This is a genomic window from Streptomyces sp. NPDC056231, assembly GCF_048270745.1.
In the GTDB taxonomy this organism is placed as follows: Bacteria; Actinomycetota; Actinomycetes; order Streptomycetales; family Streptomycetaceae; genus Streptomyces.
This window is the reverse complement of the sequence record NZ_JBLVKW010000019.1, coordinates 56,403-112,894: the sequence shown is the minus strand read 5'-3', so window position 1 is coordinate 112,894 and position 56,492 is coordinate 56,403. Positions and strand designations below refer to the sequence as shown.

Annotated in this window: 49 protein-coding genes and 5 pseudogenes (2 of these 54 cut by a window edge); 29 read left to right on the top strand and 25 right to left on the bottom strand. The window is 69.5% G+C overall.

The features are described from left to right. From gnd to ACNPQM_RS17650, 7 genes and pseudogenes are all read left to right on the top strand, one after another. Window positions 1–198, top strand: partial view of a phosphogluconate dehydrogenase (NAD(+)-dependent, decarboxylating) gene (gene gnd / locus ACNPQM_RS17680; protein WP_418084740.1) — the 3' end only. It extends 822 nt beyond the left edge of the window; the window shows 198 of its 1,020 coding nt (coding positions 823–1,020); its start codon lies off the left edge, out of view; it ends in the stop codon at window positions 196–198. Continuing rightward, window positions 195–890, top strand: a complete 696-nt coding sequence (locus ACNPQM_RS17675) for an HAD family hydrolase (protein ID WP_418084739.1) — start codon at window positions 195–197, stop codon at window positions 888–890. Before gnd ends, ACNPQM_RS17675 begins: the two co-directional genes overlap by 4 nt. Window positions 891–1,124: 234 nt before the next feature. Continuing rightward, complete coding sequence (locus ACNPQM_RS17670) at window positions 1,125–1,892, top strand: uracil-DNA glycosylase (RefSeq protein WP_418084738.1); 768 nt, start codon at window positions 1,125–1,127, stop codon at window positions 1,890–1,892. Window positions 1,893–2,056: 164 nt separating this feature from the next. Then, window positions 2,057–2,435: pseudogene (locus ACNPQM_RS17665) on the top strand (DoxX family protein). Window positions 2,436–2,640: 205 nt separating this feature from the next. Beyond that, window positions 2,641–2,895, top strand: a complete 255-nt coding sequence (locus tag ACNPQM_RS17660) for a hexameric tyrosine-coordinated heme protein (protein ID WP_418084737.1) — start codon at window positions 2,641–2,643, stop codon at window positions 2,893–2,895. Between the two features lie 704 nt (window positions 2,896–3,599). Further along, window positions 3,600–4,343 carry a beta-phosphoglucomutase family hydrolase gene (locus ACNPQM_RS17655; protein WP_418084736.1) on the top strand — a complete coding sequence of 248 codons (744 nt, stop codon included), beginning with the start codon at window positions 3,600–3,602 and terminating at the stop codon, window positions 4,341–4,343. Continuing rightward, complete coding sequence (locus ACNPQM_RS17650; protein WP_418084735.1) at window positions 4,340–6,721, top strand: glycoside hydrolase family 65 protein; 2,382 nt, start codon at window positions 4,340–4,342, stop codon at window positions 6,719–6,721. The genes ACNPQM_RS17655 and ACNPQM_RS17650 overlap by 4 nt, the downstream gene beginning before the upstream one ends. Window positions 6,722–7,397: 676 nt before the next feature. Here ACNPQM_RS17650 and ACNPQM_RS17645 read toward each other — a convergent pair. Then, window positions 7,398–7,754, bottom strand: a complete 357-nt coding sequence (locus ACNPQM_RS17645; protein WP_418084734.1) for a DUF488 domain-containing protein — start codon at window positions 7,752–7,754, stop codon at window positions 7,398–7,400. 804 nt (window positions 7,755–8,558) lie between these two features. Between ACNPQM_RS17645 and ACNPQM_RS17640 the strand changes: the two are divergent. Together ACNPQM_RS17640 and ACNPQM_RS17635 are read left to right on the top strand one after the other, a co-directional pair. Next, window positions 8,559–8,681: pseudogene (locus ACNPQM_RS17640) on the top strand (DUF488 domain-containing protein); the annotation flags it as partial. A gap of 147 nt (window positions 8,682–8,828) precedes the next feature. Beyond that, window positions 8,829–9,236 (top strand): STAS domain-containing protein, encoded by a 408-nt coding sequence (locus ACNPQM_RS17635; protein ID WP_418084733.1) that lies wholly within the window; start codon window positions 8,829–8,831, stop codon window positions 9,234–9,236. Between the two features lie 242 nt (window positions 9,237–9,478). Here the strand turns inward: ACNPQM_RS17635 and ACNPQM_RS17630 are convergent, their stop codons facing one another. From ACNPQM_RS17630 to ACNPQM_RS17605, 6 genes are all read right to left on the bottom strand, one after another. After that, window positions 9,479–10,648, bottom strand: coding sequence for a PP2C family protein-serine/threonine phosphatase (locus ACNPQM_RS17630; protein ID WP_418084732.1), 1,170 nt, complete (start codon window positions 10,646–10,648; stop codon window positions 9,479–9,481). A gap of 304 nt (window positions 10,649–10,952) precedes the next feature. Then, window positions 10,953–11,360 (bottom strand): universal stress protein, encoded by a 408-nt coding sequence (locus ACNPQM_RS17625; RefSeq protein WP_418084731.1) that lies wholly within the window; start codon window positions 11,358–11,360, stop codon window positions 10,953–10,955. Window positions 11,361–11,906: 546 nt separating this feature from the next. Further along, a complete protein-coding gene (locus ACNPQM_RS17620; RefSeq protein WP_358859698.1) occupies window positions 11,907–12,563 on the bottom strand; it encodes a TMEM175 family protein in 657 nt (218 codons plus the stop codon). Window positions 12,564–12,790: 227 nt separating this feature from the next. Next, window positions 12,791–13,870, bottom strand: a complete 1,080-nt coding sequence (locus ACNPQM_RS17615) for a MerR family transcriptional regulator (protein ID WP_418084730.1) — start codon at window positions 13,868–13,870, stop codon at window positions 12,791–12,793. A 734-nt stretch (window positions 13,871–14,604) separates the two neighbouring features. After that, entirely contained in the window at window positions 14,605–15,618 is a 1,014-nt protein-coding gene (locus ACNPQM_RS17610) for a BtrH N-terminal domain-containing protein (RefSeq protein ID WP_418084729.1), read from the bottom strand. After that, on the bottom strand, window positions 15,615–16,421 hold the full coding sequence (locus tag ACNPQM_RS17605) for a MerR family transcriptional regulator (protein ID WP_418084728.1): 807 nt from the start codon (window positions 16,419–16,421) through the stop codon (window positions 15,615–15,617). The genes ACNPQM_RS17610 and ACNPQM_RS17605 overlap by 4 nt, the downstream gene beginning before the upstream one ends. A gap of 184 nt (window positions 16,422–16,605) precedes the next feature. On the opposite strand from ACNPQM_RS17605, the gene ACNPQM_RS17600 reads away from it, so the two are divergent. Then, entirely contained in the window at window positions 16,606–17,316 is a 711-nt protein-coding gene (locus ACNPQM_RS17600; protein ID WP_418084727.1) for a DUF4232 domain-containing protein, read from the top strand. A gap of 337 nt (window positions 17,317–17,653) precedes the next feature. On the opposite strand, the pseudogene ACNPQM_RS17595 reads toward ACNPQM_RS17600, so the two are convergent. The 3 genes and pseudogenes from ACNPQM_RS17595 to ACNPQM_RS17585 all read right to left on the bottom strand — a co-directional run. Next, window positions 17,654–17,837, bottom strand: a pseudogene (locus tag ACNPQM_RS17595) (ISAzo13 family transposase); the annotation flags it as partial. Window positions 17,838–18,431: 594 nt separating this feature from the next. After that, window positions 18,432–19,598 (bottom strand): hypothetical protein, encoded by a 1,167-nt coding sequence (locus tag ACNPQM_RS17590; protein ID WP_418084726.1) that lies wholly within the window; start codon window positions 19,596–19,598, stop codon window positions 18,432–18,434. Next, window positions 19,595–20,272, bottom strand: coding sequence for a DsbA family oxidoreductase (locus ACNPQM_RS17585; protein ID WP_418084725.1), 678 nt, complete (start codon window positions 20,270–20,272; stop codon window positions 19,595–19,597). The genes ACNPQM_RS17590 and ACNPQM_RS17585 overlap by 4 nt, the downstream gene beginning before the upstream one ends. Before the next feature lie 89 nt (window positions 20,273–20,361). Between ACNPQM_RS17585 and ACNPQM_RS17580 the strand changes: the two genes are divergently transcribed. The 6 genes and pseudogenes from ACNPQM_RS17580 (at window position 20,362) to ACNPQM_RS17555 (ending at window position 25,543) form a co-directional block, all read left to right on the top strand. Further along, window positions 20,362–20,922: a TetR/AcrR family transcriptional regulator gene (locus ACNPQM_RS17580; protein WP_418084724.1), complete on the top strand. Its 561-nt coding sequence runs from the start codon at window positions 20,362–20,364 to the stop codon at window positions 20,920–20,922. 87 nt (window positions 20,923–21,009) lie between these two features. Continuing rightward, window positions 21,010–21,275 (top strand): annotated as a pseudogene (locus ACNPQM_RS17575) (transposase); the annotation flags it as partial. A gap of 381 nt (window positions 21,276–21,656) precedes the next feature. After that, window positions 21,657–23,546 carry an amidohydrolase gene (locus ACNPQM_RS17570; protein ID WP_418084723.1) on the top strand — a complete coding sequence of 630 codons (1,890 nt, stop codon included), beginning with the start codon at window positions 21,657–21,659 and terminating at the stop codon, window positions 23,544–23,546. A 57-nt stretch (window positions 23,547–23,603) separates the two neighbouring features. Then, window positions 23,604–24,266 carry a hydrolase gene (locus tag ACNPQM_RS17565; RefSeq protein WP_418084722.1) on the top strand — a complete coding sequence of 221 codons (663 nt, stop codon included), beginning with the start codon at window positions 23,604–23,606 and terminating at the stop codon, window positions 24,264–24,266. A gap of 40 nt (window positions 24,267–24,306) precedes the next feature. Continuing rightward, window positions 24,307–24,831, top strand: a complete 525-nt coding sequence (locus ACNPQM_RS17560; RefSeq protein WP_418084721.1) for a DoxX family protein — start codon at window positions 24,307–24,309, stop codon at window positions 24,829–24,831. Then, the gene (locus tag ACNPQM_RS17555; RefSeq protein WP_418084720.1) at window positions 24,812–25,543 is read left to right on the top strand and encodes a YoaK family protein; all 732 of its coding nucleotides are present in this window, start codon (window positions 24,812–24,814) and stop codon (window positions 25,541–25,543) included. The genes ACNPQM_RS17560 and ACNPQM_RS17555 overlap by 20 nt, the downstream gene beginning before the upstream one ends. Window positions 25,544–25,558: 15 nt before the next feature. Here the strand turns inward: ACNPQM_RS17555 and ACNPQM_RS17550 are convergent, their stop codons facing one another. Further along, a complete protein-coding gene (locus ACNPQM_RS17550; RefSeq protein ID WP_418084750.1) occupies window positions 25,559–26,038 on the bottom strand; it encodes a carboxymuconolactone decarboxylase family protein in 480 nt (159 codons plus the stop codon). A 114-nt stretch (window positions 26,039–26,152) separates the two neighbouring features. On the opposite strand from ACNPQM_RS17550, the gene ACNPQM_RS17545 reads away from it, so the two are divergent. The 3 genes from ACNPQM_RS17545 (at window position 26,153) to ACNPQM_RS17535 (ending at window position 27,953) form a co-directional block, all read left to right on the top strand. Beyond that, window positions 26,153–27,076, top strand: a complete 924-nt coding sequence (locus ACNPQM_RS17545) for a pirin family protein (protein ID WP_418084719.1) — start codon at window positions 26,153–26,155, stop codon at window positions 27,074–27,076. A 20-nt stretch (window positions 27,077–27,096) separates the two neighbouring features. Further along, window positions 27,097–27,438, top strand: a complete 342-nt coding sequence (locus ACNPQM_RS17540) for a GNAT family N-acetyltransferase (RefSeq protein WP_418084718.1) — start codon at window positions 27,097–27,099, stop codon at window positions 27,436–27,438. A gap of 125 nt (window positions 27,439–27,563) precedes the next feature. After that, window positions 27,564–27,953, top strand: a complete 390-nt coding sequence (locus ACNPQM_RS17535; RefSeq protein ID WP_418084717.1) for a hypothetical protein — start codon at window positions 27,564–27,566, stop codon at window positions 27,951–27,953. On the opposite strand, the gene ACNPQM_RS17530 is transcribed toward ACNPQM_RS17535, so the two are convergent. From ACNPQM_RS17530 to ACNPQM_RS17520, 3 genes are read right to left on the bottom strand one after another with little or no spacing between them, the layout of a single operon-like run. Continuing rightward, on the bottom strand, window positions 27,913–28,395 hold the full coding sequence (locus tag ACNPQM_RS17530; protein ID WP_418084716.1) for a (2Fe-2S)-binding protein: 483 nt from the start codon (window positions 28,393–28,395) through the stop codon (window positions 27,913–27,915). The genes ACNPQM_RS17535 and ACNPQM_RS17530 overlap by 41 nt on opposite strands. Beyond that, window positions 28,392–29,324, bottom strand: a complete 933-nt coding sequence (locus ACNPQM_RS17525; protein ID WP_418084715.1) for an FAD binding domain-containing protein — start codon at window positions 29,322–29,324, stop codon at window positions 28,392–28,394. The genes ACNPQM_RS17530 and ACNPQM_RS17525 overlap by 4 nt, the downstream gene beginning before the upstream one ends. Beyond that, window positions 29,321–31,648, bottom strand: coding sequence for a xanthine dehydrogenase family protein molybdopterin-binding subunit (locus ACNPQM_RS17520; RefSeq protein ID WP_418084714.1), 2,328 nt, complete (start codon window positions 31,646–31,648; stop codon window positions 29,321–29,323). Before ACNPQM_RS17520 ends, ACNPQM_RS17525 begins: the two co-directional genes overlap by 4 nt. A 388-nt stretch (window positions 31,649–32,036) precedes the next feature. Here ACNPQM_RS17520 and ACNPQM_RS17515 point away from each other — a divergent pair, with 388 nt between their 5' ends. The 7 genes and pseudogenes from ACNPQM_RS17515 to ACNPQM_RS17485 form a co-directional block, all read left to right on the top strand. Beyond that, the gene (locus tag ACNPQM_RS17515; RefSeq protein WP_418084713.1) at window positions 32,037–32,612 is read left to right on the top strand and encodes a Dps family protein; all 576 of its coding nucleotides are present in this window, start codon (window positions 32,037–32,039) and stop codon (window positions 32,610–32,612) included. A 195-nt stretch (window positions 32,613–32,807) separates the two neighbouring features. After that, on the top strand, window positions 32,808–34,175 hold the full coding sequence (locus ACNPQM_RS17510; RefSeq protein ID WP_418084712.1) for a cytochrome ubiquinol oxidase subunit I: 1,368 nt from the start codon (window positions 32,808–32,810) through the stop codon (window positions 34,173–34,175). Next, the gene (locus tag ACNPQM_RS17505) at window positions 34,168–35,430 is read left to right on the top strand and encodes a cytochrome d ubiquinol oxidase subunit II (RefSeq protein WP_418084711.1); all 1,263 of its coding nucleotides are present in this window, start codon (window positions 34,168–34,170) and stop codon (window positions 35,428–35,430) included. The genes ACNPQM_RS17510 and ACNPQM_RS17505 overlap by 8 nt, the downstream gene beginning before the upstream one ends. After that, window positions 35,427–37,163, top strand: coding sequence for an ABC transporter ATP-binding protein/permease (locus ACNPQM_RS17500; protein WP_418084710.1), 1,737 nt, complete (start codon window positions 35,427–35,429; stop codon window positions 37,161–37,163). The genes ACNPQM_RS17505 and ACNPQM_RS17500 overlap by 4 nt, the downstream gene beginning before the upstream one ends. Beyond that, window positions 37,160–38,851: an ATP-binding cassette domain-containing protein gene (locus ACNPQM_RS17495; protein ID WP_418084709.1), complete on the top strand. Its 1,692-nt coding sequence runs from the start codon at window positions 37,160–37,162 to the stop codon at window positions 38,849–38,851. Before ACNPQM_RS17500 ends, ACNPQM_RS17495 begins: the two co-directional genes overlap by 4 nt. 421 nt (window positions 38,852–39,272) lie before the next feature. Next, window positions 39,273–40,124: an NmrA/HSCARG family protein gene (locus ACNPQM_RS17490; RefSeq protein WP_418084708.1), complete on the top strand. Its 852-nt coding sequence runs from the start codon at window positions 39,273–39,275 to the stop codon at window positions 40,122–40,124. Window positions 40,125–40,251: 127 nt separating this feature from the next. Next, window positions 40,252–40,483, top strand: a pseudogene (locus tag ACNPQM_RS17485) (IS110 family transposase); the annotation flags it as partial. A gap of 169 nt (window positions 40,484–40,652) precedes the next feature. Here ACNPQM_RS17485 and ACNPQM_RS17480 read toward each other — a convergent pair. Next, window positions 40,653–42,194 (bottom strand): YncE family protein, encoded by a 1,542-nt coding sequence (locus ACNPQM_RS17480; protein WP_418084707.1) that lies wholly within the window; start codon window positions 42,192–42,194, stop codon window positions 40,653–40,655. A 523-nt stretch (window positions 42,195–42,717) separates the two neighbouring features. On the opposite strand from ACNPQM_RS17480, the gene ACNPQM_RS17475 reads away from it, so the two are divergent. Further along, on the top strand, window positions 42,718–43,773 hold the full coding sequence (locus ACNPQM_RS17475; RefSeq protein WP_418084706.1) for a sulfite oxidase: 1,056 nt from the start codon (window positions 42,718–42,720) through the stop codon (window positions 43,771–43,773). Between the two features lie 469 nt (window positions 43,774–44,242). On the opposite strand, the gene ACNPQM_RS17470 is transcribed toward ACNPQM_RS17475, so the two are convergent. Genes ACNPQM_RS17470 through ACNPQM_RS17425 form a run of 10 tightly spaced genes read right to left on the bottom strand, consistent with a single transcriptional unit; the run spans window position 44,243 to window position 54,648 of the window. Further along, complete coding sequence (locus ACNPQM_RS17470) at window positions 44,243–45,676, bottom strand: NAD-dependent succinate-semialdehyde dehydrogenase (protein ID WP_418084749.1); 1,434 nt, start codon at window positions 45,674–45,676, stop codon at window positions 44,243–44,245. Window positions 45,677–45,708: 32 nt separating this feature from the next. Continuing rightward, entirely contained in the window at window positions 45,709–46,686 is a 978-nt protein-coding gene (locus ACNPQM_RS17465) for an alpha-ketoacid dehydrogenase subunit beta (protein WP_418084705.1), read from the bottom strand. Next, window positions 46,674–47,687, bottom strand: coding sequence for a thiamine pyrophosphate-dependent dehydrogenase E1 component subunit alpha (locus tag ACNPQM_RS17460; RefSeq protein ID WP_418084704.1), 1,014 nt, complete (start codon window positions 47,685–47,687; stop codon window positions 46,674–46,676). The genes ACNPQM_RS17465 and ACNPQM_RS17460 overlap by 13 nt, the downstream gene beginning before the upstream one ends. Before the next feature lie 26 nt (window positions 47,688–47,713). Next, window positions 47,714–48,991, bottom strand: coding sequence for a M24 family metallopeptidase (locus ACNPQM_RS17455; protein ID WP_418084703.1), 1,278 nt, complete (start codon window positions 48,989–48,991; stop codon window positions 47,714–47,716). Continuing rightward, window positions 48,988–49,929 carry an NAD(P)-dependent oxidoreductase gene (locus ACNPQM_RS17450; RefSeq protein WP_418084702.1) on the bottom strand — a complete coding sequence of 314 codons (942 nt, stop codon included), beginning with the start codon at window positions 49,927–49,929 and terminating at the stop codon, window positions 48,988–48,990. Before ACNPQM_RS17450 ends, ACNPQM_RS17455 begins: the two co-directional genes overlap by 4 nt. A gap of 3 nt (window positions 49,930–49,932) precedes the next feature. Further along, window positions 49,933–50,742 carry an ABC transporter ATP-binding protein gene (locus ACNPQM_RS17445; RefSeq protein ID WP_418084701.1) on the bottom strand — a complete coding sequence of 270 codons (810 nt, stop codon included), beginning with the start codon at window positions 50,740–50,742 and terminating at the stop codon, window positions 49,933–49,935. After that, complete coding sequence (locus tag ACNPQM_RS17440; protein WP_418084700.1) at window positions 50,739–51,470, bottom strand: ABC transporter ATP-binding protein; 732 nt, start codon at window positions 51,468–51,470, stop codon at window positions 50,739–50,741. Before ACNPQM_RS17440 ends, ACNPQM_RS17445 begins: the two co-directional genes overlap by 4 nt. Beyond that, window positions 51,467–52,489, bottom strand: a complete 1,023-nt coding sequence (locus ACNPQM_RS17435; RefSeq protein WP_418084699.1) for a branched-chain amino acid ABC transporter permease — start codon at window positions 52,487–52,489, stop codon at window positions 51,467–51,469. The genes ACNPQM_RS17440 and ACNPQM_RS17435 overlap by 4 nt, the downstream gene beginning before the upstream one ends. Beyond that, window positions 52,486–53,361 (bottom strand): branched-chain amino acid ABC transporter permease, encoded by an 876-nt coding sequence (locus tag ACNPQM_RS17430; RefSeq protein ID WP_418084698.1) that lies wholly within the window; start codon window positions 53,359–53,361, stop codon window positions 52,486–52,488. Before ACNPQM_RS17430 ends, ACNPQM_RS17435 begins: the two co-directional genes overlap by 4 nt. 6 nt (window positions 53,362–53,367) lie before the next feature. Then, window positions 53,368–54,648: an amino acid ABC transporter substrate-binding protein gene (locus ACNPQM_RS17425; protein WP_418084697.1), complete on the bottom strand. Its 1,281-nt coding sequence runs from the start codon at window positions 54,646–54,648 to the stop codon at window positions 53,368–53,370. A 202-nt stretch (window positions 54,649–54,850) separates the two neighbouring features. Here ACNPQM_RS17425 and ACNPQM_RS17420 point away from each other — a divergent pair, with 202 nt between their 5' ends. Beyond that, a complete protein-coding gene (locus tag ACNPQM_RS17420) occupies window positions 54,851–55,873 on the top strand; it encodes a LacI family DNA-binding transcriptional regulator (protein WP_418084696.1) in 1,023 nt (340 codons plus the stop codon). A 335-nt stretch (window positions 55,874–56,208) separates the two neighbouring features. After that, on the top strand, window positions 56,209–56,492 hold the 5' portion of the coding sequence (locus tag ACNPQM_RS17415; RefSeq protein ID WP_418084695.1) for a tyrosine-type recombinase/integrase. 796 nt of this gene lie beyond the right edge of the window; only the first 284 of its 1,080 coding nucleotides appear in the window; it begins with the start codon at window positions 56,209–56,211; the stop codon falls past the right edge of the window.

Genomic DNA, 56,492 nt, shown 5'->3' with positions numbered 1-56,492 from the left:
TTCTCCGGCCGGGTCTCGGACTCCGGCGAAGGCCGCTGGACCGCGGTCGCCGCAGTGGAGGAAGGGGTGCCCGCGCCCACCCTGGCCACCGCGCTGTTCTCCCGGTTCGGCTCCAGGGACCTGGACCACTTCGCCAACCAGGTTCTGTCGGCCATGCGCAAGGGCTTCGGGGGGCACGCGGAACGGCCGGCCGGATGAGCGGCCGCGATCGCCAGCACCTGGCCCTGCTGTTCGACATCGACGGCACTCTGATCATCACCGGCGGGGCAGGAGCCCGTTCCTGGCGCCTGGCCTTCGACGAGTTGTACGGCATCCCCGCCGACATCGGACAGTTCACCGACATCGGTATGACCGACCCCGACGTGGGCCGTAAGACCTTCGAGGCGGTACTGGGCCGCAAGCCCGAACGGCACGAGTTCGCCAGGCTCCTGGAACGGCGTCTGCACTACCTGCGCCGGACCGTGACCGAGTCCGAACACTACCGCGTGCTGCCCGGCGTCGAAGACCTGCTGCTCGGATTGGTTGACGAGGGCTACCTGCTCGGCCTGATCACGGGCAATCTCGAGGCTGCCGCGCACATCAAGCTGCACCGCGCCCGCCTGAACCGGTTCTTCTCCTTCGGCGGCTACGGTTCGGACTCCAACGACCGCGCGGAGATAACTCGCATCGCGCTGCACCGGGGCTCCCTGGTCTACGGCGAGCATCTAGGTCTGGACCGCTGCGTGGTCATCGGCGACACCCCGCACGACGTAGCAGGCGCGCATGCCGCAGGGGTCGCCTGCGTCGGAGTGGCCACCCACAAGTACAACTCCGCCCAGCTCGCCGAGGCCAAGGCCGATTGGGTCATCGAGTCCTTTGAGGACGGCCTGCCCCACGAGGCCCTGGGATGAGCGTCCTGACAAGGAAGCACAGGTACTGCTGTCCCTCGGCCACTGCTCAGGCGGAGCTGCTCGGCCGACCGCGTCGGCATGGAGAACGCCAGGCGCCTCCTGGACGGCCGACAAGGGTGAGCCCGGCCTTGCAACGACACCTGCAAAAAATGCCCGATTCAAGCATTTTGGGTATTTTTTCGAGTGACTGGTGGCAGCGGGCCAGGAGCCCGGCCGCCGGGAGAGGAACAGGGCATGCACGACAGCCGCCCGGAGGCGCACGATTTTCCCGCAGTGACGGCTCCTCGGGCCCATACGGTGCGGGATCTGGATACGGCGGTGGCGACCTGCCGGGCTTGCCCGCGGCTGGTGGACTGGCGGGAGGAGGTCGCCAGGGTCAAGCGCAGGGCTTTCATGGACTGGGACTATTGGGCGCGTCCGGTGCCCGGCTTCGGACCGCCGGACGCACCACTGGTGATCATTGGATTGGCGCCGGCCGCGCACGGCGGCAACCGCACCGGGCGCATCTTCACCGGTGATCCCTCCGGCGACGCCCTCTATGCCGCCCTGTACGACCTCGGGCTGTCCTCCCAGCCGACCGCCACCCACCACGAAGACGGAATGGAACTGTACGGGGTACGGATCACCGTTCCGGTGCACTGCGCACCTCCCGCCAACCGTCCCACCACCACCGAACGCGATACCTGCCGGCCGTGGCTCGCCCACGAATTGGAACTGCTGCGCCCGACCCTGCGGACGTTCGTCACCCTCGGCGCATTTGCCTGGCAGGCGCTGCTGCCCGTACTGGCCGGCGCCGGATGGCGGCTGCCCCGGCCTCGCCCGGCCTTCGGGCACGGCGCCGAAGCGCTGGTCATCGATCCACTAGGCGAGCGGGAGGTGCGTCTGATCGGCGCCTACCACCCCAGCCAGCGCAACATGTCCACCCGCACCCTCACCCCCGCCATGCTCCGCGACGTGCTGCGCCGGGGCGCCGAGGCCGCCGGGCTGCCCACCCGTATCTGAGCGCGGCACGCGGGACGATCCCGAACCGGTGCGCAGCCACTCGACACGCCTGCTCCACAGGGAAGCCGCACGTTGAGGCCGCTGCCACGCCAACCGTACGGACGAGTGGATGCGGCGCCGAGGCGTCCTTGGCGCGAGGGTGGAAGTGCGTGTGTAAACCCGCGATCTGCTGGAGGTGTACCGCTGCGACAAGTGTGGATCGTCGCGACATCGGTCTGCTGCTTCTTCGTCTCGGGGTGAGCGGGCCAATGTTCGCCCATGGAACACAGAAGCTCTTCGGCTGGTTCGGGGGTTCCGGCATGAAGGGCGCCGCGAAGTGCACGGAGGAGCCTGGCAAGTTGAGCGCTCTCGCCGCCGGAATCGCCGAAGCGGGCGGCGGGACCCTGACGTCTCTCCCTGGACCACGCGTGCGAGTATCGTCTGGACCGTCCGTGGATGGCCCCCGCGGCGCTCGCTGCCGCCGCTGTCCTTACGGCAGTCGTGGTGGGGGCGCGGCAGGCAGAGCTGCGCGAATCCCGGAACGCATCCGAGCAGAAGGCCTGAGAGGGGCCAGCACCCACCCCCGGGCAGCCGGGACATCGCCGGAAGCGAACAGACGGATCCTGCACCCTGCGGCTTTCGTGCTCTTGGCACGGGAGGCCGACATCAGCCGCGGCATGCGCGTGCGCAGTAATCGGGATCACACCCACAGCCCAGCTCCCGTGTGTCACGGACACGCAGGAGCCGGTGTCCTGGCGAAACTGCCTTCATGAACCGCGTAACCGACGAGGATCTGGTCCTCATCCCCGGCAACTCCCTGATCACCAAGACCCCGGAGGAAGGCCGCGCTCTGGCGCTCACCCTGGCCCGGCACACCATTCACAACATCCAGCCCGACCTGGATGTCCTCAAGAGCGGGCGGCTCAACTACTCCACCGCTCCGGACAGTCTCCTCCACGCGGCGCAGATTGTGGCTCTCGAATTCCGGACCATCGCCGCAGCCAACAACTACTGGCGCGATTGACTCCCCCGACGCCCGGCACACCCGGTGCCGGGCGTCGAACCGGGTGCAGCAGGCACTCAACCTGCCGGCAGATCGATGTGCGTCGACTGAACGAGCTGAGCCGGCCTGCCGCCCCACTGCTGTTCGCGCTCATTGCACGCCCGGAAGGCCGAGATGGTCGGGGTGCGACCAGCCGGTCCCGGCCGGGGCGTGGACGGTGCGTCAGCGCGTCAATCGGTAATCCGGTCCTGCTCGGAGACAGCAGCGACGAGCGGTGGACGGTAGCACTGGCTCCACATCGCTGGTTAGAAATACGGCTCTCCCGTGGCCTGTTGAAGACTGGAGAGATGAACTGGCGAAGATCGCCCGGGAGACGGTGACTGGACCGCAAGGCGGTCCACAACTACCCGCCGGCGCCGAGCCCGACGACCTCGCCGCGCCTGCCTGCAAACACGCCAGGACGATACGGACCACGGGCCGTATCGACGCCGTCCGACGCCTGCAGAAGGTAGCCCTGAAGCCCGCACGAGCAGCTTCTCAGAGGCGCTTGCTCCGCTCATGGCTGACACCGAGCTCCGGCCACTGGAGGGCGAGTCAGCCGAGCAACCTTTCATCGTCCGAGCCTGCGCGTTGTCACCTCGCCTGAGCCTGCTCAGACAGCCGACGTCGGCTCGCTGTTTACTGACTGGAGGGATAAAAGGCAACAAAGCGGGCATACGGAGGTCATGCGGAAAGTTGGTCTTCCGGATGTCATACGCGCCTGTCTGTTCGATATGGATGGCGTGCTCACCAAGACTGCCATGGTGCACGACGCGGCCTGGAAGGAAACCTTCGACGACTTCCTGCGGCGCCGGGAGGGCCCCGGTTTCCGGCCTTTCGACGCGGTCGCCGACTACGACGAGTACGTCGACGGCCGTCCGCGCGCCGACGGCGTAAGGGCCTTCCTGGACTCGCGCGGGATCAAGCTGCTGGAAGGCTCGGACGACGACCCTCCGGAGCTGGACACGGTGCACGGTCTCGGCAACCGCAAGAATGCACTGCTGCTGGAAAAGATCCGCACCGAGGGGGTTGAGGCGTACCCGGGCTCCGTCCGCTACGTCGAGGCCGTGCGGGCGGCCGGGCTGTCCACCGCTGTAGTCTCCTCCAGCGCCAACGCCCATGATGTCCTGGCATCGGCCGGGATCCAGGCGCTCCTCGACGTACGGATCGACGGCATCGTCGCCGCCGAGCGCAAGCTGCCCGGCAAACCGCACCCGGACACCTTCCTCGAAGCAGCACACGACCTCGGTGTCGAGCCCGGCGCGGCCGCGGTCTTCGAGGACGCCCTGGCCGGAATGGATGCCGGGCGGTCCGGCCACTTCGGATACGTCGTCGGAGTCGACCGGGCCGGTCAGGCCGACGCACTGCGCGAGCACGGCGCCGACATCGTCGTGGGCGACCTCGCCGAACTGCTGGAGGACCGAGTGTGATTACTCATTCCGCTTACGTGGTCGAACCCTGGTGTGTGCGAGAGACCGGGCTCGACTGGGATGTTCTGGCACAGAGCGAATCGGTCTTCACCTTGTCCAACGGGCACATCGGTTGGCGCGGCAACCTGGAGGAGGGCGAGCCGCACGGCCTGCCCGGCAGCTACCTCAACGGCGTCTACGAGCGGCATCCGCTGCCGTACGCGGAGGCGGGCTACGGCTACCCGGAGTCCGGCCAGACGGTCATCAATGTCACCAACGGCAAGTTGATCCGTCTCCTCGTCGACGACGAGCCGTTCGACCTGCGCTACGGAGAGCTGCGTTCTCACGAACGGGTACTGGATCTGCGCAGCGGGCTGCTGCACCGGACCTGCGAATGGACCTCGCCGGCCGGCAAGACCGTACGGGTGCGCTCCACCCGCCTGGTTTCTTTCACCCAGCGGGCCATCGCTGCGATCACCTACGAGGTGGAACCACTGGACGACGAGGTAGAGCTCGTCATCCAGTCCGAACTCGTCGCCAACGAGCAACTGCCCACCCTGACCGGTGACCCGCGAGTTGCCGCCGCCCTGGAGTCCCCGCTGCAGTCAGAGGAGCACAGCGCCCACGACCTACGGCTGCGCCTGGTGCACTGCACCGCCGACAGCGGCCTGCGGGTCGCCGCCGCCGCCGACCACATCGTGCGGGGCCCGGCGTCCACCCAGACCTCCGCCGAGAGTGTGGGCGACGTGGCCCGGCTCACCGTGATCACCGATCTCCAGCCCGGCGAGACGCTCTGTCTGGAGAAGTTCGTCTCCTACGGCTGGTCGGGCGCGCGCTCGCTGCCGGCCCTGCGGGACCAGGTGGAGGCGGCACTTGCAGGCGCTCGCAGCAGCGGCTGGCAGGGGCTGGTCCACCAGCAGCGGGCGTTCCTGGACGACTTCTGGGGACACGCCGATGTCGAGGTCGATGGTGATGCGGAGATCCAGCAGGCCGTCCGGTTCGCCCTCTACCACGTGCTACAGGCTGCTGCCAGAGCCGAGCAGCGGGCGATCCCGGCCAAGGGCCTGACCGGCTCCGGATACGACGGGCATGTCTTCTGGGACTCCGAGATCTTCGTCCTGCCGCTGCTCAGCTTTGTCTACCCGGGCTGCGTCGCCGATGCCCTGCGCTGGCGCCAGGACACCCTGCCGGCGGCTCGGGCCCGCGCCCGAGAGCTTGGTCTGAACGGCGCGGCCTTCCCTTGGCGGACCATCGACGGGGCTGAGTGTTCCGGATACTGGCCCGCCGGCGCCGCGGCCTTCCATATCAACGGTGACATCGCCCATGCCGTGCTGCGCTACGTCTCCCTCACCGAGGATGTGGAGTTCGAGCGCGAGACCGGCGTGGAGTTGCTGGTGGAGACCGCCCGGTTGTGGCACTCGCTCGGCCATCACGACTCGAACGGCCGCTTCCATATCGACGGGGTCACCGGGCCGGACGAGTACAGTGCGGTCGCCGACGACAACGCCTACACCAACCTGATGGCCCAGGAGAACCTGCGGGCCGCCGCCGATGCCGCCGAGCGCCACACCGAGCAGGCGGCGGCCCTCGGGGTCGATGAGGCGGAGACCGCCGCCTGGCGGGACGCGGCCAAGGCGATGACGGTGCCCTACAACGGCGCGTTGGGCATCCATGAGCAGTCAGCGGGGTTCACCAGCCACCAGGTATGGGACTTCGCCGCCACTGGACCGGACGACTATCCGCTGATGCTGCACTCCGCGTACTTCGACCTGTACCGCAAGCAGGTGGTCAAGCAGGCGGACCTGGTGATGGCGATGTACCTGCACGGCGACGCCTTCACCCCGGAGCACAAGGCCCGCAATTTCGCCTACTACGAGCCCCTCACCGTCCGTGACTCGTCCCTGTCCGCCTGCGTCCAGGCGGTGATCGCCGCCGAGGTGGGACATCTGCGTCTGGCCTACGACTACCTCGGGGAGGCGGCGCTGATGGATCTGGACGATCTGGAGAAGAACACCCGCGACGGCCTGCACATCGCTTCCCTGGCGGGCTCCTGGATCGCACTGGTCGCCGGCTTCGGCGGGCTGCGTTACCACGAGGAAACCGTACGTTTCGCTCCCAGGCTCCCCGAGAAGCTCAGTCGGCTGGCCTTCTCCGTCCATGTGCGACAGCGGTGTCTGCGCGTCGAGATCACCAGTTCTCGGGCCACGTACACCCTGGTGGAGGGAGAACCGCTCCAGATCAGACACTGCGGGGAGCTGCTGACCATATCCCGCGGCACCCCGCAGTCACGGCCCGTCGAACCACCGGCCGCCCTGCCGGAGCCCTCTCAACCGCCCGGACGCCGCCCCGGGCGCCCCTCACCTGCCCGAGCCGACGTTGACCGCGGCGCTCTCGGCTAGTGAAGCCATGAGTGCCTCGGCAAAAGTCGCGGCAGCGCCCGCTTTGGCTAAATTGGTGGCTAAGAGGAGTTCAGGGCTGTCCCGCAATTTCCGGCGGGCGCGCGGCGTCGGCTACGGCGCCTCGCCGTGTTGTCGGAACGCCCGAATACTTCCGGTATGCGGGCGCCCCTCCGCCTTGCAATGCACCGCATCCGACGCCTCGCGCCGATCCACCGGAGATCACAGAAGCCCTTGGCCCGACAGGTCCGCAGGCCCCGGCCGGCCGCAGTCATTCCCATGAAATGATGCGTAGTCAAGGGCTTGAGTGGACGGGCGGTACATCTCCCCGGACACCTAGTACGACAGTGATTGCAGGCCGTTCCAGCCGCAGGTGCACTACTTCGTCGGCGGTGCCACCAAGCTGTACGGCGCGGCGCTGTACCAGCTTCGGCCAGAAGTCTTCGGGGAGATTCAGCACGCGGACGGCGTGTCCCCAGAGGCGACCGCTCACGGGGGCGATAGGCGTTGCGGTGATTGACTCGCGACTCGCTCGTCGCCGACCTGCCCATATTCCGCGTTGCAGAGGGCGGCAGATGTACTCCGACAGCATCTCGACAGTCCGGCCACGCCAGTTCGGGCCCGGGGCCCCGGCGCCTGGTTTCCGGCGTGCTCGGCCGCTGGCCGCGGTCCGCGTGTCCTACTCCGAACGCATCAGCTGCACGAGAACTTCTGCCTCGCTGTGCTCGAGGTCCTTCGTCGCGGTCAGCAACGTCACAGGCCCGGTCCGGGCCTCGTCACGCAGGTGATGCAACGCCTCGGCCCGGTCCGGTTCTGTCAGCTCGGTCTCGTAGCGGCGCTTGAACTCGGCGAACTTGGCAGGCTGATGGCCGTACCAACGGCGCAGCTCATTGGACGGAGCCACCGCCTTGAGCCACTCGTCCAGGTGGGCCTTTTCTTTGGACAAACCGCGAGGCCATAGTCGGTCCACCAATACGCGTGTGCCGTCGGACGGTCCGGCTTCCTCATAGACGCGGCGCGCGTGTACATCTTGCATGGCACCGTCACCCCTTCTCGAGTCCCGGACGTCCGCACCGCCCGCCGACTCGGCCTGCCGTGTCGTACGGTTCTCACACATTATTGCCTTCAGTCAATCGGTTCGCTCTCCAGTCGGCACGCCTGGGCGCCACGACGGACGGGCACCAGGGCCACTCAACGATGAGGGGACACCGATGTTGGGTGCGCGGGTGGACATGAAGCGTGCGTGGCACCGATGGGCGCGTTGACGATGCTTGCATCAAATCGATGTTTCCCTGGGCAGGCCGGTTCGGTGCTGTTGGTCGAATACGGTCCACAAGATCGGCCTTGACCAGGCCATATCCTCAGTGATCGCCCCGTCCGGGAGCCCCAGGCCGTCCACGACCCCGGTGGCCACTGCTGCGTCCAGTTCGCGCGAGGACCTCATGCGGGGAGACCGTCCGTGCGGGAAAATCGTGTGACTCGAGCGGGACGTCTGCTGGGCACACCATGCTCCTCGTCAATGCGCCGCCCTGGACGGCGCCGCTCTCCACCGGGCGGCGCTTCATGACCGACCCTGCCGAGCCCCGACGGGTTCGCGTCACCAATCCCCGATAAGAGTGCCCGGCAGTAGGCTTCGCGGCGTCGCAGGGCCGGTGCACGCACCTCGCGGCGTTGTCGTCAATCACCAACGCTCCGCGTTGGCTCAATCCTCCGCCCTGCGAAGCACGCACCCCAGCCCCGCTCCTTCACCCGCGCTGCCTACTGCCGGGCACTCTAAAATGGGCGAGTCGGGAACGTCCGCTTCCAGCAAGGGTACGGAGCCATCCACCCGCTCAAGGCCGAGGCGGCCGAGCATCTGTGTAACCTGGCAACACACAACAAGCTCATGCTGCTGACCGCCACCAAGGACGTGGACCTCAGCCAGGCCGCTGTTCTCGCCGAGTGGCTGACCAAGAGCCGGTGACCATCACGCAGGACGCCAGCGGTGACGGTTTCCGTCAGTCCGCGCCAACCGGTCCGTGGCAGACCGCGATCGGGATGTGGGTTGGTCGTCCAGGCCTCGTCGTGCTGGCGGATCCTGCACCATCCAAAGAAGTGAAGAAGGATGGCCATGCGAACGAACATCGTCCGGCACGAAAGCATGATCGTGAGCTATGACGTGGTTGACGGCTGGACCGTTGTGGAGGTCGACGGTGAGGTGGACGCCCATACCGCGCCCATGATCCGTGACGCCGTGATCAAGCTTCTCAATGAGGGACGCCGCCACTTCGTTCTGGACCTGGGTTTCGTCGGCTTCATGGATTCGATGGGGTTGGGCGTGATCGTGGCGATCACGAAACGCATCCGTGAACACGACGGCTCGCTGCATATCGCGTCCGTGTCGAGCCGGGTGCTCAAGATCTTCGACCTCAGCGGCATGCGCGAAAGCTACGAAATCTACCCCTCGGTGGCGGAAGCGGCACAGTCAGTCCCCTCGCCCGGCAGCCTCGCGCACTGGCCGCACCCCACCTCCGACTGAGGAAAGCGCGGCGCCGCCGAGCGGGGTGTCCGGATGGCGGCCGACCCGTGGTGGGTTCACGGCTGCGTGTGGGGCTCTGTCTCCTTCATGGCGTGCAGGGCTGGGCGTAGGAGCCGCCTGCGCGCATCTCGACCGCGTCCCAGACCGCTTCCATGATCTCCTGCGGGCGGCCCCGTTGCGCTGGGCCGGGCGGGTGTGCCCCTGGCTGCAGCACGGGCACCGGGTCACATGGGCGACGGCGATCAGTCCGAGGGGATACGCAGGGCCAGCAGGGCCACGTCGTCGTCGAACACTTGCCGGCTTCGGCTGATCAGACTGTCGCACAGCTCCTCCAGCGGTGCCGTGGCCAGGCGGGCGGCCTGTTCGGCCAGGTCACCCAGCCCGGTGTCGATGTCCTGGTCGCGGCGCTCGACCAGCCCATCGGTGAACAGCAGCAGCGTGCTGCCGGGCGGGAGGGGGTGGTCGTGGCTGTACCGGGAGACGGACGCGTCTATGCCCACCGGGATTCCGTGACGGGCGGGCGCCAGGTAACGCGTGCTGCCATCCGCACCGACCAGCAGCGGCGGCAGATGCCCGGCGTTGCTCCAGCCGAAGGTGTACCCCCCGCCCTCTGCACGGCCGTGCTCGATGCGGCCGAATACCAGGGTGGCCGTGGGCGGGTCGTCGAACATCGTCAGCGCGTAGTCCAGTTTTGACATGATCAGGCCGGGCGGCCCGCATCGGTCGAGGGCGATCGCCCGCAGCATGTTGCGGATCTGTCCCATCAGCGGGGCGGCCTCCACGTCGTGACCGGTCACGTCACCCACCACGACGCAGGTGGCGCCATCGGGCAGGACCATGGCGTCGTACCAGTCCCCGCCCAGCCTCGGCAGTTCGGACGCGGGTTCATAACGGGCCGCGGCCTCGAAGGGCGAAAGGTCGGGAAGGACAGGCAGCATGCGGCGCTGAAAGTGCTCGGCGGCGCGTTTGAGCTGTTGATACAGGCGGGCGTTTTCGAGGCTGACGCCCGCGGCACTGGCCAACGCCGTCAGCAGGCCCTCGTCATCGTCGTCGAAGGGCGTGCCATCCAGCTTGTCGGCGACATAGAGGTCACCGTAAACCGTGCCGCGCACCACGAGCGGAACGCCCAACAGGGTCCGCATGACCGGATGCCCCGGCGGGAAGCCAACCGAACGAGGGTGCGCGGCCACATCCGCCACCCGCAACGGTTCCCGGTCGTCCGCCATTGTGTGCAGCAGCCCATGGCCCTGCGGCAGGCCCAAGGCCGCGCACAGGTGCGGATCGTCGACGCCCACGGTGATCAGGTCGATGATCTTGCCGCCCTCCGAGAGCACCCCCAGTGCCCCATAGCGCGCGGCAACCAGGTCGGTGGCCGCCTCGACGATGCGGTGCAGCACGGTACGGGTGTCCATGTCGGCGCTGACCGCACCGACCGCGTCCAGCAGGCGCCGCAGTCGGTGCCGGTCCAGAGCACGCTGCGGCGGCCGCACGGCCACGCCGTCCCGGGCCTGGCCCCGCCCCCGCTTCTGCCACGGACTGTGCGCCATGGTGCTTCCTCCCGGCGCCGTCGGGCGAGGTCATCATGTCGCCCTGCCTTGTCACACTACGCGCTCACCCGACCGGGAGCAGGCCGAGGCGGCACGCCGTCCTGTGCCCGCCGCAGGAGGCTGCTGTGTCCGGCTCCCTTTTTCTGGGCCGACCGCACGTCGGGCACCATCAGCGCACGATGACGAGGGGGCAGTGTGCATGGCGAGCCATCCACGCCGGTACCGACCCGATGAGCTGGTGCAGTCGGCGCTCCGGGGCGCCGAGCACCAGTACGTCGGCCCGGTGCTCGTCCGCGGGACGGGCCAGTTCGCTGGCCGCATCTCCGGTGCTGGCGGCGGCATGGACGTCCAGCCCGGCCTGCGTGGTCGCGGGGAGGGTGTCGATGACGTCCGCGCGCAGCCAGGCAAGCGCATCGGCCTCCCCCTCGACCACAGGAACGACGGCCGTCCCCGGGGCGTACGACGTGGGGACAGGGCTGATGTACGCGACGAACAGCGGCCGCCAGGTTCGGCGGGCCGCTCCCGTCGCCCACGCCGACGTGCGACGGCCAGCCGTGGATCCGTCGTGGCCCGTCACCACAGGATGCGTCGGAGATCCGGGCGCTCGGGGTTCCTGCTCACTCCATCGGTCACGGCTGGGTTCACACACTCGACGGCGGCACGCCAGGCATCATGCCGATCGCCTCGGTTTGAGTACCGGCCGGTCCGGGGACGCGTCGAGTGCCCATCCGCAGAAATGCGCACCGCACCCGCTTGCGCATCGGGCGATCGCCGACGGAACGTCAAGACAGCAGCCCGGCACGGGTCGACGGCGTCGGCCACGATCGGGGACGGGACGGCACGAGGCGGACCGGCGACCGGGAAGCCGAGACGGGGCGAAGGCGTGGCTGCGCTGTCCGCAACCCCGCGGCCGAGTGCCGCGGTGAGGCGGCCTACCTCGGCGCGGAGCTGACCAGTGACCTGCGCGATGTGCCCAGGCCCCCCGCGCACCGTCTCCACCCACCTGCACCAGCTCTTCCCGAGCTGGGTGTGACTCCCCTGCCGCACTGCGTGACGTACCTCTCGATTAGCTCCATTGCCACTTCGTGATGGCGTCTCTGGCGTCAGTCGTACGGTTGCCGTATCAGGAGGAGCCGTCCCACCCGCCGCGCAGGCCTTCGCTGGTGACGAAGTAGAAGACCGGGAGGAGAACGAACACCGCAATCGCCAGCAATGGTGCGATGAACACTCCAAGAAGCCCGGCGACGGTGTAGGCGAGGGCTCCAGCCCACGAGCGAAGCTGTCCGTGCCGTACGTACGTGTCCTCTACGTCAGGGTCCATCAGCTCGGGTCGCCGGGCGAGCTGGCCGTAGAAGGCCACCCAGCTCAGGCACATCGCTGCGGCAAGGCCGGCGTAGAGAGCAACGGCCACCCGCGCGTCGGAGTCCGCAAGGTCGGTCTGCAGTGCGTCCGCGACCACCGCTGTGGGGAAGGACAGCGCCGCCGTGGTGAGCAGGAGAAACAGGTTGGCAGCATGTAGTCCGCGGTCCATGGCCCTGATGCGGACGAAGGCCTGGTGGTGATTGAGCCAGATCACCGCAACATAGCCGAATGACGCCAGGTAACCGAGGTAGGCAGGCCACTGAGCCAGCAAAGCCCGGCCAAGGCCGCCCGGTTCGTGCGGCGGACCAGCGAGGTTGAGGACCAGAAGCGTGACGGCAATGGCAAACACACCGTCACTGAAGGCTTCGGCCCGTGTGGTCTCGGAACGAGAGAACTTGCGAGGGTAGGTACGGGACAAGGTGGCTCCTGAAGTTCTTGACTCGTGTCCGATGCGGGCGATTTCCGCGCTGCACCAGCTGCCGCTTGCAGCGGTGACGGATCACAAGTATCGGTGCCGTCTCCTTCACCACGTCCGCCGAGAGGCGTGCTGTGCGCTCCAGGACAAGAAGAGGGCGCGGGCGGAGAAGTCAGCTCTCCGCCCGCTCGTGGCCCTCGCAGAGCGGATCTGGTGCACGCCGCTCGCTCCTATTGCTGAAGCTCCGTGACGTCGGCGACCACACAGCTGACGTTGTCGGGGCCGCCGGATCCGTTGGCAAGGGCGATGAGTTCGCGGACCGCCTGCTCGGGCTCACCGATCTCTGAGAGCACCCGGCGGATCTCCCCGGTCGACACGACGGTGGACAGACCGTCGGAGCAGAGCAGGTACCGGTCTCCCTGCTGTGCGTCGTGGAGGCGCATGTCGGGGATGGCGTCGGCTCCGAGGCCCAGAGCCCGTATCAGCAGCGACCGCTGGGGGTGGGAGGCGGCTTCTTCCGGGCTGAGGCGCCCTTCGTCGACCAGCGACTGCACCATGGTGTGGTCGTGGGTGATCTGGAACAGCCCTCCGTCGCGCAGGAGGTAGACGCGGGAATCACCGATGTGGACGAGGGCCAATTGCGATCCGGTCCAGAACATCGCGGTGAGTGTCGTGCCGGCCTCTTCGGGGGAAGAACCGCCCCCGGCGACGCCGCGGACGGCCAGTTTGGCCTGTTCGATCGCGTCTTCAAGGACGTTGAGGAGATTGCCCACCGGGATGCTGTCGGTTTCGAGGTGCTTGAGTGCGTCGACGGCGGCCGCGCTCACGGGGGCTCCCTGGCTGCCGTAGCCGTCGGCGACGGCGAGCAGGCGGGACCCGGCGTAGGCGGTGTCCTGGTTGCTCTTGCGGACAAGGCCCGTGTCGGACAGGGCGGCGTAACGGATTCCGAGGGGTTTGGCGGTCGGGGACATAGCAGGGGCCTTCCGGGACAGGTGGTCGATGAGGAAGGTGGCCAGGTCCCGCCGTGCGGCGGTGTCGGCTTCGACCTGGGCCCAGAACGCGCGGATCTCCCGGGAAGCCGGACCTGCCTCCAGCGTGCAGACCTGCCGGATTCGGGCGAGAGGCATCCCCAGGCGTCGGAGCCAGGCGACCAGTCGGGCCTGGTCCAGTTGCTCCGGCGCGTAGAGGCGGTAGCCGGTCACCGGGTCGACGCGAGTGGGCGGCAACAGGCCGAGCTCGTCGTAAAGACGCAGCGCCTTCGGCGACAGCCGGGACGCCTTCGCGAACGTCCCGATGGTCAGCAACCCCATGCTCGTTCCTCCTCATGCCGAGCACGTCGCCCGGCCACACTTATGCTGTGGGCTCCCCCAAGGTGAAGGTCAACCAAGGACTCCGCTTGGTCCCGTCCGATGGTCTCCCACTCGTTCGGGGAGCGCGTGATCAGCTGAGGACACCGGTCGTTGGGCCTCGATACCGCGCTGGGCTGTGGGTGCGGGTGTGCCTCGCGCAGGGTTCAGGAGGGATTCGGCCGCCCACGCGCCGCGCTGTACCGAGGGGCGCACGCCCATGACGCGGTCGCCTTCCCAGCGGACCGGGACGGTGCGATCCTCGGCCTCGGCGGGCAGGCAGGTCTGCCGCTCAACCGCCTCCGTGATGGCACAGGGCCGGCTGACGTCCGCATGCGTTATGATTGATCTTGGAAGTTCGCCGCAACTCACGGCGACTGACGCTGCGTTGGTGGTCCAAGGAAGGACACCCCGCTTCCTGCGAGGAAATGCAGGTGCAAGGCCTGCCCAGCGCTCGCTCACGAAGCCCTTCCCCGTCGGAGGAAGGGCTTCGTCACGTTGGTGAGAACAGCCTTTCGCGCCAAAGGTGCACCTACATGCCGATTGACGTAGTCACTAGAAACGACGGCACAGCGGGAGCAGACGTTCACCGGGCCTTTGTCGCTGTCTTGTAACAGCCGAGCGGAACCCAGGGCGATGACACCAGGAGCAGCTTGGCGGTGCCGCGAAACCACATTGACGAATTGAAACGCTCACTATCAGGGCTGGATTGCGCTTGGGGTATCACTGTCCAGGCGGCTCAGCGCCTGCATGGCCTCGCGCTCCACTCGTGAAAGATCGCAGATGATGATGCCTGCCTGTACGAGGCATCGCACATCGCCTGATTCACCAGCTTTTCTGATCAGTACTGCGGCTTCCGTCCACAGGGTGGCTGCCTCCGTGTACAGCGCATGACCGGTGCGCAAGTGGCTGCTGTCGAGCAGTTGGGTGCATTCGGCGAGGAAGTCTCGGTAGAGGTTACGGAACAGCGCGCCGCCGGTGCCGGCCTTCTCCATCAAGAAGGCAGCCTGCGGCAGGTCCCGCTCCGGGTTGTCGGTGCGCTGGAGCCATGTGCGTACCAGCTTGCCGGCCTTCTCAATGCCTCGATGGCCGAGGTTGGCGATGGGCGGGTCGAGGAAGGCGTCGGCGCAGGCGGTGACGGCGGGAATGATCTGGCCCTGTGGGGAGGGCGGGTTCCTCGGAGCGGTGAGGGTGAAGGACCGGTGTTTGGCGGTCATCGGACCGCGCGCGGCCCTGGCCTGGGCGAGGCTGGTCAGGCTGGTGGCTACCGCTCCGCCTTGCTGGTCGGTGTCCACCAGGTAGGCATCGTGTTCGTCGTAGCCGTACATGGCGACGACATGACCGCCGAAGTGCACCTTCGACCCGAAGTAGTCCAGGTAGCAGCTGTCGAGCTGCAGCCCGACGGGGTGACCTGCGTCGATGGAGGCCACCACGTTCTCCCATGCCCTGCGGGGCGAGGTGGTCTCCTGGACCAGGAGCTCCACCTTGAGTCTGGTGGCGAGGTTTCTGGTGAGGTCGAACGGCTTGACCCGTCCCCCGAGGAAGGGGAAGCCCATGTTCTTGCTGTCCCAGTAGATGAAGGACAGGCCGGAGCCGAGACCGAAGAGCATGGGCTCGGACAGATCGATTCCTTGGTGCCGCAGCAGCACCCCCAGAGCCGTCGTCTCGCAGTGCTGCCTGCCGCGGGCGTCGATGTCCAATACCGTCGTCATGCCATGCTCTCCTGGACGGGGATGATCAGCCGGGTCATCAGTTCCTGTTGCGGGGCCTCTGCTGGTCCGACGAGATAGGCCTCACGTACGGGTGGTTGTGGGCGCAGTCCGCTCTCGTGGACGGCGGCGAAGAGAGCGTTGTAGGCGAGGGGAAGCTGGGCGTAGGACCCGATGTGCACGGTCTCGGCGACAGGTCCGCCGGGCAGCACCTCGAATTCCAGGCCGGGTGTCCCTTGTCCCTGCGGCGTCTGCGCTCCGACGGCGATCTCCATACGCTCTGCCAGGTCCAGCGAGTACAGGCCCCACAGCGGCGGCTTCCATGCGATTCCCGCCTTCCCAAGCACGGGCAGCAGCCGGCCTACGCATTCCTCGACCCTCTCCCCTGTCTCCGCAGGGGTGCAGACCGCTCGCACCACTGCCAGCCGTCGCTCCGGCTCGCTGTTCATCGTCACCTCATAGCCGGGCACGCCACCCTCCGCCAGCCGGTCAAGCATCTGAAGCCGTGCCTGGTCCCTGCTGATCCGCTCGGCCAGCCGGTCCCGCTCAGTGCGCAGGATCTGCGCCCTGTGCGCAGGCGCGGCAGCCAGTGCCTGGGCGATCACAGCCAAGGGGAGATCCATGTCGCGGAGCAGGGCGATGGTCAAGGCATCACGTGCTTGTTCAGGTGCGTAATAGCGGTAGCCGGAGCCGACGTCCACGCGAGCCGGAGCCAATAGCCCCATCTCGGCGTAGTGCCGTAGCTGCTTGACGCTGAGTCGGCACAGGCGGGCGAAGCGCCCGATGGTGAGAAGTTCGTCTTGCACGCCCTCATGGTGGACTCTCCCACGGTGGGAGAGTCCACCCGCACTCTCGCTCCTGCGGCTCCTACCGGGGTTGCACACTTCTGCCGTCGGTTCCGGCCGCCGCCCTCGCCAGGCGCGGTCCGGAGACCGGAACCCGCGCCGGAGTGGATGATTCGGGAGGCACGGAAGCGAGCAGGCGAGAACCATGGACTCCACTCCGCGAACCATCGCCCCACTGTCCGCACAATCCTTCCGTCCGCGGGGGCGCGGACCGGCCGACAAGAGGCGCGGGCTCCGCCGGTACGCCCTCGTCCCGGTGGCGGTCGTGTCCCTTGCCGTGAGCGCCGCCGGCTGCAACGATGGCGCTTCCCCGTCGGCCGAACCCCCCGGATCGAGCAGGTCGGCCCGCGACAGCGCTGTCCCGGACGCGCCCGTCGCCCCCGGCGAGCCCGCTCCTGCCGGGTCCACCGACCCGCGCACCTCGGCCGCCACATCCGCCCCGGCCACCGGCAGCAGTCCGGGGCGCTGCACGACCGAGGCGCTGACCATGAGCCTGAGGCAGGGCGACGCGGGCGCGGGCCAGATCCACTACCGGCTCACGCTGGTGAACAAGTCCTCGGACTCCTGCACCCTGATCGGCTTCCCCGGGGTCTCCCTGATCAGGCGCGACGGCAGTGTGATCGGCGAACCTGCCGAACGGGAGGGAGCTGCCGGCCGGGTCACCGTCATCGGGGCCGGAGGCTCGGCCGAAGTCACCCTGCACACCCTCAACCGCGGGATCAATGGCTCGAAGTGCTGGGAACGGCCCGACTATCTCCGGGTCTACCCGCCCGGTTCCCGGGAAGCCCTGACCCTGCGCACCGCCCAGCCCCTCATCTGCGGCGGCCTCTTCAGGACGACAGCGGTGAGCGGCTGACGGAAGGCGAGCGGCCGGGGTGGCGTCATCGAGACGCCCTCTCGGCCGACGCCGGGAAGAACGACCCGATCGAGGTGAAGCGGGCGACGGACCACCCTGGCCACTGCCCGACGGGGCGGGGGTACGACGCCACCGACCTCCCGCTCCGGGCCAGCGCCCTTGCCGCTGTCCCCAGCTGCCACCACCGCGGCGAACCGCGCGCACATCGCACCCGGCAGGTTGACCGTTCACGGCAGGCGACTGCTGGTCGACCGTGCCCCGCCGTCCCATGATGCGATGGCTCGGACGATCGCTGCACGCACCCGGCTCCCCACCACGTGGACCGGGACCGAGTCCGCCCCTCTCCGGCTCACCCATCCCAACGAGGGCTCTCCAGAGCCGAGTTCCCGCATACCGGCAGAACCTGTCGCTTCACGGACACCGGCTGCACGGGCGACCGCTCTGATCCCGCCATGGCCGAGGGGCCAGACTTTCGCCCCTATCAAGAGACGGCGCTGCTGCTCGTCGAGGTGCGGCAGAATCGGCCCGAACTTGGCTTAGCGCATCCTGTTGCCCCTCGAACCTGCGCTTCGACTCCGCACGCCTGCGCCGCTTCGATCCCTCGGGGCCGAGGTTCCCGGCCCGGATGTTCGCACGCAACGTCGTGTAGGCGTCAACGACCTTCTTCACCGTGCGGACGGCCGATTGGGCAGCGGGCCCGAACTCGGCCTTCAGGCGAGCGTAGACCAGCTTCTGCAACTCGTTGCGGGACGTGGTGCCGGTCTCGTAAGGCGCTTGTTGCGGTTGTCCAGCTGCCAGGAGTAGTTGACCCCATCGACCTGCGGATTCGAGGGCACGCGGCTGTCCACAATGCGGCCGCTCGCGGCGCACGATGCCGTTCCACCAGCTCGGGACCAGTGCCGCTGCCGGGGCCCGTGATCCGGGCGCGGACCGGCCGACAGGGGCCGACGACGGTCAGCTGCTCGGCGATCTCGGGGGCGGCGACGTCTGTAGGTACGAGACCCGCGTTCGAGGCACCTCTCACGCATGTGAGCGGGCCTCTCGCCAGTCTCGCCGCTGCGCGGTGGCTTTCTGGAAGCCCGCCGGGCTGACAGGGGGCCTGCGGTACCCGGCCATCAGCCGGTTGGTCCGGCAGCGGCGGCGGGCGTAGCGGGGCCACCCAGGCCGAGCCGGTGTCCGAGGCCGACGCCGTGCTGGTAGAGGGCCATTCCTTCAGCGAGCCGGTTCTTCTCCCACGCCCGCAGGGCGCCATCAAGGGACGGAACCTGCTGCAGGGCGGTGAAGAGGGTGATGGCGTCGGCGGCCGCCTTCTCCGCGCTGGCTGCGGTGTGCGGCCGGACCACAAAGGCGGCATCGCCGGTCAGCAGCATCCGGTCGTTGCGCATCCGAGTGACCCGGCCATCGAGGATCGCCTGCGTGAACGGCTCCCTGGTGTGCTCCACGAGCTCACGCATGGGCTCGGGAAGCAACCTCCGAGTGCGGTCCAGGAGCTCGTCATGCACTCGCGGGGCGATCAGCCCCGGGGGCAGGGAGAGTCCGTGGGCGGTGCCGTTCCGGTCGGTGGTGATGCGGTCCAGGCCGGCCGCGTCGGCCCGTACGTACCACACCCAGTTCATCCGGCGCTCTCCCGGCGCGGTCGTGCCGAAGTCGCCCGGGATGAAGTAGCACAGGAACTGGGTGCGGTCCCCGTCGTAGAAGCTGAACCGATCGCGGAAGACTGCGCTCAGGTCCTCGGTGAGGTCAGCCTCGGCGATGACGCCCCGGTAGGCGACGTACCCGGCGTAGCGGGGAGCGCTGTCGGGTGCGACGAGCCCGCGATGGCGGGAAGCAGAGCCGTCGGCGATGACTGCGAGGTCCACGGAGTGGACGGTGTCACCGAGGTGGACGTCCACGCCGTCGTGCCTGGATGCGAGCGCCGTCACTTGCTGCCCGTCGTGGTAGCGCGCGGGGTCGAGGCGGTCGCGCAGGGATGTGTAGAGGGCACCCCAGGAGATCATCTGTTGGCGCATGAGCGTGTGATGGCTTCGCCCGTCCTGGCTGAAGAACTGCCGGTGCGTGACGGGCACGCTGATCCGGTCGGGGTCGACGCCGCAGAACATGTTGAGGAACCAGGCGACGCTCGGCTGGAGCACGATTCCCGCCCCGCGGTCGTCGGGGCGGCCGGAGGACCGCTCCCAGACGGTGACGTCCAGTCCCAGCTCGGTGAGGGCGACCGCCTGGAACAGGCCCCCCAGCGAACCTCCGACGACGCCCACTGACTCAATGTCCGGCACGGTGGTCACAGCGAGCACACTCCGTTCTCGCACACGGCGCCGTCCGGCACCTGGGTGGCGTGGCGTTGAAGGATCTCCACGAGCATGTCGGTGTCGACTGCGCCGTTGAGCGCCTTGTCGCCGATGATCAGCAGCGGCACTCCGCGAAGGCCGATGTATTCGGCGAGTTGTTCGTCCTCCGCCACGGCCGTCTCCACCGCAGGGTCCGTCAGCTGTGCGGCCACGTCGTCGCCGAGCCCCATCTCCTTGCCGATCCGGGCCAGCACGTCCACATCGCCGATGTCCTGCCCCTCGGAGAAGTAGGCCACGAGCAGGCGGTCGGCCATTGCCGCACTCGACTGTGCGCTCTGCTCGGCCAGCGCGATCAGCCGGTGCCCGGCCCGGGTGTTCGGCGTCCTGGTGATCGCCTCGTAGTCGAAGATGATGCCCTCGTCCCGGCCGGCGAGCACCGTGGCCGCGTCGAGCTGCCGCGAGCGCTCCCAGCTGCCGAACTTCTCACTGCGATAGGTGCGCCGGTCCACACCGACCGTCGGCATCGCCGGGTTGAGCTCGAAGGCGTGGTGACGGATGCGGAACTCCTGACCGGTGCGCTCCGTCACGATGCCGACGGCCCGTTGCAGTCGGCGCCCGCCGATGTAGCACCAGGGGCAGATCAGATCGCTGAACACATCAAGGTCGATCATTGGTAGAACCTCCCAATCGAACCGACTAGTCTGTTCGATGAGAACAGCGGTGGAACTTTCCCCATTCCCGCCCTTCACCGGAGGTGCCGATGACCGCTTCTGAGACCACCCGCGCCAGGATCGTCGCGGCGGCGGCCGACCTATTCACCCGCTGCGGCGTGCGCGCCGTGGGCATCAATGAGATCTGGCGCGCCTCCGAGGTGGCCAAATCGACCCTGTACCAGCACTTCCGCTCCAAGGACGAACTCGTCGCCGCTGTTCTGCGCCAACGCAACGACGCATGGTGCGCGCGCCTGCGCGCTCGCGCCGCGGCCGCGACGACGCCTCCGGACCAGCTCCTTGCGATCTTCGACCTGCTGGCCGAGGAGTTCGCCGACCCTGCCTACCGCGGCAGTGATCTGGTGAACGTCGCCGCCGAATACCCCGACCCCGACCACCCCGTGCGTGTCGCTATCCGCGACCACAAACACGAAATCCTCCACTACTTGGGAGCACTCGCCGAGGTAGCGGAGGAGACCGATCCCGAGATGACCGCGGCCACCGTGCTCATGCTCGCCGACGGAGCGGCCTGCGCCCGCGTCAGCCTCGGCGACACTGCCGCCGCCGGCCTGGCCCGGGAGGCGGCGTCGCGTCTGCTGGCACACGCCTAAACAGGACCGGATCACTCGTCGACGCGCTGTGTGCAGGCAAGGCAGGCGGTGCGGGGTCCGCCGCCTGATCCGGCTGCCCTTGCGGGGCCCGCGTCGTGGACCGACGACCGCGAGCGGTACCGCCGGGCCGGTATCGACGACGCGACCGGCTTCGAGACCAAGGGCGTCATGGCGAAAGCAATGGCCGCGCGATCGCGGAGAAGATCCCGTTCGGCTGGGTGTCGGCCGATGCCGCCTACGGCCACAGCAAAGGCTGGCGGCGCGGGCTCGAGCAGGCCGACGTCTTCCACGTCATGGCCACCACCCGGCAGGACTCCGTCGTCACACGCCGGGCCATCGAGCACGTCCTGCACTGATCCAACTGGCGCCGCAGACAACACCAGGCCCGTACCAGCCACTACAAACGACGAGGCCACGCACCACCAGAAGCCGACCTACCGTCACACAAAAGACCGTTGCAGTACTGGGCTGCGAGGGTCTCGGGGACATGCCTGCGTCTGCGCCACGATGCTCCCCGGAACGCATGTTGAATTCTCCCCTCCCTGATGGGAGGGGATTAGCGGTACGGGCGCTCCGCGCCCTGAACCGGATGCGGCGACGCCCCGAGTGCACTGTCGGAACGGTGCCGGTGCACTCTCGGGAAAACCGAGCGCCGTGAGCCGACTTAGCGTGACGACGAAGCGGATCGAGAGCCGTTCGCCCACGTCGAAGGAGGTTTCCGAAAGGTGTCCACGATGCCTGTCGGGGGACTGGTGCCCCGCGCCACCGAGAACGCGGCGGACCTCGTCGTCCGCAATGCGAAGATCCACACGGGAGACCCGTCCCGCCCCGTCGCCCAGGCGATCGCCGTCCGCGACGGCCGTGTCCTCGCCGTCGGCGACGACCACGACATGGCCGGCCATGTCGGCCCCGCGACCCGAGTCGTCGACGCGCTCGGCCGCCGGATGGTGCCCGGGCTCAACGACTCCCATCTCCACGTCATCCGCGGCGGCCTCAACTACGTCCTGGAGCTGCGCTGGGACGGCGTGCGGAGTCTCCGCGAGGGCCTGTCGATGCTGCGCGAGCAGGCCGCCCGTACGCCCAAGGGGCAGTGGGTGCGTGTGGTGGGCGGATGGTCGGCCGAGCAGTTCGCGGAACGGCGGCTGCCGACCGTCGCCGAGCTGAACGCCGCCGCCCCCGACACTCCGGTGTTCGTGCTGCACCTGTACCAGTCGGCGGTGCTCAACCGGGCGGCGCTCAGGGCCGCCGGCTTCACCCGGGACACCCCCGAACCCCGGGGCGGCCAGATCGTACGCGGCCGGGACGGAGAACCGACCGGCATGCTGCTCGCTGCGCCCAGCGCCCTGATCCTCTACTCGACCCTCGCCAAGGCCCCGGTCCTCAACGGCGAGGACAAGAAGGCCTCCACCCGCCACTTCCTCAGGGAACTCAACCGCTTCGGGCTCACCTCGGCCATCGACGCGGCCGGCGGTTTCCAGAACTTCCCCGACAACTACGCCACGGTCGTCGACCTCGCGAAGGCGGGGCAGTTGTCGCTGCGCATCGCCTACCACCTCTTCCCGCAGACCGCGGGTCAGGAGATCGCCGGCCTCACCCGGTGGGTCGAGACGGCGCGCCCCGAGGACGGCGACGAGTGGCTGCGGCTCAACGGCGCGGGAGAAAATCTGACCTGGGCCGCGGCGGACTTCGAGAACTTCGCCCAGCCCCGCCCCGAACTCGCCTCCGATTACGAGGCGGAATTCGAGAAGGCCGTGCGGCTCCTCATGGAGAACGGCTGGGGCTTCCGGCTGCACGCCACCTACGACGAGACCATCCGCAGGGACCTGGCCGTCTTCGAACGGCTCGCCGCCGAAGGCCTGTTCCCGTCCGGCAACCGCTGGCTCTTCGACCACGCCGAGACCGTCACCGAGGACAGCCTGGACCGGATCGCCGCGCTCGGTGGCGCCCTGTCGGTGCAGAACCGGCTGTCATTCCAGGGCGAGGCCTTCGTCCGCCGCTACGGCATCGCCGCCGCCACCGCGCCGCCGATCAGGGCCATGCTGGAGCGCGGCCTGACCGTCGGCGCCGGCACCGACGCCACCCGCGTCTCCACATACAACCCCTGGGTCGCCCTCCACTGGCTGGTCTCCGGCCGCACCGTCGGCGACTGCCTCGTCCGCCCGCCGTCCAACCGGGTCGACCGGCAGACCGCGCTCGCGATGTTCACCACGGCGGGCGCGGAGCTCACCGGCGAACAGGACGTCAAGGGCGTCCTGCGCCCGGGGTACCTGGGCGACTTTGCGGTCCTCTCCGAGGACTGCTTCACCGTGCCGGAGCCCGTGATCCCTCACATCGAGTCCCTGCTCACGGTCGTGGGCGGCCGCATCGTGTACGCCGCCGGCGAATACGAGGGCCTCGACGAGGAAATGCCGCCCGTGACCCCCGCCTGGAGCCCGGTCGCGCACTTCGGTGGCTACCGGTCCGCCGACCCTGCGCGCCTCGGCGGCGTCCGCCAGGCCGAGTTGATCGGCGAGGCCGTCGGCGAGGCCGGCGAGCACCTGCGGTGGCGGGTCCGCCGGGGCCTCGTACCCCAGCGCGGGGACGCGTACGGGGACGGGTTTCTCGACCCCTGTGTCTCCCACTGAAGCCACACCGATTCACCTGTGTATCCACTGTTTCCACCCACGAAAGGCAGTACTCCCATGGTCGACATCGCCCAGGTCACCGCGGCCCCCAGCCCCGACCTGCTCACCCCCGACAACTGCGCCGTCCTCTTCGTGGACCACCAGCCGCAGATGTTCTTCGGCACCGGCAGCGGCGACCGCACCGCGATCATCAACTCCACCGTCGGCCTGGCAAAGGCCGCCCGGGTCTTCGACGTGCCGGTCGTGCTGAGCACCGTGGCGGCCGAGTCCTTCTCCGGCCCGATCCTGCCGCAGCTCGCCGACGTCTTCCCCGACCAGAAGATCATCGACCGCACCTCGATGAACGCCTGGGAGGACGATGCCTTCGTCGACGCGGTGAAGGCGACCGGACGCAAGAAGCTCGTGATCGCCGGCCTGTGGACCGAGGTCTGTGTGGTCCTGCCCACGCTGTCCGCCATCGCCCAGGGTTACGAGGTGTACGTGGTGACCGACGCGTCCGGCGGCGTCAGCCCACAGGCGCACGAGCACGCCGTGCAGCGCATGATCCAGGGCGGCGCGATACCGGTGACCTGGGTCCAGGTGCTCCTGGAGCTCCAGCGCGACTGGGCGCGCACCGAGACGTACGTCGCCACCACCGACGTCGTCAAGGAGCACGCCGGCGCCTACGGCCTCGGCGTCGTGTACGCCCAGGCCGTGATCGGCGCCCACGCGGCCGGCTGAGAACCCGGGAACGGAGAAGACGGGAAAAGGCAGGAACGTGATGGACACCGGACTGTTGGTCCTCCGGCTGGTGGCGGGACTCCTCGTCGCAGGGCACGGAGTGCAGAAGGTCAGTTTCCGGCTGGGCGGCGAGGGCCTGGCCGGGGGAACCGAGGAGTTCCGGCGGGACGGGTTCCGAGGCGGCCGGCTCACCGCGCTCGCGGCGGGCGGCGGCCAGGTCGGCGCCGGCCTGTTCCTGGCGGCAGGGCTGCTCACTCCCGCGGCGGCGATGGCCGCCGCGGGAGTGATGACGGTGGCCACGACCGTCAAGTGGCGCAATGGGCTGTGGGTGCAGCACGACGGGTACGAGTACCCGCTGTTCCTCGTCGTCGTGGCCGGGGTGCTCGCGCTCACCGGCCCCGGCCGCTGGTCGGCGGATCACGCGCTCGGGCTGGCCCCGTGGCCCGTGTGGGTCTCCGTCGCCGCCCTCGTCGTCGGTCCCGTCAGCGGGCTGCTGACGCGCGCACTGCTGCACCACCCCTCCGTCGCGGAAGGAGCATCCAAGGATGCGCACGCTGCTGGTTGACGCCGCCCATACGCTGGTCCCCCCGAAGGGGGACCGGCACGGCCCGCTGCCGCCGGTGATGCTGGCCCTCACGGTGGTGACCGGTCTGGTGGACGCGGTGAGCTTTCTGGGGCTCGGACATGTCTTCGTGGCCAACATGACGGGCAACGTGGTGTTCCTCGGCTTCGCCCTGGCGGGAGCCGAGGGCCTGTCCGCACTCGCCTCCGTCGTCTCCCTGGCGGCCTTTCTCACCGGCGCGCTGGCCGGCGGCCGCTTCGGCGTCCGGTTCGCCATGCACCGAGGCCGATTGCTCGCCTCGGCCATGACCGTACAGGTGGTGCTGTTCGCCGGGGCGCTCGGCACGACCGTCGCGGGGCACGACAAGGTGGGGACCGCCGTCCAGTACACCCTGATCGTGCTCCTCGGCCTCGCGATGGGGCTGCAGAACGCGGTCGCGCGGCGGCTCGGCGTCCCCGACCTGACGACGACCGTGCTCACCCTCACCCTCACCGGGCTCGCCGCCGACTCCGGCCCGGCCGGCGGAGCGGCGCCCCGGCCCGGCCGACGGATCCTGTCCGTGCTGGCGATGTTCCTCAGCGCCCTCGTCGGAACCGTACTCCTGAAGATCGGGCTGTCCCTCGTCCTGGCGGTGGCGCTGGCACTGCTCGCCACGGGCGCGGCGGTTCTGTGGCGGCTCTCGGTCCCGGGTGCAGGATGGGCCACCGCGCCGTGAACCAGGTCATGCGCTTCAGCGGGAGGGAGTCTCCCGTTCCGGGTGCTTGCTCAGGATCGAGACCCGGTTGAAGGCGTCGATGGTGATGGCCACCCAGATCACCGCGGACAGCTCGTCGTCGCTCAGCGCCTCGTGGGCCTCGGCGTACGCCCGCTCCTGGGCGAGGGCGTCGGCGGGGTGGGTGGTGGCCTCGGCGAGAGCGAGGGCGGCGCGCTCGCGGGCAGTGAAGAGTTCGGTGTCACGCCAGGCAGCGAGCACGCCGAGGCGACGGGTGGTCTCACCGGCCCGCAGCGCGGCCCGGGTGTGCACGTCGAGGCAGTAGGCGCAGCCGTTGAGCTGGGAGACGCGGAGGTTGACCAGCTCGACCAGGATCCGGTCGAGACCCGCATCCGCGGCGGTGGTACGGACGGCTTCGGCCGTCTTCACCAGTGCCTGGTACGCGGTGGGGCTCTGCTTGTCGAGGTGGATCCGTCCGGTGGGCCGGAGGGCTGCCATGACCTGTACCGTCTCGCTCACCCTGTACTCCTTCGTCTGTTGCCGGGCGTTGCCGTCACGGCTATCCTCCTCCACGATAGTTGAAATAGAAACTACATTGAGAGGGGTCGGGAGATGGGTGACACAGAGGTCGAGGTCCTCACGGCCCGGGCCGTCCCGCTGGGCGGCCCGCGCGCCATGACCGTACGCCGCACACTGCCCCAGCGGGCCCGGACGCTCATCGGGGCCTGGTGCTTCGCCGACCACTACGGCCCCGACCTGGTCGCCGACTCCGGCGGCATGGACGTCGCCCCTCACCCGCACACCGGACTGCAGACCGTGAGCTGGCTCTTCACCGGCGAGATCGAGCACCGCGACAGCCTGGGCACCCACGCCTTCGTACGGCCCGGCGAGATCAACCTCATGACCGGCGGACACGGCATCAGCCACTCCGAGGTCTCCACACCCGACACCACCGTCCTGCACGGCGTCCAGCTCTGGCTGGCCCTCCCCGACGAACACCGCCACGCCCCCCGCAACTTCCAGCACCACGCCCCTGAGCCGCTGCGCATCGACGGCGCCGAACTCAGGGTCTTCCTGGGCACACTGGCCGGCGAGACCTCCCCCGTCCGCACCTTCACCCCGCTCCTCGGCGCCGAACTCCTCCTCGACCCCGGCGCCACCGTCACCCTCGACGTCGACCCGGCCTTCGAACACGGCCTGCTCGTCGACGAAGGTGACGTCCACCTCGTCGGCACGGTCCTCCAGCCCGCCGAACTCGGCTACGTGACCACGGGGCGGACGACGCTCACCCTCACCAACGCCTCCGACCACCGCGCACGGGCGGTCCTGCTCGGCGGCACGCCGTTCGAGGAGGAGATCGTCATGTGGTGGAACTTCATCGGCCGCAGCCACCAGGACATCGTCGAGGCGCGGGAGGAATGGGAGCGGGGCTCCGACCGTTTCGGCAGCGTCGACGGCTACCCCGGCGACCGGCTGCCCGCCCCCGCCCTGCCGAACGCCGTCATCGCGCCCCGCAAGAACCGTTCCCACCACTGAACCCCGCCGAAAGGACCGTCATGAGCGAGCAGACCACTACCCCCCTCGTCCGTCGCGTCGATGCCCGCCACCGCTACGAGATCCTCGTGGACGACAAGCGCGCCGGCCTGACCGCCTACCGCGACCGCGACGACCGGCGGGTCTTCTTCCACACCGAGATCGACGACGCCTACGCCGGCCAGGGACTCGCCGCGATCCTCGTCGAGCAGGCCCTGACCGACGTCCGCGCCTCCGGGATGCGGATCGTCCCCGTCTGCCCATACGTGGCCAAGTTCCTCAAGAAGCATCAGGAGTTCACGGACATCACCGACCCCGTGACCCCCGAGGTCCTCGCGTGGCTCGACGCCCAGCTGGGACGCTGACGCCACCGAACAAACAGCTTGAGCTGACCGAGCAAGGAGTGCGGACGGGCGCGGTGTGATCACGAGGAGTATGTGCGACCGCGGTCAGCCTTTGGCACACCAATGTCCCCGCGGACACGGGCGAGGTGGCCCTTCTGACAGCCCGCCGGGTGGAGCCCGGTTACGAAGCCGGCTTCGAGCCGTGGGCGCAGGGCATCCTCGACAGCGCGGCTACCTTCCCCGGCCACCTGAGATACGGACTCTTCCGCCCCTCCGGCGGCGACGCCCCCTGGTTCCTCGTCCACCGTTTCGAAGGGGTAGTCGCTGCCGCAGACGATCCGCTCCGGCGAGGCATGGGCGCGCAGCAACGTCAGGACGTCCGGGTCGTGGGTGATCGTGTCGAATTGAAGTGCTCTCCCGGCTGGTGGGAGGGCGAGCAGGTCCACGACAGCCAGTGGGCGTGGACGTCGATGACTCCGGCCCGGATGTCGCCGTTCATGATGGCTCTCCCCGCTGTTCCCGGGCCGCGCGCGTGATGGCGCGCCCGATGGGTTCGTAGCCTGTGCACCGGCAGATATTGGAGCCGACTACACCCGCGACGCCGTCGGGCTTGTCTGCCAGGTCGGGATCGGCGTCGAGCGCTCCCGCGGCCACCATGAGGAAGCCCGGTGTGCAGAAGCCGCACTGGAGCGCGTGCTCGGCCGAGAAGGCACGTTGCAGCGGGTGAGGTGCGCCGTCGGGGCCGGCGAGGCCCTCGACGGTGCGCAGGGAGCTGCCGTCGCACTGCACGGCCAGCACCAGGCACCCGCGGACCGGCTCGCCGTCCATGAGGACGGTGCACGCCCCGCAGATGCCGTGCTCGCAGCCCAGATGCGTGCCCGTGAGGCCCAGGTCGTCGCGGAGGACGTCGGCGAGCAGGCGCCGGGGCTCCACGTCGAGGCGGTGTGCGGTGCCGTTCACAGTGAGCGTGATCCTCATCGGTGGTCCCCCTCGCGTGCGGCAAGACGTGCGCGCAGATCGGTCGCCGCCTCGCGCAGAGTTCTGCCGACCAGGACGGCGATGGCCTGCCGCTTGTACGCGACATCGGCGTACGGTTCGGCGAGCGGCCCGGCGTCCTCCTGGGCGGCGACGCGGCCGGCGCAGGTGAACGGATGGTCGTCGGGCAACCGCCGCCCCGCAGGGAGTGGGCCGATGTCGGCACCGAGCAGGGTGCGTTCGGCGGCGCGGGCCCGTACCGGGCGGTCGGCGGAATTGACCAGTCCGATCCGTGCTTCGCCGATCATTCCGTCGTGCACCGTGAGGACGGCCGCGACGGCGACCTGGGCGAAGCAGAAGTGGGTACGGCGGTGCTCGATGAAACCGACCCCGGTGTGCTCGCCGAGCAGCGGGAGCCGTACGGCGGTGATCAGTTCCCGCGGTCGGCGTGCGGTGCGGTAGGGCCCCAGGAAGTAGTCGCCGGCCGGGATCGCGCGGTCGCCGTCGGGGCCGGTCACCTCCACGGTGGCGTCCAGGGCGACGCCGATGGCGCACCATTCCGAGGCGGGATGGGCCCAGCCGAAGCTGCCGACCATGGTCCCGCGAGAACGGATCGGCGGGTGGGCGATGTTGACCACGGCCCGTGACAGCAGGGTGCCGAGCGGGCCCGGTACGGCGTCGGCCGACTCGAAGGCCGCGTGGCGGATCAGGGCGCCGACGCGCAGTTCGTCGCCCTCGACGCTCATGCAGTCCAAGTCCGGGATGCGGTTGATGTCGACGACGAGTTCGGGGCGGATGCGTTGCAGGTGCATCTCCAGGATCAGGCTCTGTCCTCCGGCGAGCACCTGGGCCTTGCGCCTGGTGTCGCCGAGTGCCTCGACGGCCTCGGAGACCGTGCGTGGTACCACGTAGTCGAAGGATGCGGGTTTCATCGGTCGCCTTCCTCGTGTGTGGGGGCCTGCGCCGCCCGCCAGACGCTGTCCGGGGTGAGCGGCATCTGCAGCAGGTCGGGATCGGCGATCCGCAGGGCGTCGGCCACGGCGTTGACGATGGCGGCCGGGGTGCCGATGCAGCCCGACTCCCCCGCGCCCTTGGCACCCAGCGTGGTTCCGGGGCCGGGTGTGCGGGTGTCCTTGATGTCGATGGGCGGGATCTCCGTGGACGTCGGGAGCAGGTAGTCCAGGAAGCCGTTCGCCAACTGCGGCACGCCGTCGTCGTCGAACGTCATGCCTTCGTAGAGGGCCTGGCCGATGCCCTGCACGGCCGATCCGAACGCCTGCCCCCGCACTACGGTCGGGTTGAGGACCACGCCGCAGTCGTCGACGGCCACGAGCCGCAGGATGTTCACCGTGCCCAGCTCCGGATCGACCTCGGTCACCGCCGCATGGACGCCGAAGGGGAACGCCATGCCGGCCTCGTAGCGCTCCTCGACCCGCAACGGGCCGGTGGACTTCACCAGATCGCCGAGACCGGTGGCCGCCGAACCGTCGTGGGCGGCGTGTACGGTGCCGTCCGCCCACTCGATCTCGTCGACCGGCAGGCCCCACAGGTTCGCCGCCCGGGTGCGCGCCTCCTCGATCAGGCGGGTGGCGGCGTGCTGGAGCATGGCGCCGTCGACCTGGGCCGACCGGCTGGCGAAGGAGCCCAGTCCTTCGGGCTGTTCGTCGGTGTCGCCCTCGACGAGGCGGACCTGCGCCTCCGGGATGCCGAGGACCTTGGCGACCAGGGCGGGGAAGACCGTCTCGTGCCCTTGGCCGCTCGGGGCCGCGCCGCAGCGGGCGGTGACGGTGCCGTCCTCGTGGACTTCCAGGCTGCCGAACTCGTGCAGGCCACCGGGTTCGCCGCCCGAGCGCTCCACGTAGCAGCAGACTCCGATGCCCAGCGGCAGCGCGTCCGGGTCCGCGCGGCGGCGGGCCCGCTCCGCACGCCACTTCTCGTGGCCGAGCGTCTCCAAGGCCAGGTCCAGGGCAGCGGCGTAATTCCCGCTGTCGTAACGGCGTCCGGTCGGAGTCTCGTACGGGAAGGCCTCGGGCGGGATGAAGTTGCGCCGTCGCAGCTCGATCGGGTCGATCCCGAGCCGGCGGGCGAGCAGGTCCATCGCCCGCTCGATCGCGATCGCCGCCTCGGGGCGTCCGGCGCCTCGGTACGGGTAGGTCACCATGGTGTTGGTGAGCACCGACCGCAGGGTCGCGTGGACCCGCGGGGTGGTGTACGCGCCAGTCGCCATCCACGCCGTCTGCATCGGCAGCCCCACGCCGAGGTGCGGATAAGCCCCGACGTCGGCGTCGATCGTCAGCTCGTAGGCGAGGAGCCGGCCTTCGGCGTCGGCTGCGAGGCGTACGGTCTGGTCCTGCCCCCTGCCCCGGGTGGCGACGAGCATCGACTCCAGGCGGTCCTCGATCCAGCGGACCGGACGCCCGAGCCGCACGGCGAGGTACGCGACGACCACGAACTCGGGGAAGGCTGCGCTCTTCGACCCGAAGGCGCCTCCGGTGTCCAGGACGACGACCCGGATCCGGTCGGTGGACCAGCCGAGCAGCGTGGCGAGTTCGCGGCGCAGCCGGTGCGGCATCTGGTGCCCCGACCACACGGTCAGCCGGTCCCCTTCCGGTACGGCGAGGACGGTGCGGCATTCCATCGGGCTGGGCATCAGCAATTGCTGACGGTACGTGGCCTCGACCACGGCGGCGGCGTCCCGCCAGACGGAAGGATCGACGGGCTCTCCCGCCTCGCCGCGCAGGGCGATGTTGCTCAGCCCGTCGAACAGCCGGACGGAGTCGTCCAGCGCCGCGGTGGGCGTCACCACGGCGGGCAGCGGATCGATCGTGGCAGTGACCTCGGCGGCCCCGTCCTCGGCCCGGTAGCGGTCCTCCCCCAGGACGACCGCCAGTGCCTCGCCCGGATACCGCACCCGGTCCTTCACGAGGGCCGGCCACTCCCGGCCCGCGACGGCGTCCTCCGTGGAGAGCTTGGCCAGCAGGGTGTACGGAACGGGTGGAAGCTCCGGCAGATCCGCGGCCGACCAGGCCCCCACGACCCCGGGCACGTCACGAGCCGCCGTGCAGTCCACCGCGCGCAGTACGCCGTGGGCCACCTTGCTTCTCACAAATGCCGCGTCCAGACATCCGGGAACGTGGATATCGGCAACATACCGACCATTCCCGGAAAGCAGCCGCTCATCCTCACGCCTTGTCCATTGCGCCACAACAACGCCCCGTTCGTGTCTTTGCGGGAACTGACGCCATTCCGACGCCATTTCGACGGAACAGCACGTCGGCAGAGTTCAGCTGCTCGGATATTAACCGCGGGGGAAGCGGCAGAGTGAGCGACAGGCGGGCCCCTGTGCACTCTGGGGACAGAAGCGGTTTCGGTTGAGGTCGCAAGAGTTTTGCCCCCGGGTTGTGACAACACCCTCGTGATCGCGACCCGCGGCTGCGGCCCAGGAAATTCCACGGTGCACGGTCTGCTCTCTCAAGCTCTTCGACCGCCCGGCCTGCCCCGCCGCCCAATCGACGCACGTCCGCCTCGCCCGGATCCGGTGCGCTGAGGGGCACCCACGCGTGCGCTCGCGGGCAATGCGGCCCCCGGTTCGGCCCCTAGCGTCGACCGCGCACGTTTCGGCACGACATCGCAGGAGGCACGCCATGACCACCATCTCCCAGCACACGAGCAGCCAGCCGTGGTTGCACCAGAAGGGCTCGGTCATCCAGGAGTTCGGGACCGTCAAGCAGTTCCCCCTCGCGCTGTCCTACGAGGCGCGCATGTACTCCTCCCAGCGCCTGAACAAGGTGCTGGCGGACACCCAGATACTCTACGGCCTCTACAAGAAGCACCACTGGAGCATGCGGGGCGCGACGTTCTACCAGCTGCACCTGCTTCTGGACAAGCACGCGGGAGAGCAACTGGAACTCGTCGACACCCTCGCCGAGCGTGTCCAGACGCTGGGTGGTGTCGCCGTGGGCGATCCACGGCACGTCGCCGAGATCACGTCGATTCCGCGCCCGCCGGACGGTGTGGAGGAGGTACCGGCCATGCTCTCGCGGCTGCTCGAAGCCCACGAGATCATCCTCACGGATGCCCATGACGCGGCCGCCCGCACCGCCGAGCTGGGCGACGACGGCACCAACGACCTGCTGGTCTCGCAGATCGTCCGCACCGGCGAACTGCAGGCATGGTTCCTGGCCGAGCACCTGGTCGACACCCCGCTGGTGCGCGCCTGAGCCCTCCGCACGGCACGCAGAAGGTGCACAGCGTCGGGCGGGCACTCCATCCAAACCAGCGGACGCCCCGACGGCATCGGGCTGCGGGTGCCGTGCCCCCTTCCGCTCACGCGGTGCATCTCCCCGCCTCGGGCGCGGTCCGGAGGCCCGGCCCGCGCCCGACGCGCGTCACATCGCTGCTCCCCTGGAGTGCCCATGGCTTCGTCCACCGTCGTCGAACTGTCCCGATGGCAGTTCGCGATCACCGCGATCTTCCATATGACCTTCCCGGCGCTCACCGTCGGGCTCTCCGTGCTGCTCGCAGTCGTCTACACGGTCTACGTGCGCACGGGCAATCCCCTCTACCTGCAGATCTTCCGGTTCTGGAAGAAGATCTTCGCCGTCGGGTTCGGCCTGGGCGTCGTCGCGGGCACGGTGATGACCTTCGAGTTCGGCCTGAACTGGGGCACGTACGCCCACACGGTGGGTCCGGTCATCGGGGTCACCATCGGCATGGAGGTGATCACGGCCTTCTTCCTGGAAGCGGGTTTCATCGGCCTGATGCTGTACGGGGACGGACGGATCCGCCCGCGCACCATGGCCCTGGCCAGCTGGATGGTCGCCTTCGGAACCATGCTGTCCACCACCTGGATCCTGTCGGCCAACAGCTGGATGCAGAACCCGGTCGGCTACGAGAAGGTCGACGGCCAGTTCCACGCGAAGGACTGGATCGCCATCCTGCTCAACCCGGCATTCGCCCACCGCTTCCCGCACATGCTGCTGGCCGTGCTGATCAGCTCCGCCTGGTTCGTCGGCGGCATCTCCGCCTGGTACCTGGTGAGGAAACGGTCCTCCGCCCAGCCCATGGCCCGCCGCTGTCTGTCCCTCGCCCTCGGCGTCCTCGGTGTGCTGATGCCGGTGCAGCTGTACGTCGGCGACGGCACCGCCGTCTTCATGGGACAGCACCAGCTACCCAAGCTGGAGGCGTTCGAGGGCAACTGGAAGAGCGACAACAACGGCTACAACCTGCTCGTCGTCCCCGACACCGACAAAGGCGAGAACCGGCTGCACGTCGAGATCCCCTACCTCGGCTCGGTCATCGCCCAGGACCTCAGCGGCAGGACGACAACGCCCGGACTGCTGCAGACCCCGCCCGACGAACGCCCCAACATGTGGACCACCTTCTACGGCTTCCGCGCCATGTACTTCACCGCGCTGCTCATGTTCGGCACGGCCTTCGCGGGCGTGGTCCTGCGCATGCGCCGGCGCCTGTACGACTCGCCACGCTTTCTGCGATGGATGGTGTGGATGACCCCGGCCGGGATCATCGCCATCACCGGCGGCTGGATCGTCGCCGAGACGGGCCGCCAACCCTGGGTCGTCTACGGCCAGTTGAGCACCGCTGACGCGGTCTCCCACCTCAGCACACCCGAAGTCGCCGCCACACTCGTCGGCTTCGTCCTGCTCTACGTCACCCTGCTGGCCATCTGGGCCCGCTACATCGTCCGTACGGTCAAGGCCGGCCCCGAGGAGCTGCCCACCAGCCCCGCTTCGCCCGACGTCCCGGAGGCCCTCGTTGCTTGAGTACGCCGCTTACGCCCTCGTCCTCTTCTCGCTCGGCATGTACGTCGTCCTCGACGGCTACGACCTCGGCGTGGGGATGCTCAGTCTCGCGGCCAGGCCCGAGCGCCGGCGGGAATACGGCGAGATCGTCGCCACCGCCTGGGACGCCAACGAGAGCTGGCTCATCCTGGTCGGCGTGGTCCTGTGGGCCGGCCTGCCCGGCGCCTACGCCGTGGTGCTGCCCGGCGTCTATCTGCCGCTGATCGTCATGCTGGTCTCGATCGTCCTGCGTGGACTGGGCCTGGAGATGCACAGCGCGGCCGGCCGCTACCGGCGGGGCTGGGCGCTGCTGTTCGGCGGGGCCTCGCTCGCCGCCACCGTGTGCCAGGGCCTTGTCCTCGGTGCCGTGCTCGCCGGCCCGCAGCAGCGGGACGGAGCCTTTCGCGGCGGGGCCTTCGACTGGTTCAGCCTCTACGGTGTGCTGTGCGCCCTCGGCCTGGTCGTCGTGTACCTGCTGGCCGGGGCCGCCTGGCTGCAGGACAAGACCGAAGGGTGGTCGCGGTCGGGGGTCCGGCGCACCGGACGGTCCCTGCTGCTGGCCGCCGTGGTCATGGCGCTCGTGCTCGGCCTGCTGCTGCCGGGCGCCGACCCGCAGCAGTTCCATCTGGGCCAGCCGGTACGGGCCTTGCTGTTCTGGCTCGCCGTGGGGGTCGCCGCCGTGGCCGGCGCCGTCGCCTGGCACGGCTTCGGCCGCAGCCCCGACTGGCGGCCGTTCGCGGCCGTGGCCACCATGACCGCCAGTGGGATACTGGGACTCGCCGCCGTCTCCCTCCCGGTGGTCGTGCCGCCCGGCCTGACCGTCCATCAGGCGGCGAGCCCACACTCCTCCCAGCTGTTCCTGGTCCTCGGCGTCGGCCTGTGCATGCCGTTCGTCTTGGCCTACAACATCTACGCGTGGCGGAATTTCCGCGGCAAGTACGGCGATCCGGTGGAAGACCCCGCACCGCCGTTGCCGGCCCGGGGCCGCTCGCTTCCGGCCGCACCGGCATCCACCGGCGCACCGCGGACGATCCTGCGACGCGTCCTGCTGACGGTGCTCGGCGTCCTGGCCACCGGCCTCTCCCAGGACGTGTTCGGCGGCGTCTCCGACCTGATCGGACCGATCGGCGTCATGGTGCTGGCCTGCACCGCACTGGCCGCCTGGATCGTCGGCGACCGCCGTGACGGCCGCTCCGGATACTTCGACGCGGACACCGGAGCGGAGACCACCTCGTGAGCGGCACCGCCGTACTGCTGGACGAGCTGGCCGCGGACCGGACCGACGATCCGGCGTCCGCCAGGCTGACGGCCTGGGCGGCGGTCGCCCGGCCCGAGCTGCGTCGCGCGGGGATCCTGCGCGGCGCGGCCCAGTCGGGCACGGTGCTGTGGGCGGGCGGGCTCTCCTGGGGCGCGCAACGCGGCCTGCCGGCGCTGCACGGCGAGGTGCCCGCGACGGCCCTGGTGCTGCCCGCCCTGCTGACCGCGGTCGGAGTCGCCCTGCGCGCCGGCCTGTTGGCCGCGGGTGACGCGGCAGCCGCCCGTGGCGCCCGCGTCGTACGCGAGACGTTGCGCCGCCGGATCATCGAGACGGCACTGCCCGCCCGCGGACCGGCCCGCACCGACCTGGACGAGGCGGCACCCACCCGGGCCGTCGACGGCGAGGTGGACCAGCTGACCGACTGGCTCACCGGGTACATGCCCGCACGGACGACCATGCTGCTCGGCAGTGGCCTCGTCCTGGCCGCCATCGCCTGCCGCAGTTGGTTCGTCGCCCTGCTCGTCCTGGCCGCCACCCCACTGCTCCCGGCCAACCTGAAGGTCATCGGCCTCGGCACACAGGGCGCCGTCCGCGCCCAGCTGGCCGGGATCCGCACCCATCAGGCCAGGCTGCTGGACCATCTGCGCGGGCTGCCCACCCTGGTCGGGCTCGGCGCACACGACGAGGCGGCCCGTGCCCTGGAGCGGGACGACCGGGAGGTCGCCCGGCGGACCGAGAAGGTGCTGCGGATCGCCTTTCTGTCGACCGCGTGGGTCGAGCTGCTCATCACCGGCACCCTCGCCGTGGTGGCGACCTACTGCGGCCTGGTCCTGCTCGACTACCTGCACCTGCCCGTCGTCCCGGACCACATGAGCCTGTCCGCCGCGCTGTTCGTCCTCGTCCTGGTACCCGCCTACTTCGCCCCGGCCCGGGACCTGGCCGCCGGCTACCACGCCCGCGCCCAGGCCGCTGCCGCCGCCGAGCTGCTGGCCCCGGTCCTGAACGCACCCGCGGAAGCGGACCTGCCGTCGGCCGTGCCGCTCCGGCCGGCCCGTGGCGCGTCGCCTCCCGGGGTGCGCCTGAAAGCCGTGACGGTCCGCCACCCAGGGCGTGCGGCGCCTGCTCTGGACCGGGTCAGTGTGCGGCTCGCACCGGCCCGGTGTCTCGCCGTCACCGGACCGAGTGGGGCGGGCAAGTCCACCTTGCTGGCCGTAGCGGCGGGTCTGTCCGCCCCGCACGAGGGACGCACGTTCCACATGCTGGACGGACGGGCCGTCCCCGCCGATCCCGGACGGGTCTCCTGGGTGGGCCAGCCGGCGCACCTGCTGCCCGGCACCCTGCGCGAGAACCTCCTCCTGGCCCGGCCCACCGCGAGCGACCACGACCTGCTCGGCGCCATCGCCTCCCTCGGCTTCGAAGACCTTCTGACCGCGCTGCCCCACGGACTGGACACACCACTCGGCGAACGCGGCTCGGGCCTGTCCTCCGGCCAGTCCCAACAACTGGCTCTCGTCCGGGCGTTGCTGCGGGACGCGCCCCTGCTGTGCCTGGACGAACCCACCGCGCACCTCGACCCAGACGCGGAACAGCGGGTCCTGTCGGCGCTGCGGATGCTGGCCCGCGACCGAACGGTCCTGCTCGCCACCCACAGTCCGGCACTGCTGCCGCTGGCGGATCAAGTCATCACACTGAAGCACGGAAGAGTCCGGTGAACGGGACCGACGCCTGGCGTCTGCTGCGCATGGCAGCTCCGCGCCGCACCCTGCTGACCGGCACGCTGCTGGCCGTCGCGGCCGAACTCAGCGGCGCCGCGCTCCTCGGCGTGTCCGGATGGTTTCTCACGACCTGTGCCGCGGTCACCCTCCAGGCCAACACCTCCTGGTCCTGGATGTATCCCTCGGCCGCCGTGCGGACGCTGGCCCTGGCCCGCACCGGACTGCGCTACCTCGAACGCCTGGTCAGCCACCGGACGTTGCTGTCCGCCTCCGTGGCGCTGCGCACCCGGCTGGCCCGTGGCGCCGCCCGCCTCACCCCCCGTGAACTGCGCGGACAACGCGACGGGACACTGCTCGCCCGGCTCACCTCCGACGTGGAGACCGTCGCAGGACTGCCCGCGAACGTCTGCGCACCGCTCGCGGCGGCCGTCACCACCGCGTGCCTGATCGAGATCCTGCTGCTGTGGGCGATGCCGCTCCTGGGGGCGGCCGAGCTGCTCGTCTGGGCGGCCGGGCTGGTCTGCGCCGGGCGAGCCCACCGCCGCGCGCGAGCCCATCTGGGCACCGCTGCCGAGGCCAGGTCCGAGCTCCGTACCGTGCTGCTCGGCAGCCGGGCCGCCTTCGACGAACTGCGCTGCCTGGACGCCGTACCGCAGGCGCGACGGTCGGCGATGGCCGCGATCGCGGCTGTCGAATCCGCCGAGTGGGCCGCCGCCCGAGCCGAACGGCTGGGACGTCTGGCGCTGCGCCTGCTGGCCGCCGTCGGCCAGGCGTCGGTGCTGGTGATCGCCCTGTGCGCGGCCCCGGCTCAGCCGGTCGCCTCCGTGGTGGGCGAGGTGCTGCTGACGGCCGCGGGGTGGGAGTTGCTGGAGCGGCTGCCCCGGCTGCTGCACCTGCTGACCCAGGCGGGCGAAGCGGCCGGACGCCTCGCGCCCCTCGCTGCCGAGGAGCCACCCGCGGGTCGGCAGCGGCCGACCTCACACGTCCTGGAAACGGACGGACTGCCGCTTCCCGGCTTGCCGGCAACCCTCTCCGCGCCCCTGCCCGGCCCTGGCCTGGTGCTGGTCACCGGCCCCAACGGCAGCGGGAAGTCGACGCTGCTCGGACAGCTCGCCGGACGGATACCGGCCCCTGTCGGCACGGTCCTCCTCGGCGGCACACCGGTGCACGAGCTGCCGGCCCGGGTCGTCGCCGGGACGGTCACCCTGGTGGAGGCCGACGACTGGCTGGCCGACGACACGGTGGCGGCCAACCTCCGTCAAGCCGCCCCCTCGGCCGACACCGCCGCCCTGCGGGCCGTACAGGAAGTGGTCGGTCTGTCCGCGCTGCCGCTCGATACCCCGGTGGGCCCTGGCGGGCGTCTGCTGTCTCAGGGGCAGCGGCGGCGCCTCGCCATCGCGCGCGCCGTGCTGCGGCACCCCCCGGTGATCCTGCTGGACGAACCCACCGCCGGTCTGGACCGGACCACCGCCGAGGCGCTGCTGGCCGCGCTGTTCCGGACCCTGCCCGAAACCTCGATGGTGATCGCGATGCAGCAACAGGACCTCGGCCTGCTCGACCGGCCGCCGACCGCGGTCGTCCGCCTCGGGCCAGGCGGGGACCGGGCCGGCGGTGGCTCGGCCGGGCCCGGGGCGGCCGCCCCCAGTCGAAGCGCAGGTCGGACAGCTGCCGTTCGAGCGCGGTGACGTCGGCCTCGGGTACCGCCGCGGCCGGGCGGGCGGCCATGAGGGCGGCCAGCCCGGCGGGTTGTGGTGCTCGCCCGTCCCGAAGACGTCCAGGCCCGACTCCTCCGCCTTGAGCGCGATGGCGACCATGGAGTTGATGCGTTCATGCTCCGACGGAGTGCGGGCTGTGGTCGGATCGGTGGTCAGGTCCCCGACCGTGAAAATACCGAACTCCATGGGTCCCCCCCTTCTTCCGGCAATCGTGTGCGGTGGGGAACGCCAGGCTCCGAGTGCACGACCGTCGTGACTGTGCGCGCACCAGGACGTGCCCTCCAGTACCCTTCTCCCGCGCGTCGGCGTCGTGCACAGTCGTCCGGCACCGATGATGACCGCTGGGGCCGGCTGCCGATCCGGTGCCCTCTGCTGGGAGAGGAGTTCTTCGATGGCTGATGATCCGGTATTGGTGCTTGCGGCAACCGGTGGACAGGGCAAGGCCGTGATCGACGCGCTGCTGGCCCGCGGGGCCCGGATCAGGGCGCTGGTACGCGACCCCGGTCGCAGTGCAGCGCAGAAACTGGCCGGCCGAGACGTCGACGTGGTGGCGGGGTCCCTGAGCGATCGCGGGTCGCTCGCCGCGGCCATGAAGGGGGTGGCCGGTGTCTTCGCGTTCACCACGCCATTCGAGGCCGGTGTCGAGGCGGAAGTGGGCCAGGGGCGGGCGATCATCTCCGCCGCGGCGCAGGAGCGGGTTCCGCATCTCGTGTTCAGCTCGGTGGCCGGGGCCGACCAGGACAGCGGGGTACCGCATTTCGAGAGCAAGGCGCGCATCGAGGCGGAACTGACCGCGGGTGATGTGCCGTACACGATCCTGGGACCGACGTACTTCTTCGACAACGCACTCGGCGGAGCGGAACGCATCCTCGACGGCGTTCTCGATCTGCCGCTGCCGCCTGATCGGCCGTTGCAGCAGCTCGCCCGCCCCGACCTCGGCGCGTTCGCGGCTGAAGTGCTGCTCAACCCCGCTCCGTATGTCGGGCGGCGTATCGAACTGGCCTCCGACGCCCCCACTCCGGTACAGATGGCGGCTGCGCTCGGCGCCGCGCTGGGACGGGAAGTCCGCCATGAGCGCGTACCGCTGGCGGCCATCGGCAATCCGGACATGCATGCGATGTGGACGTTCCTGAACGGCCCCGGCTATCGCGTCGACATCCCCGCACTCCACGATGCTCATCCGGAGATCCGCTGGACCGGCTTCGCCGACTGGGCGGACCGAGCCTGGGCGACCGCCCGCTGAAGCGGGCGTCCACTTCTGGTCGGCTCGCCGGGCAGCGAGCACGAGCTCGCCCGGCGAGCCCTGCCGCCACCGGATCGCCCGCATGCGCGCGATGTGGCGAACAGGCCACGCCGGCACGCCCTCTCTCGACGCGCTCGACGAGCAGACCGTCGTGGTCCCGGGCACTGGCACTCTCGACATCGTGGTCCCGTCCCTGGCCCGCTCGCTCGCCGCCGTCCACGAACAGCACCGGGCCCTGAAGGCCCCGATCGAGGCCCTGCTGGAGAAGCGCCCCCTTTCGAAGGCCCTGACCTCGATTCCGGGGGTTGTGGCCAGGACCGCCGTCCGTCCTGCTGGTCACCATCGGCGACGGCATCAGCTCCGTGTCCCCGTCGGTGAGCGTGATCCGGGCGCTGTCCGGTCAGCTGTCGCGGTCGCCCAGCGCCCGGCGAGCGTCTGCTGGAAGGCGAGGGGCCGCCCGGGGCGCAGCCGCGGTCACCGATTCACGCGCTGACCACACCGACTGCGCCGCCCCGTCTTCTTGGTCCGTCAGGCCTGGGGCATTGCAGTGCCTGGCTCCTGCTCGCCGGATGGAGTTCCAGGCTTGAGGATGACGGAGGTGTAGTGGTTGGCGAAGAAGTACGAATAGGAGAGGGCTTCGTCGATGTTGCCGAACTGGTTGCTCATCATGGACATCAGCGCGGTCGTTCGGGTGCCGTCGCCGGCGTAGGCACTGAACTGCTGGTTGGGTGGCAACCCAGTGGCTCCGATGGTGACTTCGTCGATGCCAGGGAGTGCCCGGATCAGGGCCGTGCCCTGGCCGGAGCTGTCGGAGACGCGCAGGGGGAGGTTCTGCGTGCGCATGCCCAGACCCTGCCGGCCCACATTGTTTGTGCTGGTGGCCGGAGTGCTGCGCGCCACGTACACCAGCGCCATGGGCGACTGGCCGATGGGCAGGGTCTTGATCACCGAGTTCGTATGCGTGTCGATGACGTCGACCGCATCGGAGTTCTGCAGGGCGATGTAGACCCTGGTGTTGTCGGGGCTCGGCCAGATGCCGTGGGGACCGTGGCCGTTGTTGTGAATGACCTTCACCAGCGTGGGCGCCGCCCCGGTGTGCGATCGGCGGTACACCAAGGTCTGGTTCAGTCCGCCCACGGTCTGGTAGGCGTAGTCGACGCCGCCGACCGTGACGAAGTTGGGGTGGTTGGTGCGCGGCCCCGTGCGCAGCACCGCCTCAACACGGTAGGTGCGTGCATTGACCACAGCGGTCGTCCGGCCGTTGGTGGGCATGCCGAGCCAGATCTCCCGGCCGTCGGGTGAGATGGCCTCGTCGGAGGACCCACCCGCCTCCGCGGGGATCGGCACGCGCTTGATGACCCGGCGGGAGGCCACATCGATCACGTCAAGCACCAAGGCGCGCAAGTGGTTGACGTAAGCGAGTTTGCCGTCGGGGCTGAAGACCACCTTCGACGGCGCGTCCTCGGTGTGGATCCGATCGACCTCCTCGCCGGCCCGCCAGTCGATCACCGAGACGTAGTCCTGGCCGCGCACCGCCACCCACAGGCGCGTGCTGTCCGGCGAGAAGAATCCCTCGTGCGGCGCCCGGCCTACGTACATGGTGCGCACTACTTTGTTGGTTGCAGTGTCAATGACATGGACGGCGTTGGTGGTCACGTCGATCACGTCGAGCCACCTTCCGTCCCGGGAGAAGCCCAGGCCGTGCACGTCGATCTGCCCGTCGTACATGGCCCCCAGCACGTCCGCGCTGGGACTCAACCGCGGCTTGCCCAGAGCGATCGTGCCCAGCACTGTGTTCGTCGCCGGATTGATGACGCTCACCGTGTTGGAGGCCTGGTCGGCGGTGTAGACCCGGTCATTCCCCGAGATCTGCTGCGCCCCGGGCAGCGCGGGAGGCTGGATCGGTGTTCCGTGCACTGAGGGGCTGGGGTTCGACACCACCATGGGGCCTGGCTCCTGACCCACGTGGGAGGTCGCAGATTCCTGCGTCCCGGGGGTCATGCAAGCAGCGATCGACGCATACACGACCATCACCACGAACGCGCGGGCCAGGCCGGGATTTATACCCATGTCCGCTCCTTGAGGTCACGTCGCCGACGGATAACCCGCGTTGCAAGCTGCTACCGGCGCTTGACTCGTGGGGACCGTGCCGCATGCGTGAGAGGTTGCGGCAGGGACTGGTCGCTGCGTTCATCAAAGGTCGCCGGCGACAGCAGCGCCTGTCATCGTGACGCCGAGGCCACCTCTCCCGAACTCGGTCACGCATTCCCGAACATGTGACCGATGACGCCTGGCACCTCATCACCTGAATCATCATCGAGCCACAACGGAATCTAACGGACACTTTCGACATACTCACCTCGGCCGGAGCTTTTCACTCGGACAGCCTGCCTGTCGACGAACGGCGGACAAGTACACGGCAGCGCAGACGGTCATGTCCTGTGCGGTGGCGCAGCGAGGGCGATCCGATCTTCGATTTCCGGCCCTCGCGCCATCCATACGCCACCGACCTGCCCCCTTGGTGAACGGGTTGGCGCCCGCGCCCAACGTGATGGACATTGATCGTATGGACACATGGGGCAAATGTGACGAAATGCTCGTTCATCAAGACGAGCCCTACAACGCCGAAACGCCTCCTGGCGCTCTCGCAGCCCGGATCACCTCCCTGGACACCTTCTACGGCCGCAACCACGCGCCGATCCCCCGCATCGACTCCGCGAGCTGGCGGCTGCGGGTGGAAGGTCTGGTCGATCGCCCCCTGGAGTTGTCGATGGACGATCTGCGCCGCTTCACCGAGCGGACAGTGGTGGCGACGCTGCAGTGCGCCGGCAACCGCCGCGCCGATCTCATCGAGGTCAGAGACATACCCGGCCAGGTCCCCTGGGGTCCAGGAGCCATCTCCACTGCGAGATGGAGCGGGGCAAGCCTGGCGGATGTACTGGCCGAGGCCGGAGCGCAGCCGGAAGCGGCCCACATCGCCTTCACCGGCGCCGACGTGTCGCAGCAGGCCGCCCCACCCCAGCCCTTCGGCGGCTCCATACCGGTGGCCAAGGCAACCTCCAGCGAGGTGCTCCTGGCCTGGGCCATGAACGATCAGGCACTGCCCGCCGCGCACGGCGCTCCCCTGCGCGTGATCGTTCCGGGCTGGATCGGCGCCCGCAGCGTCAAATGGCTCCAACGCATCAGCGCACAGGCCGAACCGACCGACAACTACTTCCAAGCCGAATACAGCGTCCTGCCACCCGAAGCCGACCCCGAATCCGCTGGACCGGGCGACGGCATCACCCTCGGCCCGCTCGCCATCCACTGCGCCATCCTGCGGCCCGGCAAGAACGACCACCTGCCCTCTGGACCGACCGCGGTCAGCGGGTTCGCCTTCGCCGGGGACGATCGAACCGTGGCACGCGTGGATGTCTCGGCCGACCACGGCAGCACCTGGACCCCCACGGATCTCGACCCCCCGGAGAATCCCTGGACCTGGCAGCACTGGCGCGCCATGGTCACACTGCCCCCCGGCGAGGCCGAACTCATCGCACGCGCCTGGGACTCCACCGCGGCCGTGCAGGCCGAATCCCCGGCAACCGTCTGGAATCCCAGGGGATACGCCAACAACGCCGCGGCGCACCTGCACATCACGTGCCGTCCCTGACCGAACGCTTTGGTGGAACGGCAGGGCCCGTTGCCGCTCCGCCACAGGTCAAGGCGAGCCACCCCGACCGGCGAAACCCGGCAACGGGCCACTGAGCACCGCCGCGACGTCCGTGTACGACCCCGGAACGCCGTTCCACCGGGCCGAACCAGGGCGGATCAGCGCCCTGATCGACGAAACCGGCAATCCCGCCGTTCATGTGCGTCGGTCGCCGCACGCCGAGCAGACACTGGCCGCAGCGGTCACAGGGGGCGTTCGATCACGTTCAGGTCCTGCCGCGCACGAGACGCAGCCACAAGCACGTGCCCGACACCGTCATTACGCGGCGCGGGCGCGCGTTCGCGGGACGGCCCCGCCAGGACCGTCCCGCGACCGCCACGCCGATGGCCGAATCCGCTCGGGCGCGACGATGGCCGCCTGGCTGCGAAACCGACCGGCCCCGTGGCCTTCCTGCCCGGGGACGGACCGGTCACCAGTCCATAGCGATGTACTTGCTCTCGGTGAACTCCAGCAAACCGTCGTGCCCGCCCTCGCGTCCGAGACCGGACTGCTTGACACCGCCGAACGGGGCGGCCGGGTCCGACACGACCGGACGATTGAGGCCGACCATGCCGGACTCCAGCGCCTCGGACACCCGAAGCCCCTCGGCCAGGTCCCCCGTGTAGACGTAGGACACCAGGCCGTACTCGGTGTCGTTGGCCATCCGGATCGCCTCGTCGACGTCGTCGAAGGAGACGACGGGCGCGACCGGGCCGAAGATCTCCTCCGCCAGGATGGGCGCTTCCGGGGGAACGTCGCCCAGCACGGTCGGCAGGTAGAAGTATCCGGCACGGTCAGGGGCCGTCCCTCCGGCGAGGAGCCGGGCGCCGGCGTCGACGGTCCCCGAGACGAGCTCACCGACCTTCTTCCGCGCCGCCTCGTTCACCAGCGGTCCGACGTCCACGCCCTCCGTCAGTCCGGGGCCGACCATGAGTGCCGTCATGGCCGAGGCAAGGCGGCGGCCGAACTCCTCGGCGATCGAGGCATGTACGTAGAAGCGGTTGGCGGCCGTGCACGCCTCCCCGCCGTTGCGCATCTTGGCGACCATGGCTCCGGCGACGGCCCGGTCGAGGTCGGCGCTGGCAAGCACAAGGAACGGGGCGTTCCCACCGAGTTCCATGGAGGTGTTCACCACCGACCCGGCCGCCTGACGGAGCAGTTCGCGCCCGACCTCGGTGGAACCGGTGAACGACACCTTGCGGACCCGCGGGTCGGAAAGCAGGACCTCGGCGATCCGGGCGGAGCGGCGTGAGGGGACGACGTTGACCACACCGTCCGGCACGCCCGCCTCCGCGAGCAGCGCCCCCAGCGCGAGCGCGGTCAGCGGGGTGTCGGAGGCCGGCTTGAGGACGACGGTGCAGCCCGCCGCCAGGGCGGGGCCGATCTTGCGGGTGGCCATGGCGGCAGGGAAGTTCCACGGTGTGATGAGCAGCGCGACGCCCACGGGCTGGCGCAGCACCATGATCATGTTGGTGCCGGCCGGTGCCGTCTGAACGGATCCTGCCGCGCGGACCGCTTCCTCTGCGTACCAGCGGAAGAACTCCGCCGCATAGGCCACTTCGGCACGCGCGTCGGCCAGGGCCTTGCCGTTCTCCCGGACGATGAGTTCGGCGAGCGCCTCGGCGCGCGCGGTCATCAGCTCGAACGCCCGCCGCAGGATCTCGCCGCGGTGGCGCGGCGCCGTGGCCCGCCAGGCGTTCAGGGCGGCATGAGCGGCGTCCACGGCCGCCACGGCGTCCTCCGGGGTGGCGTTCGCGACCTCCGCGAGCGGTTCGGCGTACGCGGGGTCGACCACCTCCAGGGTTCCGCCGTCGCGGGCCGACGTCCATCGGCCGCCGATGAGAAGTTGGGTCGGGGTGTCCATACGAGTGTTCACGATCGGTCTCCCGGAGCCGGTCAGTCGACGCTTTTCGCGACGATCTCGACGATGCGGGCGGTGCTGGGAAGGGTCGCGTCCTCCAGGGCGTCGGCGGCCGGCAGAGGCACATGCGGTGTGGTGATCCGCACCAGTGGCCCGTCCAGGGCCGTGAAGCCCTCCTCCGCGACGATCGACACCAGCTCCGCGCCCCAGCCGCACAGCCGGGGGTTCTCCTCGACGGTGAACAGGCGGCCGGTGTGCTCCAGGGAGCCGAGCACTGTGCTGACGTCGAGCGGGACCAGGCTGCGCAGATCGATGACGGTGGCGTCGATGCCGTGCTGCTGCCGGAGCTGTTCGGCGGCGGCGAGCGTGCGGGGCACCATCAGGCCGAGCGAGACCAGCGTGACGTCTCCGCCGTGCCGCAGCACACGGGCTGTGCCGAGCTCGTCGACGATGTCGCCCGCGGACACCTCGGCCTTGGTGGGGTACAGCCCCTTGGCCTCCAGGAAGAGAACGGGGTCGGGGTCACGGACGGCGGCCGCCATCAGACCGACGACGTCGGCGGGGTTGGAGGGGACGACCACCTTGAGGCCGGGCACGGCCATCGCCCAGTTGGCGATGTCCTGGGAGTGCTGCGCCCCGAAGCGCAGGCCGCCTCCGTTGCCGGACTTGATGACCAGGGGGAAGGACATCTGGCCGTTCGTCATGTACCGCGACTTGGCGATCTGGTTCACCACGATGTCCCAGCAGACCGCGAAGAAGTCGGAGAACATGATCTCGGCGATGGGTCGCAGGCCTGTCATGGCCGCACCCATCGCGGCGCCCAGGATCGCCTGCTCGGAGATGGGCGTGTCCCGCACGCGGGCCGGACCGAACTCGTCCAGCAGGCCGGCGGTCGTCTTGAACACACCCCCGGCGGCGGCGATGTCCTCGCCGAGGAAGACGATCGACTCGTCCCGCCGCATTTCCTGCGCGATGCCGCGGGCGACTGCGTCGCGGTAGGTCAGTTGCGCCATGATGCACCTCCGTCAGCCCACACGTCCTTGAGCACCAGGTCCACACCCGGCTGCGGTCCCGCCTTGGCCTGCTCGGTCGCCTCGTCCACCAGGCGGGCCGATTCGGCCTCGATGTCGCTGAGGACCGACTCCGCGACGCCGAGATCGAGCAGCCGCTGCCGGTAGGCGGGGAGGGGGTCGCGTTTCCGCCACTCCTCGACCTCCGCCGCGGGGCGGTACTTGGCCGGGTCGGCCCGTGAGTGGCCGCCGTGCCGGTAGGTTTTGGCCTCGATGAGGGAGGGCCCCTCACCGGAGCGCGCCCGCGACAGGGCGGCGACCGCGGTCTCGTACACCGCATCGGGGTCGTTGCCGTCGACGGTTACCGGCGGCAGGCCGTACGCCGCGGCCCGGTCGGCCGCCGGGTTCGGCACGGCGGTCACCGAGCCGATCGGCGTGTACTCCATGTACAGGTTGTTCTCGCACACGAACACCACGGGCAGCTTCCAGACCGTCGCCAGGTTCAGCGCCTCGTGAAAGGCTCCGATGTTCGTCGTGCCGTCGCCGAAGAAGCAGACGGCGACCTGCCCGGTGCCCCGGTATTGGGCCGACCAGGCGGCTCCGGTGGCGATCGGCAGGTGCGCGCCGATGATGGCGTACGAGCCCATCATCCCGTGGTCGACGGATGTCAGATGCATGCTGCCGCCCTTGCCGGCCATCAGGCCGTTGCCGCGGCCCATCAGCTCGGCCAGGATGCCGGTCATCGGTACGCCGCGGGCGAGGGTGTGGGCGTGGCCGCGGTAGGTGGCGAAGGTGTAGTCGTCAGGTCGCATCGCTACGCCGAAGCCGGCGGCGATGGCCTCCTGGCCGAGGGACAGGTGGCTGGTGCCCTTGACGAGGTTCTGCAGGAACAGGTCGTAGGCGCGCTTCTCCATGCCGCGCATCCGCACCATCTGCCGGTAGAGCGCCAGACGGGTGGGCTCGTCGATGTCCGGCGCGGCGTGCCGGGTCTGCGGGGTGATCACGATCCCGTACCTCCTTTCCAGTGGGTCTAGTAGGGGTTGGCGACGAACAGCTCCTGTGCGGGGAACAGGGTGAGGACACGCGCGCCGTCGGCAGTGACCACGACCTCCTCCTCGATGCGCGCGGCGGAGTAACCGTCCGAGGCCGGGCAGTACGTCTCCAGCGCGAAGACCATGCCTTCCTGAATCTCCGCCGGGTGTTCGAGGGAGTTCAGACGGCTGATGATGGGCCGCTCGTGCAGGCCCAGCCCCAGCCCGTGACCGAACTGCAGGCCGAAGCAGTCCATTTCGGTGGCGAATCCGAAGTCGGTGGCCTTGGGCCAGGCCTTGGCGATGACGTCGGTGGTCTGCCCGGGGCGTACGAGCTCGATGGCGGCGTCGATCCACTCGCGTGCCCTGGTGTGGGCGTCGCGCTGCGCCGGGGTGGAAGAGCCGACGTTCAGGGTGCGGTAGTAGCAGGTCCGGTAGCCCTGATAGGACTGGATGATGTCGAAGAAGCAGGTGTCACCGGGCCTGATGAGACGGTCGGTGAAGTTGTGCGGATGGGGGTTGCACCGCTCCCCGGACACGGCGTTGATGGCCTCCACGTCGTCCGAGCCCTGCTCGTAGAGGTACTTGTTGGCCAGCGCGACGATGTCGTTCTCGCGCACACCGGGCTTGAGGGCCTCGGAGATCTGCTGGTACGCGCCGTCGACCATCGCCGCGGCCTGCGACAGCAGCATGATCTCGTCGGGGTTCTTCACCGCGCGGGCGTCCAGCATGACCTGCTGGGCGTCGACGACGGTGAGTCCGGCGCGCTGCATCTCGAACAGGAACGGTGGCTCGACGATGTCGATGCCAACGGGCGCGTCGGCGACACCGTGGTCGGCCAGGATGCCGCTCAGCTCGGCGATCGCGCGTCGCATCAGACCCACTTCGGGTGCGACGGCGCCGCGCAGGCCCAGCATTCCGGCGCGGCAGTTCTCCGGCCGCAGCCAGGGCGCGTACAGCTGGTGGTGGCGGGCGGCGGAGCCGAAGTCCCAGACCATCGGCTCGTGGTCGCGGGTCAGCAGTGCGTAGCGGGTCATCTTGTCCCGCGACCATTCGCCGATCATGGTGCCGGTGACATAGCGGATGTTGTTGACGTCGAAGAGCAGGATCGCGCCCAGCTCCGAGGCGTCCAGGGCGGCTCGGGCGCGGGACAGCCGATAGGCGCGGAGACGGTCGAAGTCGACGCGAGTTTCGAAGTCGACGGCGGTGTGCCCGGGGGCCGCCGGCAGCGGGGTGGTGGTCACCATCTTCTCCTGGTCGGTGTGACGGCGGTTCACGAGGCGGTGCTCAGGCCGTCGGAGACGTCCGCGTCCTCGGGCACGAGGGTCAGCCCGGCCGAGCGGGCGGCCTCCATGAGCAGGACGGCGAAGTCGGTGTCGTCGTGGCCGCGGCCGACGGACTGCTGGACGATCTGGTGGGTCAGCGCCGCGACCGGCATGGGAACCTCGAGTTCCCGGGCGGCGGCGAGGCCGAGGTCGAAGTCCTTGCGCAGCAGCTGGGGCGTGAACGTCGGCGTGAAGTCGAGCTTGACGAAGGCGGGGGTCTTGTAGCGGGTGAAGACCGAGCCGAGGACCGAGCCGTTGAGGAAGTCCAGGAACGCCGCCCGGCTCACACCGCCCTTCTCGGCCAGCACGGTGATCTCGGCCATCGACTGGGCGACGACGCCGAGGAAGATGTTGTGCGCGAGCTTCACCAGGCGGGCCACGTCGTCCCGCCCGGCGTACGTGACCGAGGCGGCGATGATGCCGAGCAGCGGCTCGACCTCGTCGAAGACCTCGCGGGGGCCGGAGACGACCGTGGAGAGACGGCCTGCCTTGACGACCTTGGCGTTGCCCGACACGGGGGCCACGAGCAGCGCGGTGCCGGCCTTCTCCGCCTCCTTCCGTACCTGTGCCGAGACCTCCTGGGAGACGGTGGAGGAGTCGACGAGGATACGGGGCTTGGCGGACTGCCGCAGGATTCCCTGCTCGCCGAGGGTGACCTCGGCGAAGTCCTTGCTCGCGCTGACCATGGTGAACACGATGTCGCGGTCGGCCAGTTCCGCGGCGCTGTCCACGATGGTGGCGCCCAGCTCGCTCAGCGGCTCGCACTTGCTGCGGGTGCGGTTGTAGACGGTGACGTCGTGGCCCGCGCGCAGGAGGCGGGACACCATGGCGTAGCCCATGCGGCCGGTGCCGGCCCAGCCGATGGTCGGACGGTTCGTGCTGTCGGTCATGAGTCAGTCCTGTCGGGTGGGGTCGCCGGCGGGCGACGGGAGGGAGGAGGCAAGAGGTGTGGCGGGCCGGGCTGCGGCCCCGAGGTACAGCCGGCCGACCTCCGGATCGGAGAGCAGATCGGCGCCGGTGCCCGTCAGGGCGACCCGGCCGCCCTCGAGGACGACGCCGGTGTGCGAGACGGCCAGGCCAGAACGGGCGTTCTGCTCCACCAGGAGGACGGAACGCCCGGCGGCCGCGAGGTCCGCGACGCTGCGGAAGACGGCGACACGGGACTTGGGGTCGAGCCCGATGGAGGGCTCGTCCAGGAGGATGAGGACGGGGTCGAGCATCAGGGTCCGCGCGATCTCGACGGTCTTCTGCTCGCCGCCGGACAGGGATCCGGCGTGGGCGCTCGCCCGGTCGGCCACCATCGTGAAGGAGGCGGCGATGTGCTCCCAGCGCTCAGCGATCAGGCGCCGGTCGCGCAGGACGTAGCCGCCCATCTCGACGTTCTCCCGCACGGTCATCGCCGGGAAGAGGCTGCGGTCCTGTGGTACGTGGACGATGCCGCGCAGGAGCCGTTCCCGGGCACTGAGCCGCGAGATGTCCTCGCCCCGGAAGGTGACGGTGCCCGAGGTCGGCTTCAGCAGCCCCGAAATCGTCTTCAGCGTCGTGGACTTGCCCGAGCCGTTGGGCCCGATGAGGCAGGTGACCTGTCCGGAGGCGACCGTCAGGTCGACGCCCTTGAGGATCAGGCCCGCGCCGTATCCGGCTGTGACGCCGTCCAGAGTGAGCAGCGGGTTCGCGGGTTCGGAGGTGGTGTCGGTCATCATTCCCCCAGATAGGCGTCGAGCACCCGGGGATCGGCCTGGATGTCGGCGGGTACGCCGGCCGCGATGGGTCGGCCGCGGTCGAGGACGACGACGGGGTCGCACAGCCGCATCACCAGCGGCATGTCGTGCTCGACGATCAGGAAGGTGACTCCCTCCTCGTTCCTGTTGCGCACATGGCGCTCCATCGTCTCGATCATCACCGGGTTGACGCCCGCGGTCGGTTCGTCGAGCAGCACCAGTCGTGGATCCGCCATCAGCACCGCGGCGAACTCGCACAGCTTGCGCTGGCCGTAGGAGAGTTCGGCCGCCTTCAGGTCGGCCTTGGCCGACAGTCCGAAGTCGTCGAGCAGTTCGTCGGCGCGGGCCCGGTCGGCCCGGGCGGCGCGCGGGGCGAGCAGTCCCGTCCAGCGGTGCCCCGCGGCGGCGATCAGGTTCTCCCGTACGCTGAGCGAGCCGAAGATCCGGGCCTGCTGGAACGTGCGGGTGAGTCCGCGGCGGTAGAGCACCGCCGGGTCCGGGTGCTGGTAGGTGGTGCCCGCGAACCGGAGCGAGCCGGAGTCGGCGGCCAGGTAACCCGTGATCATGTTGAACGCGGTCGTCTTGCCCGACCCGTTGGGACCGATGAGCGCCGTCACCGAGCCTTCCTCGACATCGAACGAGCAGTCGTCCACCGCCCGCACCCCGCCGAAGGACTTGGTCAGTCCGCGCACTTCGAGGAGTGTCGTCATCGTCCGCTCACCCGCTTTCCGATCCGGTCCACGAGCGAGGGCAGGATGCCGCGGGGCAGGACGAGCATCACCACCAGGAACAGGGCCGCGTATCCCACCAGGTGCAGCGAGTTGGCGCCGAGCCGGTAGGCGAGGTACTGCTGCACCGGCACGACGAGGAACGCCCCCAGCACCGGCCCCCACAACGTCCCCCGCCCGCCCAGGTACACCATGAGCACCATGCCGATGGTCACCAGCGGGTCCACTGCGAACGGCGGATAGACGAAGGACACGTAGTACGCCCACACCGCGCCCACGGCACCGGTGAGGCCGACCGACAGCGCGAACGCCGCGAGCTTGGCCATCGCTGTGGGAGCCCCGATGCCTCGGGCCTTGTCCTCGTCGTCGCGGACGGTCGCCAGGATCAGGCCCAGCCGTGACCGCATGACGAGGGCGGTCACCGCGACGGCGACGGCAAGCAGAGCCACCAGCACGTAGTAGAAGGGGAAGGCGAAGTAGGCGGCGCCGAAGGGGGCCGGGCCGATCCCGATGCCCTGGGCGCCCCCGGTGAGCCCGCGGGCGTTGAATGCGAGTGTCTGGACGACGAAGACCAGGGTGATCGTGACGATCGCGAAAGTCGCGGCTCTGGTGCGCATGGCGATCCATGCGACCGGCAGTCCCACCAGCGCTGTACCGACGGCCACGGCCGGCAGCGCGATGAAGGGTTCCCAGCCGGAGACGGGCGGGTGGTGGTGGAACCAGATCGCCTCGCCGTAGGCGCCGATGCCGAAGAACGCCGCGTGTCCGAGCGAGGGATAGCCGGCGAGGCCGCCCACCAGGTTCCAGGCACTCGCCATCGTGGCGTACATGAGCGTGAAGATCAGCAGGTTGACGATCCACGGCTGGCCCACGGTCCAGGGCGCGGCCAGCAGTGCCGCGAAGACGGCGACCGGCACTGCGACGCGCCAGAGCCTCGCGTGGCGTACGAGTCCGGAGCGGGAGGCGGCGGCCACGGATGTCGCGGAGAGGATGGAGGTCACAGCGCCCCCCGAAGTCGTGTCCCGAACAGTCCCTGCGGGCGCAGCAGCAGGACGAGGAGCAGCGCCGTGAAGAAGGTGAACCCGGCCCACGACGGTGACCAGGTCGCGGCCACCACCGCCTCGGCCACGCCCATCAGCACGCCGGCCACGACGGCGCCACCGAGGCTGCCGAGTCCGCCGAGCACGACGATGGCCAGGAGCCGCGCGATGAGGTCGTAGTGGCTGCCCGAGTTGAAGGGGTAGACCAGGCCGAACACCGCGCCGGCGGCTCCGGCGGTCGCCGTGCCCAGGCCGAAGCCGAGTGCGGAGACGCGTTCGGGGTTGACGCCCAGCAGCCGGGCCGCGGTCGGGTTCTGCACGGTGGCCCGCACCGAGGCGCCGAAGCGGGTGCGGTGCAGCAGCAGCCACAGCCCGCCCAGGACGACGAGGGACAGCCCGAAGGCCGCCAGCCTGGTCACCGGCAGCCGGTAGTCGCCCAGGTGCCAGGCGGCGTCGCGGTAGCCGGTGTTGATGGAGCGGAAGGTCGTCTTGTACACCGACGCGAGCACACCTTCGACGGCCAGGGCGACGGCGAACATGACGAGCAGGCTGAGTTCGCCCGCACCGCTCCCGAGCGGCCGGAGAAACACCCACTGGATGACGACCCCGAGCGCGAACATCACGGGGGTGACGATCAGGATGCCGAGGAACGGGTCGATCCCGGCCCAGGTGAACAGGGTGTACGACAGGTAGGCGCTGAGGACCACCAGCGCGCCCTGCGCCAGGTTGATCACCCGCATGATGCCGAAGACAAGAGTCTGGCCGCTGGCCATCAGGGCGTAGACACCGCCGGTGAGGATGCCCAACAGGGTCGCCTGGATGAAGGTGTGCACGAGCGCTCACTCCCCCCAGGCCGGTTTCGCGGTGACCGGCTCGGCCGCAGCCACGTCGGCCGGGTACACCGGCGTCAACCGGTGCTTCTGCCACTGGACGAGGGTGTAGTGACTCTTCGGCTCGCCGTTGGCGTCCCAGGAGAGGTCGCCGATCGGCGTCTGCCACGTGCCGGAGTGCAGCGCGGAGATGATGGACTTGTTGTCGATCTTCCCGGTCTTCTGCGCAACCTTTTCGATCAGCGCGCCGACCGAGTACGCCTCGGCGCTGGTGGTGTCGATGTCCGTCTCCGTGCCGCCGTACTTGGCAAGGTAGGCCTTGACGAACTCGGGGGCACCGGGCTGCCGGGAGCCGGCGTACCAGTCGCCGGTGGTGAAGATGCCCTCGGTGCTGTCCTTGCCGACCTTGTCGGGGAACTCCACCGGGTTGTTGGCTCCGTTGGAGACGAACAGCCAGCGGGGGTTGAAACCCAGCTGGATCATCGCCTTGACCTGGGCATAGGCATCCTCGGACTGCGTTCCGGAGACGAGCAGATCGGGCTTGGCCGCGGCCACCCGGCTGATGACCGGCGTCAGGTCGGTCAGGTTGTCGGGGTAGGTCTGGGAGTACACGGTCTTGATACCGGCTGCTTCCAGGCGCTTGCGGACGTTGTCGGCGAGGGGCGCGGCGAACGGGTCGTCGAGTGACGCGTACGCGGCGGTCCTCGGGCGCTTGGCGGACGGCAGGGAGAGCAGATAGTCGACGAAGATGTCGCCCTGCCTGACAATGGCGGCGGGCTGGACGAAGAACAGGTTGTCCAGGTGCTGGGCGAACACCTTCGGGCCGCCGCCGGCCGGCTCGAGGAAGGCGTAGCCGTAGCGCTTGGCCACCTGCGAGGCCGGGATGGTCAGCAGGCTGGAGTACGGGCCGACGACCAGATCGACCTTGTCCTTGGTGATGAGGTTGGTGTAGTTCGTCGTGACCTGGTTCGGGTTGGACGTGTCGTCGACCACTTTGAGGGAGACCTTGCGCCCGAGCACACCGCCGCGGACGTTGACGTCGGACACCCACAGGTCGTAGCCGCGTTCGGCGGCCTTGCCGGGATCGGCGAAGTCCCCCGTCAGGGAGAGCGAGACGCCGATCGTCAGCGTGTCCTTGCCGGGGCCACTGCCCGCCCCTTGGGCGGGTCCTCCGGTCGCGGGTCCGCAGGCGGCCAGCGCCACTGCGGTCGTGGCCGCCAGGGCCCCCAGGACCCCACGGCGGCGCCATCGGTGTCCTCTGACCCTCGATGACAATCGATTGTCTTCCATGGCGAGCCGTCCCTACGCTCGAAGAGAGGGAAATTCATGGCTATTCAGGGCGATGCAACAGTGCGCCGCACGGGGTCGTGCCGCACCGCTGCGCAATCGGTTGCCGCGAAATTAAGCTCGCGGCCAAGGGGTGTCAAGGTGTGCGGCAACCCTTGATGCAATCCATTGCCATCGCGTTGTGCCCGGCATTACGGTGGGGCGCGTGACGAGGTTGAGCGATGTGGCGCGAGCGGCCGGCGTCCATCCCGGCACGGCGTCGCGGGCCCTGAATCCCGACACACGCCACCGGGTGTCGGCGGAGACAGCCACGCGAGTGCTGGCGGTGGCCGAAAGTCTGGGTTACCAGCCGAACTCCGTCGCGCGTGCCCTGCGCACCCGGCGCTCCCGGATGGTCGCGATCCTCATTCCCGACCTGACCAACCCGTTCTTCCCTCCCATCGTCAGAGGCGCGGAGGAGTCGCTCGCCGTCGAGGGTTACTCGGCACTGCTGGTCAGCACGGACAACGACGAGGACAAGGAGGCACGCCTCTTCGCGGAGCTGCGCGGCCGTCAATGTGACGGCTTCCTGGTCGCGACCGCGCGCCGCAAGCACCCCCTGCTCGAGCGCGCGGCGGCGGACGGGGTGCCGATGGTGCTCGTCAACCGGGTCCTGGACGATCGAAGGACACCGTCGGTCACGGCGGACGAGGCGATCGGCATCGACGCCGTCGTCCGGCACCTCACCGGTCTCGGTCACCGGCGCATCGCCCACCTCGCGGGCCCGCAGGAGCTGTCGACCGGGCTGATCCGGCGCCGTGCCTTCCTCGACTCCTGTGAGCACGCCGGGCTGGACTCCCGGCACACCCCCGTCGTCAACGCCACCCGATTCAGCGAGGCCGCGGGTACCGCGGCGATGGACGAACTCCTGGCCACGTATCGAGGCCCCGAACGCCCCACAGCCGTGTTCGCTGCGAACGACCTGTTGGCACTCGGAGCGCTGGACTCGCTGGCGGCGTTCGGGCTGCGATGCCCCGAGGACATGTCCGTGGTGGGTTTCAACGACATGCCGTTCCTGACCCGGATGATCCCGCCGTTGACGACCGTGCACGTGCCCCAGCAGGAAATCGGCGCCGAGGCCGCACGCATGCTGCTGAAGTGCATCGAACAGCCGGGACCGCCCCGGTCACTGCTGCTCGGCTGCGAAGTGGTCGTGCGCGCCTCCACCGGTCCCGCGCCGCGGGAATGACGTACCGTCCGTTCCCACACCTGCCCGGCAAGGCTCTGCGCCGACGGCGATTCGTGCTTGCCGCACGCGAGAGCGTCTCGGTGCATCCGGCGCCATCTGCTCGTCGGCCGCGCCGCGCCGCGCCTGCCGAATACCCTATCCGCCCAGCATCTGAGGTTTCAGGTGTGCGACATCCCGCGAGTTCCCCTGAGCCCCGCTGATTCTCTGGGCCCGTGGCCAGGGGGTTCTTCCTCCTTCGTGTGCTCTGTCGGCTTGTGACGTAACTTCGTGATTCTTGAAGCGTTCTCACCTCGTCTGGCCGATTCGCAGTCGGGTCGAAGGTGAGGAGGCTCGGGTTGGCGGCGCTGGCAGTCGTACGGGATCTGCGTGAGCACTGGGCGCCCGCGTCGGCTGAGGAGCTGGAGCGGTTCGAGACCGATGTGCTGTCCGGGTTCGTCCTCGCACGGGCCTCAGCAGGGCTGGCGGACGGCACCATCCGCGGGGACGTCGGTCACCTGGATCAGATCAGGACCTGGTTCGGCCGGCCCTTGTGGGACATGGAGCCCGCTGACGCGGACGTGTACTTCGGGAAGGTGCTGCGGCACTCGCCCAGCGGCACCCGGCTGGGCCGGTCGCAGGC

What these genes read in the sequence shown, in the direction of transcription:
- ACNPQM_RS17445 (WP_418084701.1), bottom strand. Translation starts at nt 50,742, where the DNA reads ATGATGACCGACACCACCTCCGAACCCGCGAACCCGCTGCTCACTCTG.
- ACNPQM_RS17585 (WP_418084725.1), bottom strand. Translation starts at nt 20,272, where the DNA reads ATGATCGACCTTGATGTGTTCAGCGATCTGATCTGCCCCTGGTGCTAC.
- ACNPQM_RS17580 (WP_418084724.1), top strand. Translation starts at nt 20,362, where the DNA reads ATGACCGCTTCTGAGACCACCCGCGCCAGGATCGTCGCGGCGGCGGCC.
- ACNPQM_RS17490 (WP_418084708.1), top strand. Translation starts at nt 39,273, where the DNA reads ATGGCTGATGATCCGGTATTGGTGCTTGCGGCAACCGGTGGACAGGGC.
- ACNPQM_RS17610 (WP_418084729.1), bottom strand. Translation starts at nt 15,618, where the DNA reads ATGACGACGGTATTGGACATCGACGCCCGCGGCAGGCAGCACTGCGAG.
- ACNPQM_RS17465 (WP_418084705.1), bottom strand. Translation starts at nt 46,686, where the DNA reads ATGGCGCAACTGACCTACCGCGACGCAGTCGCCCGCGGCATCGCGCAG.
- ACNPQM_RS17540 (WP_418084718.1), top strand. Translation starts at nt 27,097, where the DNA reads ATGAGCGAGCAGACCACTACCCCCCTCGTCCGTCGCGTCGATGCCCGC.
- ACNPQM_RS17470 (WP_418084749.1), bottom strand. Translation starts at nt 45,676, where the DNA reads ATGGACACCCCGACCCAACTTCTCATCGGCGGCCGATGGACGTCGGCC.
- ACNPQM_RS17510 (WP_418084712.1), top strand. Translation starts at nt 32,808, where the DNA reads ATGGCTTCGTCCACCGTCGTCGAACTGTCCCGATGGCAGTTCGCGATC.
- ACNPQM_RS17480 (WP_418084707.1), bottom strand. Translation starts at nt 42,194, where the DNA reads ATGGGTATAAATCCCGGCCTGGCCCGCGCGTTCGTGGTGATGGTCGTG.
- ACNPQM_RS17475 (WP_418084706.1), top strand. Translation starts at nt 42,718, where the DNA reads ATGCTCGTTCATCAAGACGAGCCCTACAACGCCGAAACGCCTCCTGGC.
- ACNPQM_RS17565 (WP_418084722.1), top strand. Translation starts at nt 23,604, where the DNA reads ATGGTCGACATCGCCCAGGTCACCGCGGCCCCCAGCCCCGACCTGCTC.
- ACNPQM_RS17635 (WP_418084733.1), top strand. Translation starts at nt 8,829, where the DNA reads ATGCGAACGAACATCGTCCGGCACGAAAGCATGATCGTGAGCTATGAC.
- ACNPQM_RS17630 (WP_418084732.1), bottom strand. Translation starts at nt 10,648, where the DNA reads ATGGACACCCGTACCGTGCTGCACCGCATCGTCGAGGCGGCCACCGAC.
- ACNPQM_RS17560 (WP_418084721.1), top strand. Translation starts at nt 24,307, where the DNA reads ATGGACACCGGACTGTTGGTCCTCCGGCTGGTGGCGGGACTCCTCGTC.
- ACNPQM_RS17550 (WP_418084750.1), bottom strand. Translation starts at nt 26,038, where the DNA reads ATGGCAGCCCTCCGGCCCACCGGACGGATCCACCTCGACAAGCAGAGC.
- ACNPQM_RS17660 (WP_418084737.1), top strand. Translation starts at nt 2,641, where the DNA reads ATGAACCGCGTAACCGACGAGGATCTGGTCCTCATCCCCGGCAACTCC.
- ACNPQM_RS17645 (WP_418084734.1), bottom strand. Translation starts at nt 7,754, where the DNA reads ATGCAAGATGTACACGCGCGCCGCGTCTATGAGGAAGCCGGACCGTCC.
- ACNPQM_RS17675 (WP_418084739.1), top strand. Translation starts at nt 195, where the DNA reads ATGAGCGGCCGCGATCGCCAGCACCTGGCCCTGCTGTTCGACATCGAC.
- ACNPQM_RS17515 (WP_418084713.1), top strand. Translation starts at nt 32,037, where the DNA reads ATGACCACCATCTCCCAGCACACGAGCAGCCAGCCGTGGTTGCACCAG.
- ACNPQM_RS17655 (WP_418084736.1), top strand. Translation starts at nt 3,600, where the DNA reads ATGCGGAAAGTTGGTCTTCCGGATGTCATACGCGCCTGTCTGTTCGAT.
- ACNPQM_RS17450 (WP_418084702.1), bottom strand. Translation starts at nt 49,929, where the DNA reads ATGACCGACAGCACGAACCGTCCGACCATCGGCTGGGCCGGCACCGGC.
- ACNPQM_RS17555 (WP_418084720.1), top strand. Translation starts at nt 24,812, where the DNA reads ATGCGCACGCTGCTGGTTGACGCCGCCCATACGCTGGTCCCCCCGAAG.
- ACNPQM_RS17440 (WP_418084700.1), bottom strand. Translation starts at nt 51,470, where the DNA reads ATGACGACACTCCTCGAAGTGCGCGGACTGACCAAGTCCTTCGGCGGG.
- ACNPQM_RS17530 (WP_418084716.1), bottom strand. Translation starts at nt 28,395, where the DNA reads ATGAGGATCACGCTCACTGTGAACGGCACCGCACACCGCCTCGACGTG.
- ACNPQM_RS17520 (WP_418084714.1), bottom strand. Translation starts at nt 31,648, where the DNA reads ATGGCGTCGGAATGGCGTCAGTTCCCGCAAAGACACGAACGGGGCGTT.
- ACNPQM_RS17670 (WP_418084738.1), top strand. Translation starts at nt 1,125, where the DNA reads ATGCACGACAGCCGCCCGGAGGCGCACGATTTTCCCGCAGTGACGGCT.
- ACNPQM_RS17615 (WP_418084730.1), bottom strand. Translation starts at nt 13,870, where the DNA reads ATGGGGTTGCTGACCATCGGGACGTTCGCGAAGGCGTCCCGGCTGTCG.
- ACNPQM_RS17600 (WP_418084727.1), top strand. Translation starts at nt 16,606, where the DNA reads ATGGACTCCACTCCGCGAACCATCGCCCCACTGTCCGCACAATCCTTC.
- ACNPQM_RS17525 (WP_418084715.1), bottom strand. Translation starts at nt 29,324, where the DNA reads ATGAAACCCGCATCCTTCGACTACGTGGTACCACGCACGGTCTCCGAG.
- ACNPQM_RS17545 (WP_418084719.1), top strand. Translation starts at nt 26,153, where the DNA reads ATGGGTGACACAGAGGTCGAGGTCCTCACGGCCCGGGCCGTCCCGCTG.
- ACNPQM_RS17425 (WP_418084697.1), bottom strand. Translation starts at nt 54,648, where the DNA reads ATGGAAGACAATCGATTGTCATCGAGGGTCAGAGGACACCGATGGCGC.
- ACNPQM_RS17570 (WP_418084723.1), top strand. Translation starts at nt 21,657, where the DNA reads ATGCCTGTCGGGGGACTGGTGCCCCGCGCCACCGAGAACGCGGCGGAC.